General features: G+C 70.6%; 58 protein-coding genes and 6 pseudogenes (1 of these 64 cut by a window edge). 34 read left to right on the plus strand and 30 right to left on the minus strand.

What is annotated here, in order from left to right:
• The 4 genes from IH68_RS0140960 to IH68_RS0140975 all read left to right on the plus strand — a co-directional run.
• Window positions 1-469, plus strand: the 3' portion of a protein-coding gene (locus IH68_RS0140960; protein WP_030946435.1) for an FBP domain-containing protein. Its footprint begins 29 nt before the window's first position; 469 of the gene's 498 nt are visible here — the last part of the coding sequence; its start codon lies beyond the left edge, outside the window; it ends in the stop codon at window positions 467-469.
• A gap of 9 nt (window positions 470-478) precedes the next feature.
• The gene (locus IH68_RS0140965; RefSeq protein ID WP_030946438.1) at window positions 479-1,099 is read left to right on the plus strand and encodes an L-threonylcarbamoyladenylate synthase; all 621 of its coding nucleotides are present in this window, start codon (window positions 479-481) and stop codon (window positions 1,097-1,099) included.
• A 122-nt stretch (window positions 1,100-1,221) separates the two neighbouring features.
• On the plus strand, window positions 1,222-1,977 hold the full coding sequence (locus IH68_RS0140970) for a dienelactone hydrolase family protein (RefSeq protein ID WP_030946441.1): 756 nt from the start codon (window positions 1,222-1,224) through the stop codon (window positions 1,975-1,977).
• Window positions 1,978-2,170: 193 nt separating this feature from the next.
• The gene (locus tag IH68_RS0140975) at window positions 2,171-3,370 is read left to right on the plus strand and encodes a glycoside hydrolase family 64 protein (protein WP_030946447.1); all 1,200 of its coding nucleotides are present in this window, start codon (window positions 2,171-2,173) and stop codon (window positions 3,368-3,370) included.
• A 50-nt stretch (window positions 3,371-3,420) separates the two neighbouring features.
• Here the strand turns inward: IH68_RS0140975 and IH68_RS56740 are convergent, their stop codons facing one another.
• Window positions 3,421-3,591: a hypothetical protein gene (locus IH68_RS56740; RefSeq protein ID WP_159403819.1), complete on the minus strand. Its 171-nt coding sequence runs from the start codon at window positions 3,589-3,591 to the stop codon at window positions 3,421-3,423.
• Between IH68_RS56740 and IH68_RS57400 the strand changes: the two are divergent.
• The 3 genes and pseudogenes from IH68_RS57400 to IH68_RS59270 all read left to right on the plus strand — a co-directional run.
• Window positions 3,561-3,731, plus strand: a pseudogene (locus IH68_RS57400) (IS607 family transposase); the annotation flags it as partial. The gene IH68_RS56740 and the pseudogene IH68_RS57400 overlap by 31 nt on opposite strands.
• Window positions 3,732-4,075: 344 nt before the next feature.
• A pseudogene (locus tag IH68_RS58630) lies at window positions 4,076-4,240 on the plus strand (IS607 family element RNA-guided endonuclease TnpB); the annotation flags it as partial.
• Window positions 4,236-4,751: a zinc ribbon domain-containing protein gene (locus IH68_RS59270; RefSeq protein ID WP_267883778.1), complete on the plus strand. Its 516-nt coding sequence runs from the start codon at window positions 4,236-4,238 to the stop codon at window positions 4,749-4,751. The pseudogene IH68_RS58630 and the gene IH68_RS59270, both read left to right, overlap by 5 nt.
• A 319-nt stretch (window positions 4,752-5,070) precedes the next feature.
• On the opposite strand, the gene IH68_RS0140990 is transcribed toward IH68_RS59270, so the two are convergent.
• Complete coding sequence (locus IH68_RS0140990; protein WP_030946453.1) at window positions 5,071-5,595, minus strand: hypothetical protein; 525 nt, start codon at window positions 5,593-5,595, stop codon at window positions 5,071-5,073.
• Between the two features lie 493 nt (window positions 5,596-6,088).
• On the opposite strand from IH68_RS0140990, the gene IH68_RS0140995 reads away from it, so the two are divergent.
• The 3 genes from IH68_RS0140995 to IH68_RS0141005 all read left to right on the plus strand — a co-directional run bounded on the left by IH68_RS0140995 (window position 6,089) and on the right by IH68_RS0141005 (window position 9,953).
• The gene (locus tag IH68_RS0140995) at window positions 6,089-7,012 is read left to right on the plus strand and encodes an MHYT domain-containing protein (protein ID WP_030946456.1); all 924 of its coding nucleotides are present in this window, start codon (window positions 6,089-6,091) and stop codon (window positions 7,010-7,012) included.
• A 292-nt stretch (window positions 7,013-7,304) separates the two neighbouring features.
• Window positions 7,305-8,810: a metallophosphoesterase family protein gene (locus IH68_RS0141000; RefSeq protein ID WP_030946458.1), complete on the plus strand. Its 1,506-nt coding sequence runs from the start codon at window positions 7,305-7,307 to the stop codon at window positions 8,808-8,810.
• 99 nt (window positions 8,811-8,909) lie between these two features.
• Window positions 8,910-9,953 carry an LLM class flavin-dependent oxidoreductase gene (locus tag IH68_RS0141005; RefSeq protein WP_030946460.1) on the plus strand — a complete coding sequence of 348 codons (1,044 nt, stop codon included), beginning with the start codon at window positions 8,910-8,912 and terminating at the stop codon, window positions 9,951-9,953.
• Window positions 9,954-9,962: 9 nt separating this feature from the next.
• Here IH68_RS0141005 and IH68_RS0141010 read toward each other — a convergent pair whose 3' ends face one another.
• From IH68_RS0141010 to IH68_RS0141020, 3 genes are all read right to left on the minus strand, one after another.
• Complete coding sequence (locus IH68_RS0141010) at window positions 9,963-10,937, minus strand: TauD/TfdA dioxygenase family protein (protein WP_030946462.1); 975 nt, start codon at window positions 10,935-10,937, stop codon at window positions 9,963-9,965.
• Between the two features lie 235 nt (window positions 10,938-11,172).
• Complete coding sequence (locus IH68_RS0141015) at window positions 11,173-11,724, minus strand: HEAT repeat domain-containing protein (protein ID WP_030946465.1); 552 nt, start codon at window positions 11,722-11,724, stop codon at window positions 11,173-11,175.
• An 84-nt stretch (window positions 11,725-11,808) separates the two neighbouring features.
• The gene (locus IH68_RS0141020) at window positions 11,809-13,356 is read right to left on the minus strand and encodes a glycoside hydrolase family 32 protein (RefSeq protein ID WP_030946468.1); all 1,548 of its coding nucleotides are present in this window, start codon (window positions 13,354-13,356) and stop codon (window positions 11,809-11,811) included.
• 169 nt (window positions 13,357-13,525) lie between these two features.
• Between IH68_RS0141020 and IH68_RS0141025 the strand changes: the two genes are divergently transcribed.
• The 4 genes from IH68_RS0141025 to IH68_RS0141040 are packed head-to-tail and all read left to right on the plus strand — an operon-like array spanning window position 13,526 to window position 18,133.
• Entirely contained in the window at window positions 13,526-14,935 is a 1,410-nt protein-coding gene (locus IH68_RS0141025) for an extracellular solute-binding protein (RefSeq protein ID WP_030946471.1), read from the plus strand.
• A complete protein-coding gene (locus IH68_RS0141030) occupies window positions 14,932-15,885 on the plus strand; it encodes a carbohydrate ABC transporter permease (RefSeq protein ID WP_030946473.1) in 954 nt (317 codons plus the stop codon). The genes IH68_RS0141025 and IH68_RS0141030 overlap by 4 nt, the downstream gene beginning before the upstream one ends.
• Before the next feature lie 14 nt (window positions 15,886-15,899).
• Window positions 15,900-16,754: a carbohydrate ABC transporter permease gene (locus IH68_RS0141035; protein WP_030946474.1), complete on the plus strand. Its 855-nt coding sequence runs from the start codon at window positions 15,900-15,902 to the stop codon at window positions 16,752-16,754.
• Window positions 16,751-18,133: a glycoside hydrolase family 32 protein gene (locus IH68_RS0141040; RefSeq protein ID WP_030946477.1), complete on the plus strand. Its 1,383-nt coding sequence runs from the start codon at window positions 16,751-16,753 to the stop codon at window positions 18,131-18,133. Before IH68_RS0141035 ends, IH68_RS0141040 begins: the two co-directional genes overlap by 4 nt.
• Here IH68_RS0141040 and IH68_RS0141045 read toward each other — a convergent pair.
• A complete protein-coding gene (locus IH68_RS0141045) occupies window positions 18,096-19,160 on the minus strand; it encodes a LacI family DNA-binding transcriptional regulator (protein WP_030946480.1) in 1,065 nt (354 codons plus the stop codon). The two genes, IH68_RS0141040 and IH68_RS0141045, sit on opposite strands and share 38 nt — an antisense overlap.
• A 96-nt stretch (window positions 19,161-19,256) precedes the next feature.
• Between IH68_RS0141045 and IH68_RS0141050 the strand changes: the two genes are divergently transcribed.
• The 4 genes and pseudogenes from IH68_RS0141050 (at window position 19,257) to IH68_RS0141060 (ending at window position 21,841) form a co-directional block, all read left to right on the plus strand.
• On the plus strand, window positions 19,257-20,087 hold the full coding sequence (locus tag IH68_RS0141050) for an aldo/keto reductase (RefSeq protein ID WP_030946482.1): 831 nt from the start codon (window positions 19,257-19,259) through the stop codon (window positions 20,085-20,087).
• Between the two features lie 57 nt (window positions 20,088-20,144).
• Window positions 20,145-20,759, plus strand: coding sequence for a DNA polymerase ligase N-terminal domain-containing protein (locus IH68_RS0141055; protein WP_030946485.1), 615 nt, complete (start codon window positions 20,145-20,147; stop codon window positions 20,757-20,759).
• A gap of 92 nt (window positions 20,760-20,851) precedes the next feature.
• Window positions 20,852-21,178: pseudogene (locus IH68_RS55785) on the plus strand (ATP-dependent DNA ligase); the annotation flags it as partial.
• Window positions 21,179-21,406: 228 nt separating this feature from the next.
• Window positions 21,407-21,841, plus strand: a complete 435-nt coding sequence (locus IH68_RS0141060) for a cupin domain-containing protein (RefSeq protein ID WP_030946488.1) — start codon at window positions 21,407-21,409, stop codon at window positions 21,839-21,841.
• Here IH68_RS0141060 and IH68_RS0141065 read toward each other — a convergent pair whose 3' ends face one another.
• The 4 genes and pseudogenes from IH68_RS0141065 to IH68_RS57410 form a co-directional block, all read right to left on the minus strand.
• Entirely contained in the window at window positions 21,842-24,193 is a 2,352-nt protein-coding gene (locus tag IH68_RS0141065) for a SpoIIE family protein phosphatase (protein ID WP_267883779.1), read from the minus strand.
• Window positions 24,194-24,260: 67 nt separating this feature from the next.
• Window positions 24,261-24,725 (minus strand): peroxiredoxin, encoded by a 465-nt coding sequence (locus IH68_RS0141070; RefSeq protein WP_030946494.1) that lies wholly within the window; start codon window positions 24,723-24,725, stop codon window positions 24,261-24,263.
• Window positions 24,726-25,103: a DoxX family protein gene (locus tag IH68_RS57405; RefSeq protein WP_030946497.1), complete on the minus strand. Its 378-nt coding sequence runs from the start codon at window positions 25,101-25,103 to the stop codon at window positions 24,726-24,728.
• Window positions 25,104-25,134: 31 nt separating this feature from the next.
• Window positions 25,135-25,394 (minus strand): annotated as a pseudogene (locus IH68_RS57410) (helix-turn-helix domain-containing protein); the annotation flags it as partial.
• 4 nt (window positions 25,395-25,398) lie between these two features.
• On the opposite strand from IH68_RS57410, the pseudogene IH68_RS56745 reads away from it, so the two are divergent.
• Window positions 25,399-25,693, plus strand: a pseudogene (locus IH68_RS56745) (MFS transporter); the annotation flags it as partial.
• Window positions 25,694-25,706: 13 nt separating this feature from the next.
• Here the strand turns inward: IH68_RS56745 and IH68_RS0141085 are convergent.
• The 4 genes from IH68_RS0141085 to IH68_RS0141100 form a co-directional block, all read right to left on the minus strand.
• Window positions 25,707-26,237: a MarR family winged helix-turn-helix transcriptional regulator gene (locus IH68_RS0141085; protein WP_030946504.1), complete on the minus strand. Its 531-nt coding sequence runs from the start codon at window positions 26,235-26,237 to the stop codon at window positions 25,707-25,709.
• A gap of 89 nt (window positions 26,238-26,326) precedes the next feature.
• On the minus strand, window positions 26,327-26,842 hold the full coding sequence (locus IH68_RS52105) for a hypothetical protein (RefSeq protein ID WP_159403821.1): 516 nt from the start codon (window positions 26,840-26,842) through the stop codon (window positions 26,327-26,329).
• A complete protein-coding gene (locus IH68_RS0141095; RefSeq protein ID WP_030946509.1) occupies window positions 26,839-28,329 on the minus strand; it encodes a sensor histidine kinase in 1,491 nt (496 codons plus the stop codon). The genes IH68_RS52105 and IH68_RS0141095 overlap by 4 nt, the downstream gene beginning before the upstream one ends.
• Before the next feature lie 44 nt (window positions 28,330-28,373).
• On the minus strand, window positions 28,374-29,054 hold the full coding sequence (locus IH68_RS0141100) for a response regulator transcription factor (protein ID WP_030946511.1): 681 nt from the start codon (window positions 29,052-29,054) through the stop codon (window positions 28,374-28,376).
• A gap of 227 nt (window positions 29,055-29,281) precedes the next feature.
• Here IH68_RS0141100 and IH68_RS0141105 point away from each other — a divergent pair, with 227 nt between their 5' ends.
• Entirely contained in the window at window positions 29,282-30,049 is a 768-nt protein-coding gene (locus IH68_RS0141105) for a DUF3152 domain-containing protein (RefSeq protein WP_234341759.1), read from the plus strand.
• A gap of 3 nt (window positions 30,050-30,052) precedes the next feature.
• Here IH68_RS0141105 and IH68_RS0141110 read toward each other — a convergent pair whose 3' ends face one another.
• The 4 genes from IH68_RS0141110 to IH68_RS0141125 all read right to left on the minus strand — a co-directional run bounded on the left by IH68_RS0141110 (window position 30,053) and on the right by IH68_RS0141125 (window position 33,825).
• Window positions 30,053-31,237 carry an NAD(P)/FAD-dependent oxidoreductase gene (locus IH68_RS0141110; protein WP_030946515.1) on the minus strand — a complete coding sequence of 395 codons (1,185 nt, stop codon included), beginning with the start codon at window positions 31,235-31,237 and terminating at the stop codon, window positions 30,053-30,055.
• Window positions 31,234-31,428, minus strand: coding sequence for a ferredoxin (locus IH68_RS0141115; protein WP_030946518.1), 195 nt, complete (start codon window positions 31,426-31,428; stop codon window positions 31,234-31,236). The genes IH68_RS0141110 and IH68_RS0141115 overlap by 4 nt, the downstream gene beginning before the upstream one ends.
• Window positions 31,429-31,499: 71 nt before the next feature.
• Window positions 31,500-32,732, minus strand: coding sequence for a cytochrome P450 (locus IH68_RS0141120; RefSeq protein WP_030946519.1), 1,233 nt, complete (start codon window positions 32,730-32,732; stop codon window positions 31,500-31,502).
• Window positions 32,733-33,084: 352 nt separating this feature from the next.
• On the minus strand, window positions 33,085-33,825 hold the full coding sequence (locus IH68_RS0141125) for a response regulator transcription factor (RefSeq protein WP_030946522.1): 741 nt from the start codon (window positions 33,823-33,825) through the stop codon (window positions 33,085-33,087).
• Window positions 33,826-34,264: 439 nt separating this feature from the next.
• Between IH68_RS0141125 and IH68_RS0141130 the strand changes: the two genes are divergently transcribed.
• Window positions 34,265-34,546, plus strand: a complete 282-nt coding sequence (locus IH68_RS0141130) for a hypothetical protein (RefSeq protein WP_030946524.1) — start codon at window positions 34,265-34,267, stop codon at window positions 34,544-34,546.
• Window positions 34,543-35,226, plus strand: coding sequence for a response regulator (locus IH68_RS0141135; protein WP_030946528.1), 684 nt, complete (start codon window positions 34,543-34,545; stop codon window positions 35,224-35,226). Before IH68_RS0141130 ends, IH68_RS0141135 begins: the two co-directional genes overlap by 4 nt.
• 18 nt (window positions 35,227-35,244) lie before the next feature.
• Here IH68_RS0141135 and IH68_RS0141140 read toward each other — a convergent pair whose 3' ends face one another.
• Complete coding sequence (locus IH68_RS0141140; protein ID WP_030946531.1) at window positions 35,245-35,937, minus strand: TetR/AcrR family transcriptional regulator; 693 nt, start codon at window positions 35,935-35,937, stop codon at window positions 35,245-35,247.
• A 117-nt stretch (window positions 35,938-36,054) separates the two neighbouring features.
• Between IH68_RS0141140 and IH68_RS0141145 the strand changes: the two genes are divergently transcribed.
• The 3 genes from IH68_RS0141145 (at window position 36,055) to ligD (ending at window position 38,839) form a co-directional block, all read left to right on the plus strand.
• Window positions 36,055-36,804 (plus strand): SDR family oxidoreductase, encoded by a 750-nt coding sequence (locus tag IH68_RS0141145; RefSeq protein ID WP_030946534.1) that lies wholly within the window; start codon window positions 36,055-36,057, stop codon window positions 36,802-36,804.
• 54 nt (window positions 36,805-36,858) lie between these two features.
• Window positions 36,859-37,761, plus strand: a complete 903-nt coding sequence (locus IH68_RS0141150; protein ID WP_030946537.1) for an SDR family oxidoreductase — start codon at window positions 36,859-36,861, stop codon at window positions 37,759-37,761.
• Window positions 37,762-37,858: 97 nt separating this feature from the next.
• The gene (gene ligD / locus IH68_RS0141155) at window positions 37,859-38,839 is read left to right on the plus strand and encodes a non-homologous end-joining DNA ligase (RefSeq protein ID WP_030946540.1); all 981 of its coding nucleotides are present in this window, start codon (window positions 37,859-37,861) and stop codon (window positions 38,837-38,839) included.
• A gap of 61 nt (window positions 38,840-38,900) precedes the next feature.
• Here the strand turns inward: ligD and IH68_RS0141160 are convergent, their stop codons facing one another.
• Window positions 38,901-39,380 carry a flavin reductase family protein gene (locus tag IH68_RS0141160; RefSeq protein ID WP_030946542.1) on the minus strand — a complete coding sequence of 160 codons (480 nt, stop codon included), beginning with the start codon at window positions 39,378-39,380 and terminating at the stop codon, window positions 38,901-38,903.
• Window positions 39,381-39,446: 66 nt separating this feature from the next.
• Window positions 39,447-39,923, minus strand: coding sequence for an SRPBCC family protein (locus IH68_RS0141165; protein WP_030946545.1), 477 nt, complete (start codon window positions 39,921-39,923; stop codon window positions 39,447-39,449).
• 125 nt (window positions 39,924-40,048) lie between these two features.
• On the opposite strand from IH68_RS0141165, the gene IH68_RS0141170 reads away from it, so the two are divergent.
• The 4 genes from IH68_RS0141170 (at window position 40,049) to IH68_RS58640 (ending at window position 43,697) form a co-directional block, all read left to right on the plus strand.
• Window positions 40,049-40,369 carry a DUF3040 domain-containing protein gene (locus IH68_RS0141170; RefSeq protein ID WP_030946548.1) on the plus strand — a complete coding sequence of 107 codons (321 nt, stop codon included), beginning with the start codon at window positions 40,049-40,051 and terminating at the stop codon, window positions 40,367-40,369.
• A gap of 89 nt (window positions 40,370-40,458) precedes the next feature.
• Entirely contained in the window at window positions 40,459-41,985 is a 1,527-nt protein-coding gene (locus IH68_RS0141175) for an FAD-dependent oxidoreductase (RefSeq protein ID WP_030946551.1), read from the plus strand.
• Between the two features lie 888 nt (window positions 41,986-42,873).
• Window positions 42,874-43,500: a GAF domain-containing protein gene (locus IH68_RS50720; RefSeq protein ID WP_063763586.1), complete on the plus strand. Its 627-nt coding sequence runs from the start codon at window positions 42,874-42,876 to the stop codon at window positions 43,498-43,500.
• Window positions 43,446-43,697 (plus strand): ANTAR domain-containing protein, encoded by a 252-nt coding sequence (locus IH68_RS58640; protein ID WP_234341760.1) that lies wholly within the window; start codon window positions 43,446-43,448, stop codon window positions 43,695-43,697. Before IH68_RS50720 ends, IH68_RS58640 begins: the two co-directional genes overlap by 55 nt.
• A 244-nt stretch (window positions 43,698-43,941) precedes the next feature.
• Here IH68_RS58640 and IH68_RS59275 read toward each other — a convergent pair.
• Window positions 43,942-44,157, minus strand: a pseudogene (locus tag IH68_RS59275) (SseB family protein); the annotation flags it as partial.
• Window positions 44,158-44,184: 27 nt separating this feature from the next.
• The gene (locus tag IH68_RS56750) at window positions 44,185-44,361 is read right to left on the minus strand and encodes a hypothetical protein (RefSeq protein ID WP_159403822.1); all 177 of its coding nucleotides are present in this window, start codon (window positions 44,359-44,361) and stop codon (window positions 44,185-44,187) included.
• 324 nt (window positions 44,362-44,685) lie between these two features.
• Here IH68_RS56750 and hemC point away from each other — a divergent pair, with 324 nt between their 5' ends.
• A complete protein-coding gene (hemC, locus tag IH68_RS0141195; protein ID WP_030946559.1) occupies window positions 44,686-45,621 on the plus strand; it encodes a hydroxymethylbilane synthase in 936 nt (311 codons plus the stop codon).
• A 22-nt stretch (window positions 45,622-45,643) separates the two neighbouring features.
• Here hemC and IH68_RS0141200 read toward each other — a convergent pair whose 3' ends face one another.
• The 4 genes from IH68_RS0141200 to IH68_RS0141215 all read right to left on the minus strand — a co-directional run bounded on the left by IH68_RS0141200 (window position 45,644) and on the right by IH68_RS0141215 (window position 48,492).
• Entirely contained in the window at window positions 45,644-46,168 is a 525-nt protein-coding gene (locus tag IH68_RS0141200) for a hypothetical protein (RefSeq protein WP_030946561.1), read from the minus strand.
• A gap of 194 nt (window positions 46,169-46,362) precedes the next feature.
• Window positions 46,363-47,223: an ABC transporter permease gene (locus IH68_RS0141205; protein ID WP_030946562.1), complete on the minus strand. Its 861-nt coding sequence runs from the start codon at window positions 47,221-47,223 to the stop codon at window positions 46,363-46,365.
• Window positions 47,183-48,043 carry an ABC transporter ATP-binding protein gene (locus IH68_RS0141210; RefSeq protein ID WP_030946564.1) on the minus strand — a complete coding sequence of 287 codons (861 nt, stop codon included), beginning with the start codon at window positions 48,041-48,043 and terminating at the stop codon, window positions 47,183-47,185. Before IH68_RS0141210 ends, IH68_RS0141205 begins: the two co-directional genes overlap by 41 nt.
• Window positions 48,040-48,492 (minus strand): MarR family winged helix-turn-helix transcriptional regulator, encoded by a 453-nt coding sequence (locus IH68_RS0141215; protein ID WP_030946566.1) that lies wholly within the window; start codon window positions 48,490-48,492, stop codon window positions 48,040-48,042. The genes IH68_RS0141210 and IH68_RS0141215 overlap by 4 nt, the downstream gene beginning before the upstream one ends.
• Window positions 48,493-48,729: 237 nt before the next feature.
• On the opposite strand from IH68_RS0141215, the gene IH68_RS0141220 reads away from it, so the two are divergent.
• Window positions 48,730-49,524 carry a SigB/SigF/SigG family RNA polymerase sigma factor gene (locus IH68_RS0141220; RefSeq protein ID WP_030946568.1) on the plus strand — a complete coding sequence of 265 codons (795 nt, stop codon included), beginning with the start codon at window positions 48,730-48,732 and terminating at the stop codon, window positions 49,522-49,524.
• Between the two features lie 36 nt (window positions 49,525-49,560).
• Here the strand turns inward: IH68_RS0141220 and IH68_RS0141225 are convergent, their stop codons facing one another.
• Entirely contained in the window at window positions 49,561-49,896 is a 336-nt protein-coding gene (locus tag IH68_RS0141225; protein WP_030946572.1) for an ANTAR domain-containing protein, read from the minus strand.
• A 166-nt stretch (window positions 49,897-50,062) separates the two neighbouring features.
• Here IH68_RS0141225 and IH68_RS0141230 point away from each other — a divergent pair, with 166 nt between their 5' ends.
• Window positions 50,063-50,866: a VOC family protein gene (locus tag IH68_RS0141230; protein WP_030946575.1), complete on the plus strand. Its 804-nt coding sequence runs from the start codon at window positions 50,063-50,065 to the stop codon at window positions 50,864-50,866.
• Between the two features lie 29 nt (window positions 50,867-50,895).
• On the opposite strand, the gene glgX is transcribed toward IH68_RS0141230, so the two are convergent.
• Together glgX and IH68_RS0141240 are read right to left on the minus strand one after the other, a co-directional pair.
• Window positions 50,896-53,136, minus strand: a complete 2,241-nt coding sequence (gene glgX, locus IH68_RS0141235; RefSeq protein WP_234341761.1) for a glycogen debranching protein GlgX — start codon at window positions 53,134-53,136, stop codon at window positions 50,896-50,898.
• Window positions 53,133-53,645, minus strand: a complete 513-nt coding sequence (locus IH68_RS0141240) for a hypothetical protein (protein WP_030946581.1) — start codon at window positions 53,643-53,645, stop codon at window positions 53,133-53,135. Before IH68_RS0141240 ends, glgX begins: the two co-directional genes overlap by 4 nt.
• Before the next feature lie 320 nt (window positions 53,646-53,965).
• On the opposite strand from IH68_RS0141240, the gene IH68_RS0141245 reads away from it, so the two are divergent.
• Window positions 53,966-54,265, plus strand: coding sequence for a DUF5133 domain-containing protein (locus IH68_RS0141245; RefSeq protein WP_030946584.1), 300 nt, complete (start codon window positions 53,966-53,968; stop codon window positions 54,263-54,265).
• A gap of 89 nt (window positions 54,266-54,354) precedes the next feature.
• Window positions 54,355-54,936, plus strand: a 582-nt coding sequence (locus tag IH68_RS0141250) for a maltotransferase domain-containing protein (RefSeq protein WP_159403823.1), incomplete at its 3' end; no start/stop codon positions are given.

The following is a 54,936-nucleotide window of genomic DNA, read 5'->3' on the forward strand; positions in this document are numbered from 1 at the left end:
CGCCGCCTTCGTGAACTGCACCAAGGGCGAGGCCAGGCGCCTGTCCGTCCCGCGCGACCTGGCCGAGCGGCCCTGGGAGGACCTGGACTTCCTCGGCTGGCGCGACCCCCAGGCCCCCGACCGCGCCTATCTCGTCACCGAGTGGAGCGACGGCAGGCCGAAAGCCGTCGCGCTGCGCGCCTCCGGCTCCGCCGTGGGCCAGGCGCGGCGCAGCATGTGCACGATGTGCCTGACCACGCACTCCGGCGGCGTCTGCCTGATGGTCGCCCCCAAGGCGGGCAAGGCCGGGCAGCAGGGCAACTCGGTGGGCGCCTACATCTGCAGCGACCTCGCTTGTTCGCTGTACGTACGGGGCAAGCGGGACGCGGGCATCGGGGCACGGCTGCACGAGACGATCACCCTGGAGGAGAAGATCCGGCGCACCGTGGCGAACGTCGCCGCGTTCGTCGCCAAGGTCGGCACGGCATAAGCTCGGCGAATGGCGAAGTACTTCGACGTGCACCCCGAAAACCCCCAGCCGCGCACCATCGCCCAGGTCGCCGACAGCATCCGCGCGGATGCGCTCATCGCGTATCCGACGGACTCCTGCTACGCCCTGGGCTGCCGGCTGGGCAGCCGTGACGGCATCGAGCGGATCAGGACCATCCGCCACCTGGACGACCGGCACCACTTCACCCTCGTGTGCCAGGACTTCTCGCAGCTCGGCCAGTTCGTACGGGTCGACAACGACGTGTTCCGCGCCATCAAGGCGTCGACGCCCGGCAGTTACACCTTCATCCTGCCGGCGACGAAGGAGGTGCCGCGCATGCTGCAGCACCCGAAGAAGAAGACGGTCGGTGTGCGCATCCCCGACCACGTCGTCACCCAGGCCCTGCTCACCGAGCTCGGCGAGCCCCTGCTGTCGAGCACGCTGCTGCTGCCCGACGAGGACGAGCCGATGACGCAGGGCTGGGAGATCAAGGACCGGCTCGACCATGTGCTGGACGGGGTGGTCGACTCCGGGGACTGCGGCACCGAGCCGACGACGGTCATCGACTTCTCGGGCGGTGAGGCGGAGATCGTGCGGCGGGGGGCCGGGGACACCACACGGTTCGAGTGAACTCGCACGTCGTACGAGGCCGGGGGCGCCGCGGGGAAGGTGAGTGGCGCATGCAACGATGACCGCACCCGGCCCGTCGGGCCGCAGAGTTGGTCGCCGCAGCGCGCAGAGAGGCAGCCCCCATGACCTCCGTACAGGGAACGACTGTGGACATCACCACCGAGGACGGTGTCGCCGACGCCTATGTGGCACACGCCGCAGACGGCAGCGCCCGCCCCGGCGTTCTGCTCTACATGGACGCGTTCGGGATCCGTCCCCATCTGACCGGGATGGCCGACCGCATCGCGGAGGCCGGCTACACCGTGCTGGTGCCCAACGTGTTCTACCGTCACGGGCGCACGCCCGTCGTCGAGTTGCCCGAGTACATCGACCCGCAGGCCCGCCCGGAGATCTGGGGCAAGGTCGGCCCACTGATCATGTCCGTCACCCCCGACCTCGCGATGCGCGATGCGGCCGCGTATCTGCGGTGGCTGGCCGAATCGCCCCTCGTCACCGACGGCCCGGTCGCCGTGACCGGCTACTGCATGGGTGCACGGCTGTCCCTGCTGACCGCCGGCCACTATCCGGACCGGGTGGCAGCCGCGGCCGGCTTCCACGGCGGGCGAATGGCCACGGACGACCCGGACAGCCCGCACCTGGTGGCCGAACACGTCACCGCCGAGGTCTACTTCGGCCACGCCGACGAGGACCCCTCGCTGCCGCCCGAGCAGATGCAGCGCCTGGAGGACGCACTGACCGCGGCGGGCGTACGGCACCGCTGCGAGGTCTATCCGGGCGCGCACCACGGCTTCACCCAGGCGGACACCTCCGCCTACAACAAGGAGGGCGACGAGCGGCACTGGGCGGCTCTTCTCGACCTCCTCGAGCGCACGTTCTGACGCGCATCGACTGAACCGGCCACGGCGCCCGCGGAGTTCCTTCCGCGGGCGCCGACCGTTGCCCGCTGTTCAACTTATTGACATGCACGCACCCCGGTGCCAGTTTGAGAGCGCTCTCAAAGAGGTCCGGACCAATTTCTCCGGGTGATCCCCCCACAACAAGTGAATTCCCAACCCCCCACGGAGGTGGAGCGTGCTCAGAAAGCTCTCCCGCCGGCTCCTGGTACCGGCTGCTGCGGCAGCCCTGCTCGCCGGGGCCCTCGCCATCCATTCACCCTCGTCCGCCGACGCGGCCGTGCCCGACACGATCCCTCTGAAGCTGACCAACAACTCCGGCCGCGGCGAGCCGGTCTACGTCTACACGCTCGGCACCCTGCTCTCGACCGGACAACAGGGCTGGGCGGATGCGAACGGCGCCTTCCACGCCTGGCCGGCCGGCGGCAATCCGCCGACTCCCGCGCCCGACGCGTCCATCGCCGGGCCGGCCGCCGGGCAGTCGAAGACGATCCGCATCCCCAAGTTCTCCGGCCGCATCTACTTCTCGTACGGCCAGAAACTGGTGTTCAAGCTGACCACGGGCGGCCTGGTGCAGCCTGCGGTGCAGAACCCGAGCGACCCCAACCGCGACATCCTGTTCAACTGGTCCGAGTACACGCTCAACGACTCCGGCCTGTGGCTCAACAGCACTCAGGTGGACATGTTCTCGGCGCCCTACGCCGTCGGGGTGCAGCGCTCCGACGGCAGCACGGTCAGCACCGGGCATCTCAAGTCGGGCGGCTACAACGGGTTCTTCAGCGCGCTGCGAGGACAGTCGGGCGGATGGGCCAAGCTCATCCAGACGCGCTCCGACGGCACTGTGCTGCGGGCGCTCGCACCCGGGTACGGCCTGGAGAACGGAGCCCTGCCGGCGTCCGTCATGGACGACTACGTCAACCGTGTCTGGCAGAAGTACGCGACGTCGACACTGACGGTCACGCCGTTCGCCGACCAGCCGAACACCAAGTACTACGGCAAGGTCTCCGGCAACGTCATGAACTTCACCAACAGCTCGGGCGCGGTCGTCACCAGCTTCCAGAAGCCGGACGCGGACAGCATCTTCGGCTGCCACAAACTGCTCGACGCGCCCAACGACCAGGTGCGCGGACCGATTTCGCGCACTCTGTGCGCGGGCTTCAACCGTTCCACGCTCCTGGTCAACGCGAACCAGCCGGACACCTCGACGGCAGACTTCTACCAGGACGCGGTGACCAACCAGTACGCCCGGAACATCCACGCGCAGATGGCCGACGGCAAGGCCTACGCCTTCGCCTTCGACGATGTCGGCAACCAGGAGTCGCTGGTGCACGACGCCGGTCCGCAGCAGGCGTATCTGACGCTCGACCCCTTCAACTGACCCGAAAGGGCCTCACCCCTCCCGGAGTGAGGCCCTTTTCGTGCGGGTGGTCAGCTCGTCGTCAGCGCCGTGTCGTCGACGACGAAGCCGGTCTGCAGGGAGGAGTCCTCGACACCGCTGAACTTCACGGTGACGGTGGAGCCGGCGAGCGAGGACAGGTCGAAGGACTTCTGGGCGTAGCCCGGGGCGGCGTTGCGGCGTCGAGTATCTGGAGGCCGCACTGTCCGCGTCCGGCCGGCGTCTGCTGGTCCTTCGCCCGCAGGAGACCACGGACGACCTGGTACGGGATATCACGGAGGTGCTGACCTCGATGTGCGCCCGCTTGTACGGACGCCGGACGGCGAAGAACCGTGCCGCCCGCCTGGCCTGCCGGTTCACCACCGGCACGATCCGCGTCGAGTCCGGCGTCCGTCACGTGACGCTGCCAAAGCTCGGCACGATCCGCGTCCACGAGCCCACCGGCAAGCTCCTCGCCCGTGTCGAGGCAGGGACGGCACGCATCCTGTCTGCCACCGTCCGGCACGAACGCGGGCGCTGGTTCGTGTCGTTCCAGGTCGAAGTCAAGCGGGAGCTCGTCCACGTCGGCCGCCCCGGCACAGCCGTGGGCATCGACCTCGGCGTGAAGACCCTCGCGGTGATGGCCGACAGCGCGGGCGACATCCGTGAGGTACCCAATCCCCGGCCCTCGACTCGGCGCTCACCCAGCTGCGCCATACCTCCCGTGCCGTCTCCCGCCGCCAAGGCCCAGACCGCAGGACCGGACAGCTGGCCTCCAAGCGGTGGGAGAAGGCCAACGCCGCCCGCAACCGTGTGCATCACCGCGTCGCGAACCTCCGCGTCGACGCCCTGCACAAGCTCACCACTCGTGTGGCGGCCGAGTACGGCACCGTCGTGGTCGAAGACCTCAACGTCTCCGGCATGCTCAAGAACCGGCGCCTCGCCCGCCAGATCGCCGACGCTGGATTCGGGGAGACCCGCCGCCTGCTCACCTACAAGACAGCGCAATGCCTGCCGCACGGTAGTCGCGAACCGCTGGTATCCCTCCTCCAAGACCTGCTCGGGGTGCGGCGTGGTGAAAGCCAAACTGCCGCTGCACATCCGGACCTTCGAGTGCGACGCCTGCGGCCTGGTCCTCGACCGGGACGCCAACGCCGCACTCAACCTTGCCGCCCTCGCGGCAGCCGCAGTGACAGGTACCGGAGTGGCCGGAGACCTGGACACCCCCAAGGTGTCGAAGCCTCGTGGAGCCGACCACAAGACCCGCACCACCCGCCCCAGCCGCAAGGCCACGGCGGAGCGGGCAGGTGTCGCAACCCTGCCGCACCAGCGGCAGACGGAAACGAGAGACCGTACTCAAATCGAAGCCCTCACGCTCTGGTGACGTGACGGACCTTCCGGGCCGTGAGGCCCGGAATGCTGAGAGCTGACTACGCTCAAAGCAACGGATGCGTCTCACTCGTTCTCCTACTGCTGCGGCCGCGTGGGGCGGCCGGTGACAGACCGGGCGGACGGGTGTACTGACCGGGACGAGCCGAGCTGTGCGGGATCGTCACTGCGTGATGAGAAGGTGGGGGTTGTGAGCCGGCAGTTGACCGGAGCATGCCAGCAGGCTTCCGGTCATTCGAGGGTTGTCCCTCTGTACGGCAAGGCGGTCTGCCCGCTGGGGATGCGGGCAGACCGCCGGGTGATGCCGCCGAAGGTCAGCTGAGGCCGAGGGAGGACAGGGCGGTCGTCCAGTCACTGGCGACGGCGCTGCGAGCGTCGTCGAGGGTGACGGTGCCGGCACAGACGGCCTTCTTGAGCTTGTTCTCCACCGAGTCCTTGCTGGAGGCGGTCTCGTCGCCGTACCGCGGCTCCGGCCACAGGTTCTCGGCGTCCTTGGGAGCGCCGCCGAGCTCGAGCGGGACGAGGTGGTCCTCTTCGTAGTCCGAGGTGCTGGTGTCCGAGTAGCCGTACTCCGCTATCTGCTTGACCTTCAGGGCGTTGGTGTACGAGGTGGAGGGCCGCACGGTGGCGGTCCAGCCGGACACACAGATCGTCGAGTCGATCGTGGACTGGGTGACGTCCGGGTTGTAGGCGCCGGGCTGGCAGGTCGGGTCCGGCAGCGGCAGGTAGGACTGCGAGCAGCCGGCCGCGTGCGCGGCCGAGCCCGTGCCGATGATGAGGCCGGCGACGGAGAGGGTGAGGGATGCCGTGGTGGCGGTGAGGCGGCGCATGGCACGCATGGGGGTTCTCCCGCGATGGGCCCGGGGTTCCGGGCGGGTGTGTGCATGACAGCACCACCGGGTCTATGCGGGTAGAAATAGGAAGTGAAGAATCAGTGACCTCACTGAATCCTTGCCACCCCTTGGCTTTCGGCTGCCCAATGCCTGGGGTGCGCTTGGGTGTTCGATAACACAGCGGTAACTCTCGCCTCGACCGCACGGAAGACATCGGGGCCAGGCCAGACGGCGGCGGCCCACTGCCCGGGCGGTGCCAGGGCGGGGAGTCCAGCCGGGCTTGCGGCCCGCGCGACCCGAGACGAGCCGGGTCGCCCGACCCGCAGGCGAGATGCGACGAAGGCATCAATGATTGGCCGGAACTCGCCCCTTTGCGACCGGAGTTAACCCCTGATAGTTGAGAGTTATTCAGTTACCACTGGTAAGCCCTTGCACTTACGCGGCTCTTACCCGTAGACCTGGCTCCACAAATTGCCAGGGCTCTGGGGGGAGTTGGCAGATGCAAGGCACGATTGACGGGTTCCGCTATGGTGCGGTGACCCCGGTGGCGGCCTATCTGATGGCCTGCCTGGGAGGGGCGCTGGGACTGCGGTGCATCGTTCGGTCCCTGCTCAACGAGGCGTCCTGGAAGCCCGGTTGGCTGGCGCTGGGTGCCGCCTCGATCGGCTGCGGGATCTGGACGATGCACTTCATCGCCATGCTCGGTTTCCAGGTCGAGGAGACCGGGATCCACTACGACACCGGGCTCACTCTGCTGAGCCTGGCCGTGTCGATCGTCGTGGTCGGCATCGGCGTGTTCATCGTCGGCTACCGGGGCGCCGGCAAGGTCACGTTGGGTGTCGCGGGCGTGGTCACCGGTCTCGGCGTCGCCGCGATGCACTACCTCGGCATGGCGGCAGTGCAGGTGAACGGGGACTTCCGGTACGCCCCCCTCACCGTCGCCCTGTCCGTCGTCATCGCGATCGTCGCCGCGACCGCCGCACTGTGGGCGGCCGTCACCGTCCGGGGCTTCATGACGAGTCTCGGGGCCAGTCTGGTCATGGGGGTTGCGGTCTCCGGCATGCACTACACGGCCATGGCCGCCGTCAGCGTGCATGTCCACGGCAACGGCAGCGGGGCGTGGACGGGTGATTCGCCCACCTCCTTGCTGCTGCCCATGCTCCTGGGGCCGACCGTCTTCCTGCTGCTGGCCGGTGTGGTGATCATGTTCGACCCGCTTCTGGTGCTGGGCGACGGCGAGTGGAACAAGTCCGCCCCAGCGCGGCGAACCTCGGTCGCCGATCAGGCGGCAGAGCCTGCACCGCAGCACAGCATCGCCCCGTTCGGCGGACGGGTCGCTACCGCACGGCCCCGGCAGGATCAGTACGGAACCGCCACGCCATCCGCGCCGCAGTGGGCACCACCGCCCAGCCGCGAATGGTGAACTGCCGCCGGGTGCCGCGAGCAGACGGGACGACAGGCCCAGGCCGGGTGCGCCGGGCGGCACCCACGTCGGCGGTTCGTGGCGCACCGAACAACCGGGATCGGAAGACCGCCGAGCAGGTCGGCCCCTTGGCGGTTCGGACGATCGGACTGCCCTGGTTCCGCGGTGAGTTGCCGCGGGGCGCCGTTCCCTGCCGTGCGCGGCTCCGATGCGCCCAGGCACGGCCGCCCCGGCGCGCCAAGGACCCGCACCCTCTTCCCGTCCGCCACTTGATCGTTGTTACGGTTCACCGGTGTCTGACTCTTCACGCGATACCGCCCACGGCGCCGGCTGGGGCACCGCAGAACGCGGCGACTACAAGCGGCTGATGCCGCAGCACGTCGAGAAGCTCTCCTGGCTCAATCCCAAGACGCTGTGGGCCGCCCGGAACGGCGTACTGGCCTCCTGGTTCGGGGACCCCACGGGCAGCACCCGCAACAGATGGGTGGCACAGCGCGAGGCGGCCGGCGCGCCCGCCGACAAGGTGATCCGGCGCGCGGAGGCGGACCGGTTCTCCTTCATGGTCATCGGCGACACCGGCGAGGGCGACGATCCCCAGTACTCCGTCGTACCAGGGTTCCTGAAGATCAGTCAGGGCACCGACTTCGCCGTCATCGCCAGCGACGTGATCTACCCCGTCGGCAGCGCGGACGACTACGCCACCAAGTTCTTCCGCCCCTACCAGGACTACCGGGCCCCGATCTACGCGATACCCGGCAACCACGACTGGTACGAGGACCTCGGCGCCTTCATGCGCGTCTTCTGCGCGGACGCTCCGCCCCTCGCCCCCGAGCCGGCACCGCGCCCCCTGAGCCGGGCCTGGATGCGCTCCCTCCTGTGGCACCGGCCGCGCCCCACGGACGGTCAACACCTGGACCAGGCACGGCAGTTGCGGTCATCGGAGGCCCAACAGGCCGTCCAGCCGGGCCCGTACTGGGCCATCGACGCCGGACCCGTGCGGATCATCGGCATCGACACCGGCCTGCTCGGCACCATCGACGCCGAACAGGGCGCCTGGCTGCGCGAGGTGTCCAAGGGCCCCCGCCCCAAGATCCTCATCACCGGATCGCCCCTGTACGTCGACGGTGAACACCACCCCTGCACCATCGAGGGCGGCAACGGCACCGTCGACGACATCGTCCGCGATCCCGACCACCACTATGTGGCGGCGATCGGCGGCGACATCCACAACTACCAGCGCTACCCGGTCCAGGTGGACGGCCGCACCATCCAGTACGTCGTCTCGGGCGGCGGCGGGGCGTTCATGCACGCCACGCACACCATCCCCCGCATCGGCATCGCGGACGTCACCGAGAAGGACTTCCGCTGCTATCCGCTGCGCGGCGATTCCCTCGCCTTCTACAGCAGGCTCTACGGGCGGCGGCTGCGGCTGCGCCGCTTCTTCACCCTCACCGAGGACGAGGCGATGGCCGTGATCGCCGAGCGGCTCGGCATCCCGCCGACCCGCACGCCGGGCGGAGCGGTACGCGTCACCCGCCGTATCCGCATCGTGGCCAGTCTGCTCGGCGCCGGCGGCCGCCCCGACCGCACCTCACGCTTCCGCCTCCCGGTGCGCAAGATCTACACGCAGTTGTTCTCGCCCGGTTCGGCGACGTACAGCCCGCCGTTCTTCAAGCAGTTCCTGCGCCTGGACGTCACCCCGGAGGCGATCCACCTGCGCTGCTACGCGGCCACCGGCAACCGCACACAGGAGCTCGAACCGCCCGTCGAGGACGAGGTCACCATTCCTCTGACCTGAGATGACCTGATCTTGACCCCGGCACGGGGAACACTTCCCGCGCCCGCCTGGTTGGCACCACCGTAATACTTGATACATCAAACAACCATGGAGGAGCCCGTGCCGCCGTCCTCACGCCCCCTGCGCAAGCTTGGTTTCCTGACCATCGGTCTGTTCGACGAGGCGGATCCGCGTCGCGGACACGAGTCCACTCTGGAGATCATCGAGCTTGGCGAGCGGCTCGGCTTCGACAGCGCGTGGCTGCGCCACCGGCATCTCCAGTACGGCATCTCGTCCCCGGTCGCCGTCATGGCGGCGGCCTCGCAGCGCACCAGCCGTATCGAGCTCGGCACGGCGGTCATCCCGCTCGGCTGGGAGAACCCGCTGCGGCTGGCCGAGGACCTGGCAACGGTCGACATCCTGTCCGGGGGCCGCGTCAATCCTGGCGTCAGCGTCGGCCCGCCGATGCACTACGACCAGGTCAAGGAGGCGCTGTACCCGGACACGGCGGACGCCGAGGACTTCTCCTACGAGCGGGTACGGCGGCTGCTGGACTTCGTGCGCGGCAAGAGCGCCACCGACTTCAGCGGGACCGAGGGGTTCGAGGTGTTCTCGGACCGGGTGCAGCCGCACTCCCCAGGCCTTGGCCGTCGCCTCTGGTACGGCGGCGGAAGCCTGAGTTCGGCGCGCTGGGCGGGCGAGCACGGCATGAACTTCCTCACCAGCAGTGTCGTCAAGGCGGAGAGCCCGCAGGGAGCGGACGGGGCGGCGGAACTCGACTTCGCGGAGATCCAGCTCTCCCACATCCGCACCTTCCGCGCCCATCACCCCGACGGCGACAACGCCCGTGTCTCACAGGGTCTCGTCGTCATCCCCACCGACTCCGCCTCCTCCGAACAGCGCGCCAAATACGAGGAGTTCGCCGCCAAGCGCACCCCTCGCACGGCCTCCCCGCAGGGCCCGGCCCGACTGATGTTCGCGCCGGACATCGTCGGCAGCTCGGAAGAGATCGCCGAACGCCTCCACGCCCATGCGGCGTTCCGCGAGGTGGACGAGGTGGCGTTCGCGCTGCCGTTCACCTTCGAGCACGAGGACTATGTGCAGATCCTCACCGACATGGCCACGAAGCTCGGCCCGGCGCTCGGCTGGCAGCCCGCCGCCTGACAGACTGAGTCACCAGCGGCCCGGCTCGGTCCCGACCACCGGCTCCGACGGCTTGCCGTCCACGCCGACCGGGACGTCTCCCGTGAGCATCACCCGGTGCATGATCCGTGGGAAGTCGAGGTGGGCATTGTCGCTGGGCGCGAGGTGGATGGTGGCCCGGTTGTCCCAGAAGGCCACGCTGCCAGGCTCCCAGCGGAACCGCACCGTGTACTCGGGCCGTACCGCCTGCTCCAGCAGCATGTCCAGCAGCGCCCGGCTCTCCGGACGGGAGACGTCGGTGATCTGCTCGATGTAGTAGCCGTTGACGAACAGCACCCGCTCCCCCGTCTCCGGGTGCACCCGCACGAGCGGGTGCACGGAGGCGACCTGATGGCCCAGCAGGTGGCGCAGGTAGGCGTCGTCACCCGGCCGCGGCTGGTAGCCGACGCCGAGCCGGTGCTCGGCGCGCAGCCCGTCCACGAACTCCCGCACGGGGCCGGAGAGTCCGGCGTACGCAGCCGCCAGGTTCGACCACGTCGTGTCGCCTCCGTACGGCGGGACGGTCTCGGCGCGCAGGATCGTCGCGGCCGGCGGGTCGATGCGGGCGCCGTGGTCGCAGTGCCAGCCGCGCAGCAGGGTGTGCCGGCGGCGCTGCAGCCACTCCTCGTACTCCATGCCGAACTTCCCGCCCAGCTCCAGCCGGTCGGCGGTGGTCTCCACCTCGGGGAAATCCGGCGGCGAGGCGCTGCCCCGCTTGCGCAGCACGACGGGCTCGCCGAACCGGCGTGCGAACCCCACGTGCCCGGCGTGGTCCAGCCGCTGCCCGCGGAAGAACACCACCTTCCAGCGCAGCACCGCCGCCCTGATCGCGGCGACCACGGCGTCGTCCAGGTCACCGGCCAGGTCGACGTCCGTGATCTCGGCTCCGATGTGCCCGGCGACCGGTTGCACCTCGATGCCCGCGGTCCGTTCGACGCCCGTCACCCTGTCCCGCTCAGTCGTCATGCGCACTCCGCTGATCGCCCGGACCGGCTCCGCTCGGCCGGTAGCCGCGTCCGATCTTCGCAGGGAATACGACGGACGTCCTGTTCCCTGCTCCTGCTCCTGCTCCTGCTCCTGCTCCTGCTCCTGCTCCTGCTCCTGCTCCTGCTCGCTTATCGCGTTTGCAGCCAATGCGCGGCTCGCCACGCCCGTGCGGCTGAACCGCCCCCGACTACCGGGCGTTTGAGACTCCTGTGGATCAGGCCCGGAACATACGTGGGGGCTTCGGCGCCGTCCGGCGGTGAATGGGTCCACCCGGCGCGTACCAGCCCGCCTTCTTGCGCACCGCCGGCGAGGGGTCCTCGTCGCGGGCGCGTACCAGGGCGGCGACGGCTTGCGGGTCGTTGTGCACCCACAGTCCGACTAGCTCGGCCGCCCTGGCCCTGACCTGGGGGTCCGGGTCCTCGCGCAGGATCCGCATCGCGCGCGGCTGGATCACGGCACGATCGGGGCGGCAGAGGTCCGCGTCCGGCTTGCACCGGTCGCAGGACAGAGCGTGGAGCGCCGCCACCCGTACCCGGGCGTCCGGGTCGTCGAGCATGGCGGTCAGGTCGTCCACCGCCTCGGGCACCAGCAGTTGGTCCAGCAGCCTGCAGCATTCCTCCCGCACCCGGGGAAGCGGGTGCCTCAGCCCTCGGCGGATGTCGGGCACGGCCTCCGTCCCGCGCCGCAGGAGTTCACGAAAGGCGCCCGGCCGGCGTGGCTCACTGCCCAGTACGTCGACGAGGGCGACGGTTTCGGCCGTCGGCATGTCGTCCTCCTTCCTCCCTCGTCGAGTCTGCGCGTGCGGCCGCCATGGCTCCAAAGCGTTTTCCGCGGCGCGGGACGGCCGTCCTCAGACGCTGAACTCCCGTACGACGGTGTTGCGGAACACCGCCGTCCCGTCGATCGTGAACAGCGCAAGGCCCGTATCGACCAAGTACGGGAACACCTCGCTGGAGTGCACGTACCGGCCGTCGTCGATGTACATCTCCACGGACGTGCGGTCCACCAGGATGCGCAGCTTCACCGTGCGCGCCGCAGGGCTGAACGGGGTGTGGCTCTCCTGCCACTTGCCGGAGGTGTCGGGGTTGACGGTGGTGCGGCGGTTGAGGAAGGCGTAGTCGTTGTAGATGCCGGCGTCGATGTGGCGCCCGCCGTCGGGTGAGCGGCGCAACTGGAGTCCGGCGCCGGTGAGTTGGTTCCAGGTGATCTCGGTCGTGATCTCGTAGGAGATGCCCGTGTAGTCGAGCACCTTGGTACCGTCCACGGTCACGTCGCCCAGGTCCACCGTGCGGGAGACGTACGCGTCGAGGGCGGCGACGGGCCGGGAGGCCAGGTAGTAGGTGCCGACGGAGTCACGCTTCAGGGTGAGCTCGCGGACGATCGAGTCAGTGCCGTTGAAGCCGTCGCAGTCGATGGTGGGTGTGGTGTTCGCGTAGTCCCAGTTGTTCAGCCAGCCGATCGCGTAGCGTGCGCCGGGGTCTTGCGTGCCGTTTGCGTTCCGCTTCTCGAAGGTGACGGCGCCGTACCAGTCCCAGCCGCGGTCGAGCCATTGCGGGTCGGCGGCGTCGGCGGTGAAGGCGCTGCCGTCGAAGGAACCCGTCCAGTACGCGTACGTGTTGGGCAGCCCCGAGCTCTTGCCGTTGGCGCTGACGCCCAGCACCCACTTCACGGTGCCGTCCTCGGCGGTGATGCGGAACAGGTCGGGACACTCCAGCGTGCCGATCCCGTCCTTGATGAATCCTCCGGCGTACGTCCAGGACTTGAGGTCGGCGGAGTGGTAGAAGCCCACCTTGGTGCCCTCGGCGAGGGCCATCACCCAGCGGTCGCGGTCCTCGTCGCGGATCAGCTTGGGATCGCGGAAGTCGGTGACGCCGGGGTTGGGCAGGACCGGGTCGGTGCCGTGGTTGGTGAAGGTGCGGCCGCCGTCGGTGGAGTAGTACAGGAACTGCTCCTGGTGGTCGGTTCCGCCGCCGGGCGACAGGGTGGCGATGACGATCACCGCGCCGGCGCCGAAGCCTGCCGTGTTGTCCGTGTCCACCACCGCCGAGCCCGACCAGACGTCGCCGTTCGGGGTGGTGTCCTTCGGCACGGCGACGCCGCGGTCGGTGAAGGAGACCAGGTCGGTGGTGGTGGCCAGGCGCCAGGCAGTGCCCACGACGCCGCTGAAATAGTCGGCGTTGTAGAGGTAGTAGTAGTGGTACTCGCCGTCGATCCAGACCGGGCGCTGGGGATCGTTCTTCCAGGCGTCGGGGACCGTGAAGTGGTAGGCGGCGCGGTAACTCGCGCAACTCGACCTGGTCGCTTTGGGTTTGGCGGTGGCCCGTGCTGCAGGAAGCAGCACGGCGGCTCCCCCGGCAGTGGTGCCGGCCAGCAGGGCTCTCCGGGACATCCCACGCATCACTCTTCGTTCCTCTCGTCGTCGAGTGGAGAACGGCGGCTCATGTGGTGCAGGACTGTGCGACCTAACTCGTTAAAGGTCAAGGGGTGCACGACCCTTGACAGGTCCGTGGCGGGCTTCACATCATCTGGGGCATCAACCCTGATCTAACACGAGTTAGGCATGTTGGATGACCAACCCGCACGTCACCCGCCGCACGCTGCTGCGGTACGGCGCCTACGGAGCGGGGGCCGCCGCGCTGGCAGGCACCGCCGCGAGCTGGGACCGGCTGACCGGAGCCGACATCCCCGGCCGCGACGACGGCTCCCTCGTCGTCGCCACCCTCGGCCCCGCCTACGGCCCGGAGGCCATCCGCGCCCTCACCGAGGGTTTCCGGAAAGTGCACCCCGACATCAAGCTCCGCATCAACGCGGTGCAGGCCGTCGACTGGTCGGACTTCTTCGCGAAGATCCTCACCCAGATCGCGGCGGGCACCGCACCCGACCTCGTCTACGTCGCCACCGAGGGCGTGCAGCTGTTCGCCAAGAGCCTCGGGGTCGCACTGGACCACTATGTGCAACGGGACGCGGCCGAGCTGAAGGAGTACTTCGCCGACGTCCACCCCTCGCTGGTGGAGTCGATGATGTACGAGGGGAGCCTCTACCAGCTGCCGGTCGAGTTCAACGCGGCCGACATGTATCTGAACCGGCAGGTGCTCGAGCGGGCGGGCGCGGACTTCCCGGCTCCCGACTGGACCCGCGACGACTTCACCACGTTGCTGCGAGCCATGAAGAAGTCGAGTGGCTCGCAGTTCACGCCGTACTTCTGGACCAACCGGCTGTGGGGCGGCGTGGTGCCCTGGCTCTTCGCGGCCGGCACCAACCTGCTCACGGAGTCCAAGGCGCCGGGCGGTGCATGGCTGTGGGACTCCTTCTATCCGGCCGCCCGGCGGCAGGGCCGCGGCGGCGGCTTCCGGTGGACGACTCCGCAGGCCACCGCCGGCCGCGTGGAGGAGGCGTACGACTATCTCGCCTCCCTGATCCAGGAGGGCCTGTGCACCCGCCCCGAGGGCGGCAACGGCCAGAACCTCGTCGGCGTGTTCTCCACCGGCCGGGTCGGCGTCACACCGGCGGGCGGCTTCTGGGCCGGCGGCCTGCATCTGGCCGGGATGCAGGCGGACGGCTTCGACGTGCAGTACTTCCCGCGCTGGCGCACCCAGCGCCACCAGTTCGGCGCGGCGGGCTATGCGCTGCTGCGCACCTCCAAGAGGCAGGACGAGGCCTGGGAGTTCATCAAGTACGCCGCCCGCCGGGACACCCTGATGCGGCTGTTCGACACCAACCAGACCACGCCGGCGCGCCGCTCGATGCTGACCGCCGCCCGCTACCAGGAGAGCGGCCCGAAGCACTGGCAGGTCTTCTACGACACCCTCGACAAGTTCCCCGACACCGGGCCGATCCCCGCCCCGCCGCAGGTCGCCGAGGTGACCGAGGTGCTGCTCAAGCACACCGGCACCGCTCTTGCCTCCCCGCGCTCGGTGCGCCCCGCACTGCGCCGGATGCAGGGCGACCTGGAGAAGGCCATGGAGCGTGACGCATGACGAACACCCAGGTTCCCGCCGTACGGCCGCGGGCCGCCACACCGGCCGTAGACGTCTCGCGGCCCTCGCCCCTGCGCACCCGCGGCACCCGGCTGCTCGCCGCCCTCTTCCTCGCGCCCACCATCGTCGGCATCGTCGTGTTCACGGTCGTGCCGATCGTCGGCTCGGTGGTGCTGAGCCTTTTCCACTGGAACGTGATCGATTCGCCGAGCTTCGCGGGGATGGCGAACTACCGTGAGATCTTCACCGACTCGACCGTGCGGGTGTCCTTCCTCAACACGCTCGTGTTCATGGTCTTCGCGGTCGCCGCGCAGCTGCTGATCGCCCTCGCGCTGGCGCTGACCCTCAACGGGCGGATGCCGGTGTGGCTGCGCTCGGTGTTCCGCTCGGCGTTCTTCTTCCCGCTGGTGCTGTCCGCCGCGTCGATCTCCGTGGTGATGAAGTACCTGTTCAACCAGGACTTCGGGGTGGTGAACTGGCTGATCGGGCTCGTCGGCATCTCGCCGGTGCCCTGGCTGACCTCGGAGCACGCGGCACTCGCGACCGTGATCATCGTCTATGTCTGGCAGCAGTTCGGCTTCTCGTTCCTGCTGTTCATCGGCGGACTGAACAACATCCCCAAGGAGGTCCACGAGGCCGCCTCCCTGGACGGTGCGACCGGCTTGCGCAAGCACCTGCATGTGACGCTGCCGCTGCTGTCGCCGACGCTGCTGGTGGCGACCGTGGTCGGCGTCATCAACGCCCTGCAGGTCTTCGAGCAGCCGTATGTGCTGACCAACGGCGGGCCCGGCGACTCCACCCGCACCGTCGTGATGGTCATCTACGAGACGGCATTCGAGCAGCTGCGCTTCGGCGAGGCGTCCGCGGTGGGCGTGCTGCTGTTCGTGCTGATCATGGCGGTGACCGCCCTGCAGTTCCGGCTCAGCCGGCGTTTCGTCCACTACGAGTGAGCCGGGTGAGTCCTTTGAGCCAAGCAACCGCTTCCCTGAGCCGTGCCCGGTACTCCCTCGGGCCGTGGGCGCGGATCACCGCCCTGGCGGTGTGCGCGCTGCTGACCCTCGGCCCGGTCATCTGGACCGTGTCGACCTCGCTGCGCACCCCGGCCCAGTCCTTCGACCTGCCCCCGAAGATCATCCCGACGCATCCGACGGCCGAGGCCTACCGCGGGGTGTTCGACCAGATCGACGTGTGGCTGCTCGCCCTGAACTCGACGCTGGTGACCGCGCTGATCGCGGTCGGCCAGATGGTCACGGCGGGTCTTGCCGGGTACGCGTTCGCGCGCCTCGAATTCCGTTTCAAGAAGCCCCTGTTCGGGCTGGTGCTGGCGACGATGATGGTGCCGTTGCAGGTGACCATCGTGCCGGTGTTCCTCGTGCTGAAGTCGATGGGCCTGACCGACACCCTGCTCGGTCTGATCATTCCGGCCTTCCCGACCGCGTTCGGCACCTTCCTGATGCGCCAGTACTTCCTGGGAATGCCGAAGGATCTGGGCGAAGCGGCCATGCTGGACGGTGCCGGGCCCTGGCGGATCTTCCGCTCCGTGTACGCGCCGCTGGCCGCGCCCGGCCTCGCCATCGTCGGCGTGCTGGCCTTCAACTACCACTGGAACGAGTTCTTCCGGCCGCTGATCCTGGAGACCTCCGGGCAGAACTACACGCTGCCGCTGGGCCTGGTCTCCCTCCAGGGCAACCTTGGCACCGGCTCCATCTCGGTGGTCCTCGCCGGTGTCGTCCTCTCCATGCTCCCCGCCGTCGCCGTGTTCGTCGTCGGCCAGCGCCCTCTGCGCGAGGGCATCACGTCCGCAGGAGTCAATCGTTGAGCCACGACCCCAACGCCCCGCGCTTCAGGGTCCGACCGCCCGCACAGTGGATCAACGACCCGAACGGGCCGTTCCGTTGGCGGGACCGCTACCACCTCTTCTACCAGCACAACCCTGACGCACCGGTGCACGCGAACGTCCACTGGGGACACGCCTCCAGCGCCGACCTCGCGCACTGGGAGCACCATCCGGTCGCGCTCGCCCCGACGCCCGGCGGCCCGGACGAGGCGGGCTGCTGGTCCGGCTGCGTGGTCGACGACGACGGAGTGCCCACCGCCGTGTACACCGGCGTCGACCGTCACCACACCGGCCTGGGCACCGTCTGTCTGGCGCGGGCTGTGGTGCCGGACGACGAGACGCTGACCGACTGGAAGCCGCTGCCGACACCGGTGGTGACCGGCCCGCCCGCCGGTCTGGACGTGGTGATGTTCCGCGACCCGTTCGTGTTCCGCCACGGCGGACGGCGGTGGGCGCTGATCGGTGCGGGTCACGCGGACGGGACCCCCTCGGTCCTGCTCTACGACTGCAGCGACCTGCTCGACTGGCGCTTCGCCGGGGTGCTCCTCGACGGCAACGACCCCGTTGCGGCTGAGGTGTTCGGGGACGAGGCGGTCGGCTGGGAGTGCCCTCAGCTGTACGCCACGGCAAGCGGGCAGTGGGTGCTCGTCCTGTCGCTGTGGGACGGCGATCCGTGTTCCACCGGCTACCTGACGGGGCGTCTGCAGCCTTACCGAGAAGACGAGTTGCGTTTCGAGGCGCGGTCCGGCGGACGGCTCGACCACGGGCGGGACTTCTACGCGCCTGCCGTGCTCCAGGAGCCGGACCGGGCCCTGATGTGGGGCTGGTCCTGGGAGGCCCGCACGCAGAGCGAGGTCGAGCGCGCCGGCTGGGCCGGGGTGCTCACCGCGCCACGCGTCGTGGACGTCCATCCGGACGGCGCGCTGCGTGTCGTACCGGCACCGGAGCTCCAACTCCTGCGCGCGGCCGAGCCGTTCGTCACCGCACCCGCACGGATTCCGCTCCCTCCGGCGTACGACCTGACCGTCACCGCACGCGGTCGGACCACCGTGGGGCTGCTGCGGTCGGCCGCCGGCGCGCGGCTCATGGTCCGGCTGGACCCGGACGAGGGCACCGTGACACTGGACCGCGGCGACTGGCCCCGGACCCGGCCCGACGGGTCGGCGCCGATCGTGGTGCGGGCCCCCGCCCGGCAGATCCGTGTGCTCGTCGACGGTTCACTGCTCGAGCTGTTCGTCGACGACCGGGTCACCGTCACCGAGCGGGTCTATCTGCGCCCGGGCGATGTGCCCGAGCTGGTGGTGACGGGGAACGCGGACGCCGTCACCGGGTGGGAACTGGTCCCACCGACGCCCGAGTGATCACCGGGCAGGCCAGGCGCCGCACCGTCGCCGGCGGCGTCCGACCCGTGTCGATGGCATCCAGCAGCAGCCGGGCGGCCGCCTCACCCATCGCCCGGTGCGGCAGCGCGACCGTGGTCAGGGGCGGGGAGAGGAACGCGGCCATGTGCTCCTGGTCGTCGTAGCCGACCACCGAGAGGTCGCCGGGGACGGCGATGCCAAGACGGGTCGCGGCGTGCAGGACGCCCGCCGCGACCCGGTCGTTGTAGCAGAAGACGCCGGTCGGGCGCCGGTCGGCCGAGACGCCGTCGAGGATGCGCAGCGCGCCCTCGTACCCGCCGGAGATCTCGCCGCCGCTGCGCACGACCCACTCCTTGGGCACGGTGATCCCCTCGGCGCGCAGCGCGTCCCGGAAGCCGCGCAGCCGCTCCACCGACGCGATGTCGTCGTGGCCGCCGATCATGGCGACCTTGCGGTGGCCTTCCTCCAGCAGCAGCCGGGCGGCGGTACGGCCCCCGGCGCGCTCGGCGGGGATGACGGCGGGCAGGGAGTCGTCCTCGGGCAGGCAGTTGGCGAGGACGGAGTGGGTGCGGTGCAGGCCCTCGGGGACGCGGACCCGGCGCAGCGACATGGCGGCGTAGATGATGCCGTCCACGCGGCGGTCGAGGAGTTCGGCGACGGCGGCGTCCTCCTTGGCCCGGTCGCCGCCGGAGTCGACGGTCAGCACGAGGTGTTCGCTGCCCCAGGCGGTCTCCATGGCGCCGCGCAGCAGCCGGCCCGCGAAGGGCGAGGAGGCGATCTCGTCGGTGATCAGGCCGATCACGGCGGTACGGCGGCGGCGCAGGCCGCGGGCGACGGGATCGGGGCGGTAGCCGAGCTGGGCGGCGGCCTGGCGGATGCGTTCCTGGGTGGCGGGCGAGAGGTTGCCCTCGGCGCGGCCGTTGAACACGAAGGAGACCGCGGTGTGCGACACGCCCGCGAGCCGGGCGACGTCCCGTGACGTGGGGCGCCCGGATCCCGCCGCCTGCTTCTCCTCGGTGCCACCCATGCAGTGCGCCGCCCTCATCCCCACCTGTGCGTTTGATCAGGCCTCACCCTATCCGTGACGCTGGAGCTCCGGCACAGTCGAGGGAAAGGTCCCACCGTGGTCAGCATCCCGACGCACACGCTCAACGACGGCACGAAACTCCCCGCCATCGGCCTGGGCACCTGGCCGATGAGCGACGCGGAGGCGGAACGCGCCGTGTCCGAGGCCCTGGGCCTGGGTTACCGCCTGGTCGACACGGCCACCAACTACCGCAACGAGTCCGGAGTCGGCCTCGGCGTCGCCCGCAGCGGCGTCCCCCGCGAGGAGGTCGTGGTCACGACGAAGCTCCCGGGCCGCCATCACGGATACGAGGAGACCCTCGCCTCCTTCGAGGAGTCCCGCCGCCGGCTCGCCCTGGAGTACGTCGACCTGTACCTGATCCACTGGCCGCTGCCCCGCGTCGACAAGTACGTCGACTCGTGGCGCGCCATGGTCAGGCTCCGGGAGGACGGCCTGGTGCGCTCCATCGGCGTCTCCAACTTCACGGCCGAGCACATCGAGCGGCTGGAGAAGGAGACCGGGGTGCTGCCCTCCGTCAACCAGATCGAGCTGCATCCGTTCTTCCCGCAGGACGAGCTGCGCGCCTTCCACGCGGCCAAGGGCATCCTCACCGAGAGCTGGAGCCCGCTCGGCCGGGGCACGGACCTGCTGGACGACCCCGCCGTCACCGGTGTGGCCGACGCGCTCGGGGTGACACCGGGGCAGGTCGTCCTGCGCTGGCACACCCAGCTGGGCGCGGTGCCCATCCCGAAGTCGTCCGACCCCGACCGGCAGCGCGCCAACCTCGACGTCTTCGGCTTCGAGCTGGACCAGGACCAGCTGCGGGCCGTCGGCGACCGCGCCCACCGGCGCGTCGGCGGGGACCCGGAGGTGCACGAGGAGTTCTGAGCCGTCGGCCGGGTACTCGGGGGCCCACGGGGACAGGGCGCACGGAAGGAGCCGGAGGTGGCCGAGCAGAACCGGCTGCGGGACTATCACCGCAAGCGCGACTTCGGGCGGACCGAGGAGCCTCGCGGGGGATCCGCGTCCTCGGGCGAGGAACCCCGGTTCGTCGTGCAGATCCATGACGCCAGCACCATGCACTTCGACTTCCGGCTGCAGGTCGGCGACGTGCTGAAGTCGTGGTCGATCCCGAAGGGTCCCTCCGACGATCCGCAGGACAAGCGGCTCGCCGTGCCCACGGAGGACCATCCGCTGGAGTACGAGGAGTTCGAGGGCGTGATCCCGGAGGGCGAGTACGGCGGCGGCACCGTGATCGTGTGGGACCACGGCAGCTATGAACCGCTGAGCCACGACCGCAAGGGCAGGCCCGTCGGCTTCGAGGAGTCGCTGGAGCACGGGCATGCACGCTTCCGGCTCAAGGGGTCGAAGCTGCACGGCGAGTATGCGCTCACGCGGTTCCGCGGCGGCAAGGACGGTGACAGCGAGGAGGCGTGGCTGCTGGTCAAGGCCGGCGGCGGGAAGTCCCACGGGCACGGGACGCCGGATCCGCGGCGGGCCCGCTCGGTCAGCAGTGGCCGTACGCTCGCCCAGGTCGCGGCGGCTGCCGGAGAGCAGTGACCCGCGGTGCCCGGCATCCTGGACTCCCTCCCGACGATCAGCGCAGGCTGCCGCACAAGGCGCGCCCGGGTGCGGAACTCGCGGCCCGTCCGATGCTCGCCACACTCAGTGACCGCCGGGACTTCGACAGCGGGTGGATCTTCGAACGCAAGCTGGACGGCGTACGCCTGCCGGCGGTGCGGGACGGCGAGCCGGTCACGCTGCTGTCGCGGACGGAACGTCGCCTGAACTACACGTACCCGGAGATCGTGGCGGCGCCGGCCGCCCAGTCCCGCGGGGACTTCACCGTGGACGGGGAGGTCGTCGCGTTCACCCGGGGCCGCACCGACTTCGCCCGGCTCCGGCAGCGCATGGGCCTGACGCGCCGAGGGGACATCGAGGCGAGCGGTGTCGCGGTGACGTGTTACGTGTTCGACCTGCTCGCACTGGAGGGAGCGGACCTCACCCGACTGCCGCTGAGGACCCGGAAGTCCCCGCTTGCGCCACGCACTGACCTACCGCTCTCCGCTGCGTCCGACAGAGGGAACCCGGAGCAACTTGAGGAGTTCCAAGGCGGATTGGCTCGTTCCGGCCCCAACAGGCCATCTGTGCCTCTATGTTCACGGCGGTACTCGATCTTCGTCCCTCGTCCCGGGAGGCCTTTCCGCATGCGCAACGCGCTCCGTACCGCCGTCGTCGGCGCTGTCGTCGCCGGCACCGTCCTGACCTGCGGCACCGCCGGCGCCACTCCTCCCGGACCGGGAGTGACCGCCAAGCTGATCAGCACCACCACCATCGGGAACACCGACTACGTCATACGGGAGATCACCGTCCCGCCCGGGCAGGCCACCGGCTGGCACTACCACGACGGCCCGGTCTACGGCTTCGTCCAGCAGGGCACGCTCAGCCACTACCACTCGGACTGTGCCGAGGACGGCGTGTACAAGACCGGCACCACCGTCCGCGAGCCGGGCGGGCCGAGCGACGTCCACCTCGGACGCAACGAGGGTGACACCCCGCTCGTCCTCGACGTGCTGTACGTCCTTCCGCACGGCTCGCCGTACTCGGAGGACGTGCCCAACCCGGGCTGCTCCTTCCAGTGATCAGACCGGGGGGAGCGTCTGTTCGGCCCAGATGGTCTTCCCGCGGCCCGTCTGGCGGCTGCCCCAGCGCTGGGTGAGCTGGGCGACCAGCAGCAGTCCGCGGCCGCCCTCGTCGAAGGCGTGGGCCCGGCGCAGATGCGGTGAGGTGGAACTGCCGTCGGAGACCTCGCAGATGAGGCTGCGGTCGCGGATCAGCCGCAGCTGCACGGGAGGCGCGCCGTACCGGATCGCGTTGGTGACCAGCTCGCTGACGACCAGTTCCGTGACGAAGGCGGCCTCGTCCAGTCCCCAGGCGGTCAGCTGCTCGGTGGCCGCCTGCCGGGCCGCGGCCACGCGTTCCGGATCAGGGGTGATGTCCCAGGTGGCGACCCGGTCCTCGCCCAGCGCCCGGGTGCGGGCCACCAGCAGGGCCACGTCGTCACTGGGCTCCTCCGGCAGCACGGCCTTGAGGACCGTGTCGCACAGCGTGTCGAGAGTGTCGGCGCGGGCGGTCAGTGCGCGGCACAGTTCGGCCTGCGCGTGGTCGACGTCGCGGTCGCGGTCCTCGATCAGGCCGTCCGTGTACAGGGCGACGACGGAGCCCTCGGGCAGTTCCAGCTCCGTCGACTCGAACGGCAGTCCGCCTACGCCCAGCGGGGGTCCTGCCGTCATGGGGACGAGGCTCGCGGTGCCGTCGGGCAGCAGCAGGGCGGGCGGTGGATGGCCGGCTGCGGCGAGGGTGAGGCAGCGCGAGACGGGGTCGTAGACGGCGTAGAGACAGGTGGCGCCGAGCTCAGCGACCTCGTCGCCGGTGTCGTCCGACGCCAGGTGGGTGACGAGGTCGTCCAGGTGGGTGAGGAGTTCGTCCGGCGGCAGGTCCACGTCCGCGAGGGTGCGTACGGCGGTGCAGAGGCGTCCCATGGTCGCCGAGGAGGGGATGCCGTGTCCCACCACGTCGCCGACGACCAGGGCGACGCGGCTGCCGGAGAGTGGGATCACGTCGAACCAGTCGCCCCCGATGCCGACCAGTGAATCGGAGGGCAGATAGCGGTGGGCCACCTCGACCGCCGCCTGCCCGGGCAGCCCTCTGGGCAGCAGGCTGTTCTGCAGGGCCAGTGCGGTGGTGCGTTCGCGGCAGAAGCGGCGGGCGTTGTCGATGCAGACGGCGGCGCGGCTGGCCAGTTCCTCGGCGAGGACGGCGTCGTCGCCGCCGTAGTCGTCCGAATTCGCGATGCGGACGGCGACCGCGACTCCCAGGGTGGTGCCGCGGGCCCGCAGGGGTACGGCGAGCATCGAGTGCACGCCCCTGCGGTGGGGGCGGCCCGCGGGGGCCCGCGCGTTGCGTTCGGCGACCCAGCGCATGAAGTCCGGCTCACCCGCGTGGCTGAGGACTGCCCGCCCGGCGCGCAACGCCTTCGCAGGCGGTGAGAACGACGGGTAGAAATCGGTGTCGCCCACATGCACGGCGGCTTCGGGCGTGCCCTCGGTGACCGAGCCGTGGGCGACACGGCGCAGCACGATGTCTCTCCCCGGCAACTCGGGATGCTCGTCGGCGCCGAGGACCCATTCGAGGAGGTCGACGCTGGCGAAGTCGGCGTAGCCGGGCACCATCAGTTCGATGAGTTCCTCCGCGGTGCGCACCACGTCCAGTGTCGTGCCGATGGAGGCCGCCGCCTCGTTCAGCAGCGCCAGCCGCTCCCGGGCCCAGTACTGCTCGGTGCTGTCGAAGGCGGCCATGCCGGTTCCGATGACATTGCCGTCGGCGTCCCGGACCGGCCACATCTCGGTGGTCCAGGCGTGCTCCCGGTTCGAGGACGGCGCGTGCGCGTAGCTCTCGTATCGGACCGGCCTGCCCGTCTCGATGACCTGCTCCAGATGCCGCAGAAATCCCCGGTTGTACCCGACGTCCTGAACGGTGTCCATGAAGTACCGGCCGATCAGGGTCTCGGCGGGCACCCCCATCACCTGGCAGGAAGCGTCGTTGAGCCGCAGATAGCGCTGGTCGGCGTCGAACACGGACAGCGAAAAGGAGGCCTGCTGGAAGGCCTGCCCGGCGAGCGTCGGCTCCGGCCTGCCGGGCTGCTCGGCGGTCACCACGTACCGGTCGGGTGAGTCGTCCCCACCGGACACGGCGCATGCGCGAAGGGCGAGAGGCACCGAGGAGCCGTCACGGTGCCGGAGGACGACGGTGCCGGTCATCGCAGCCACGGCGCCGGGCGAGGGGTCCTCGGCGAGCAGATCCCGCACAGCCCGGCCCACGGCCTCCTCGGCCGGGTATCCCGTCAGCCTCCGGGCACCTTCGCTCCACCCGGTCACGATGCCCCGGGCATCGACGATCGCCGCAGCGGGGGCGTGCTCCATAGAGTTCAGGATGGTTCTTTTGTCGCACCGCTTCAACCGAAACGGAGGGCCGGGCGGGCCCTCCGTTTCGCGGCTGTCACTACTTTCGGTCGCGCAGGGCGGCGAGGGCCCGGTCGGCGTGGGTGTTCATCCGCAGCTCGCTGCGGACGATCTCCAGGACGGTGCGGTCCTCCGCTATGACGAAGGTGACCCGCTTGGTGGGGGCCAGGGTGAAGCCGCGCTTGACGCCGAACCGCTCGCGGATGGTGCCGTCCGCGTCGGACAGCAGCGGCATGCCGAGGTTGTGGCGGCCGGTGAACTCCTGCTGTTTCTCGACGGAGTCACCGCTGATGCCCACGGGCCGGGCGCCGGCGGCCGCGAACTCGGCCGCCAGGTCACGGAAGTGGCAGGCCTCCGCGGTGCAGCCCGCGGTGAGGGCGGCGGGATAGAAGAACAGCACGATCGGTCCGTCGGCGAGCAGCTCGGACAGGGTTCGGGTGGTGCCGGTCTCGTCCGGCAGCTCGAAGTCGTCGATCTTGTCGCCGACGTTCACACGCTCGCTCACCTACCGGCCCTCCCCGTTCTTCGCGACGCTGCGGGCCCACAGCACGAGGGGCAGCTGCAGCGGCAGCCGTCCGATGGCCGCGGCCTTCTGCGGGGTGGGGCGGTGCCGCCAGTCGACGGCCATCTTCACATTGGCGGGGAACACGCCGACGAAGAACGCGGCTGCGGCGAGGGCCGCGGGCTTGCGGGTGCGGGGCAGTGCGATGCCCGCTGCAAGGGCCAGTTCGGCGGCGCCGCTGGCGTACGTCCATGTCCTGGGCCTGCCCGGCAGGGCCTGTGGGATGGTCTCGTCGAACTGGCGCGGCGAGGCGAAGTGGGCGACACCCGCGGCGGCCAGCAGGCCGGCGAGCAGCAGGGGCGAGCGTTCGGACCGTGGCACGGTTCCTCCTCTGATGACCTGCTGCCGGATGTTACCCGAGGGTAGAGGGGGTGGTTCGGGTGGCCGGGTCCGGTCCGGAAGTCGGGCCCTGCGTGCGGCGGTCGTGGGTTCCCTTGTGTAGCCGAAGGAGCGGCGGCAGACGTCGATGAAGGCGCTGGTGGAGGACCAGTCGCAGTGGTGGGCGACGGTCGTGACGGGTGCGCCGTCGGCCAGCATGCGCAGGGCGTGGTAGAGCCGGGACTGGGTGCGCCACTGCGGGAAGATCATGCCGAACTCGCGGCGGAAATGACGGCGACTGTACGTCCCCTTCGCGCTGCACATCACGCTCGGCCAGGACTTCCTGCCGCGGCGACCGATCACGGCGAGCGGGGTCACCCCTGGGGCTGACGGTGAGCATCGGCGGGCTCGCCGCCCCTGTCCTGGGGGCTCTTGCCGACGCCACCTCATTGCGGGCCGCCCTGGTCCCGCCGATCGTGCCGGCCGCCCTGGGGCGGCTCCTGCTGTGCGGTCTGCGGGAGCCCGCCGCGGCGGTGGAGTCGGCGGCCGTGCGGTGGCCCCCTCGCGGACGCTTCCGCGAGACCTCGGCGTGAGGCCGCCGTCGGATCAGGCGGTACCCGCCGACGCGGGCGTCTGCTCCTGCGCCTCCACCTCGACGGCGGCGGCGAGGAAGTCGTCGACCATGCGGTGGAAGAGGGTGGCCAGCTGCCGCAGTTCCTCCGGCTCCCAGTGGGACAGGGCCACCTGCATGCCCCGCGAACCGGCTTCACGGATGCGGTCAATGGCCTGCTGTCCGGCCTCGGTCAGCTCGATGCGCTGGGCGCGTCGGTCGTCGGGGTCCGGGACGCGGGTGACGTAGCCGGACTTCTGCAGCTGCTGCACGGTGCGGGTGACGTGGGACGCCTCCACTCCCAGCCGGGCGGCCAGCTCCCCCGGGCGCAGCGGCTCCGAATCGGCGACCTGCCGCAGCAGCGCCACGGCCGCCCGGTCCAGCGGCACACCGGCCAGGGCCATCAGCCGGTCGTGCTGCCGGGCGCGCGTGCTCAGGTAGGTGATGCGGGTGAGCGCACGCTCGATCTCGATCACTTCGTCCGAGGCGGGGGTGTCGGGGATCTCGGGGAGCGGTGGAGTGGACATGCGATCCACTTTACCATCTTGTTGCGTAACTCAAGTAATCCACTGCAGGTGTCTCCCCCGCGCACTGCGGCCGCATGACGCCGACTCCACTACGCCCCCGGGCTGCCGGGGCATTGTGTTCCCGTTCCCCGGATGTCCAGCCCGTCCGGCCCGGTGACGGTCACCGGCTGCGGGTCGGCTCCCGGGTCGGTGACGCGCTCCGCCGCGACGGTCGTGCAGATGAGCTGCGCCGCGGCGAGGTCATCCGAGTCCCCCGGACCGGCGGACAGCCGGATGCTCACCCCGCCGTCGTGGGAGGTCACCGTCACCCGGGACATCATGGACGCCACGGGCGGCAGCACTGTGTACAGGCCCGCGGCCTGTTCCGCCCGGGTCGGCCCCTTCAACAGCACCCGTACGGCCGACTCGGGATCGACCGGTCCGGCAATGCTCCGGTCCACTCCCCGCAGCGCCCCGTCGGCCACGAAGTAGACCCGCAGCGTCGGCGCGACCCCGCTCGCGGGTCCACCCGCCTCCACCACGCCGGTCGTGGGAATGCCGCAGGAGGCGAGCGCACCCAGCGCCGGAAGCCACATCAGGAATGCGGATCGGCGTCCGGCCCTCATGGTCTGCTCCCTCGTGCCGATGCGTCGTCGTCGGCCTGCCCTTGCGACAACTGCTCGTTGTGCAGCGGGAGTTCGACGGTGAAGACGGCGCCGCCCTCCGGCCGGTTCGCGGCGCGCACGCTGCCGCCGTGCACGCGGACGTTCTCAGCGGTGATCGCCAGGCCGAGGCCGCTGCCCTCGGTGCGGGTGCGGGCGGCGTCCGACTTGTAGAAGCGCTCGAAGACATGGGGCAGCACGACCTCGGGGATGCCAGGTCCGCTGTCCAGTACCTCGATGACCGCCAGGCGCTCCGCTGCGGACCGTCCTGACTCGGTCAGCCGCAACAGGACAGGGCGGGCGCCGTGCCGCAGGGCATTGCCGACCAGGTTCGCCACGACGACGTCGAGGCGGCGGGGGTCGACGCGCCCGCGCAGTGCGTCGGGCGGCGGCAATTCGGCGTCCACCAGGTCGGTCCAGCCGCGGGCGGCGAGGGTGCGCCGCAGCGACTCGGCGAGGTCGATCTCGTCCAGGTGCAGCACTGCCGCGCCCGCGTCGAAGCGGGAGATCTCCATCAGATCGTCCACCAGACGGGCCAACTTCACGGTCTCCTCACTGATCAGCCGGACCGCGGTGGCGGTGTCCGGGTCGAGGCGGGCGGCGTCCTCGTCGAGGACGTCGGTGACCGCGGACATGGCGGCCAGCGGGGTGCGCAGTTCGTGCGAGACGTCCGCGGCGAACCGGCGGGCCCGGGCCTCCATGCCGCGCAGTTCGGCCACCGACGCCTCCAGGGCGGCGGCCGTCTCGTTGAACGTGTGCGACAGATCGGCGAGTTCGTCGGAGCCGTCGACGGCGAGCCGGGTGTCCAGCCGCCCCTCGGCGATGCTGCGGGTGGCGCCACGCAGCGCCCGCACCGGCCTCAGCACCCCCCGCGCGGCGAGCAGTGCCAGTAGCACGGCCAGCACCAGGGCGGGCACGGTGGCCCGTTCGATGGCGCTGACCAAGGCGTCCACGTACGCCTGTTCCTTGGTCTGGGCCACGATCAGGAAGACCTGGAGGCCCGAGTCGCCCACGCCTCCGGCGAAGGTGACCGACATGCCGACGACGAGCGCGGTGTGGTCGCCGCTGTTCACCCGCTGGAAGACGGTGGCCAGTCTGGTGTCCACCGCCTTACGCAGAGCCGGTGTGAGTTCCTCGAACCGGTCGCCTGCGAAGGATGTCGCGCTCAGACCGCGGTAGGTGGCCATGACACGCCAGGTCCCGGAGGGGTCGGTTGCGGCCATGGCGGCCGCGAACCGCCGCAGTTCGGCCTCGTCCGGCGGCGCGACGAGCTCGGGGGCGAGCCGGTTCGCCTGGGCGCGCAGCTGCGCGATCACCGTGTCCTGACTCTGCTGGAGCAGACCTGTGCGCGCCTCGCGGAAGCTCAGGGCGCCGGTGGTCGTCGCGGTGAGCGCGGCGACGAGCGCGAACGCGATGACCAACCGGGTGCGCAGACCGCGCAGTTGGGGCATCCGGAAGCGCTCCGCGAACGCGCGTCGGGCCTTCGGCGTGCGCGTCACAGGGAGGCGAACCGGTAGCCGAAGCCACGCACCGTCTCGATGTAGCGGGGTTCGCCCATCTTGGCGCGCAGCCGTTTGACGCAGGCGTCCACCAGGCGCGCGTCCGCGTGGTAGCTGTGTTCCCAGACTGCTTCCAGGAGTTGCTGCCGGCTGAACACCTGGCCGGGTGAGGCGGACAGGGTCATCAGGAGCCGCAGTTCGGAGGCGGCGAGCGCCACCGGCGCACCCCTCAGGGTGACCGAGAAGCCGGCCCGGTCGACGGTCAGGTCCCCGTAGCTGTCGAGCTTGGGTATGCCGGCGTCGCCGGGTGTGCCGGCCACCCGGCGCAGCACTGCACGGATGCGTGCCTCCAGCACCCGGGCCTGCACGGGCTTGACCACGTAGTCGTCGGCTCCGGCTTCCAGACCTACGACGATGTCCTCGTCGTCGCCCCGCGCGGTGGCCATGATGATCGGCAGCGTCTGGTCGAGAGCGCGCAGCGCGCGGCACACGTCCAGGCCGGGCATGCCGGGCAGCATCAGGTCCAGCACCACGACATCGGGCCGGAAGGAGCGCACCAGCTCCAGCCCCTCCTCCCCCGTCACGGCGGTGGCGACCTCGTGCCCCTGATGGCGCAGGGCGAGGGCGACGCCCTCCCGCACGGCACGGTCGTCTTCGATCAGCAGAGCTCGCGGCATGGGCTCAGTATCGGCATCTCCCCCGGCCCACCGGGTTTCTGTTACCGGATGATCATATGCTGGCGCCGTCGACAGGGTGTTATCTTTTCGTTATTGCTCGGGCCAGGTTCGATCACATATCGATCACAACCTGAACGACCATGACCGCGCACAAAGCAACTCGCTCGCCCAGCCGCCGTCGCCGGAACGGTGTTTCGCACGCCGTCGCCCGTCGGTCGAGGACGAAAGTGTGGGGAGGTCTGGCCGCGCTGACCGTCCTGAGCGTCACGGGTTTCACGGCCGTGGGCTGGACGTCCGCCGACGCACACAACGACCGGCCCCGACCCACCACCCACGCGAAGTCGAGCTCCGAGCTCTCGCGCTCGCCCCGCCCCGCCCCGAGCTCGCCCAGCCCGTCCCACAGCGCCTCCACCCCGTCCGCTGCGAAGATCCCGGCTACGGGGCCGGACACGTTCACCACCGCGGCCGGCGGCAGCGCCAAGGCCGGCACCGGCACGGCACTGCGCTATCGGGTCGAGGTCGAGGACAACGTCGGCCTGTCCTCCGCCTCCGTCGCCAAGGAGGTGGAGCGCATCTTCGCCGACCCGCGAGGCTGGACAGCCGACGGCCACTCGGCGTTCCAGCGGGTCTCCGGCGGCACCACCGACTTCGTCGTACGGGTCGCGACCCCCGGCACGGTGGACAGGACGTGCGCCGAGGGGGGCCTGGACACCGAAGGCAGGTACAACTGCAGCGTCAACCACAAGGTGATGGTCAACCTCGAACGCTGGCTGCTCGCCACCCCCGTCTACGCCAAGGACGTCACCGCGTACCACGCGCTGATCATCAACCACGAGGTCGGCCACTTCCTCGGACACGGCCACGTCACCTGTCCCGGCCCGGGACAGCCGGCCCCGGCGATGATGCAGCAGATCAAGGGCATGCACGGCTGTGTGCCCAACGTCTGGCCGTACGACGAGCAGGGACGGTACCTCACAGGCCCCGCCGCCCCTTGAGGATCAGGCCCGCGTCACGGTCGCGTCGGTGCGCACGGCCTCGCCCCAGGAGGCTCCGGCCGCGATCGCCTGCCGCCACGGCCGGAGGGCCCTGGGCGGCATGCCCACCGCAAGCGCACCGCGCACCCGGTCGCCGGTGCGGTACGCGGCCACGAACCTGCCCTCGGCCAAGTCCCCGTCGACGACGGCGACTTCGTCGTGCCCGCGCAGATGGCCGTAGGCCTGGATCTTCATGTCGTACTGGTCCGACCAGAAGTACGGCACCGGCGCGAACGGCTTGCGGGCGTCGGGCCGGAGTAGGTTGCGGGCGGCGGCCATGCCCTGTTCGGCGGCGTGGGTGCGGTGCTCGATCCGCATCGACGTACCGAACAGAGGGTTGTGCCAGCGGGCGACGTCACCGGCCGCATACACGTTCCGGGCGGCCTCGCAGTACTCGTCGCAGACCACGCCGTCGCCGACGGCCAGCCCGCTGCCCACCAGCCACTCGGTGTTGGGCTGCGAGCCGACGGCGACCAACACCTCGTCGGCCTCGACGAGTTCGCCGTCCGCGAGCCGCCCGCCGTTCTGCGTCACCTCGCTCACAGTGACCCCGCAGCGCAGGTCCACGCCCCGCTCGACATGAGCGCGGGTGAGCATCGCGCCGATCTCGGCACCGACGGCGTGGGCCAGCGGCACAGGGGCCGGTTCGAGGAGGGTGACCTTGGCGCCGAGCCGCCAGGCCACGGCGGCGGCCTCTGCGCCGAGGAATCCGGCGCCCACCACGACCAGGCGCAGCCCCGGCCCGAGCCGGTCCCGCAGCAGGAGTGCGTCCTCGAGGGTGCGCAGCACGTGCGCGCCCGCACCGGGCAGCCGGCGCGGACGTACGCCGGTGGCCACGATCAACCCGTCGTACGGCACTTGCGTGCCGTCGGCCAACTGCACCGTGCGCTCGGCGAGTTCGAGGCCGGTCGCGGCCACACCGAGGCGCAGGTCCAGGTCGAGTGCGGCCAGGTCGGCGGGCGGGCGCAGGGCCAGCCGCTCGGGCTGCCACTCCGCGGCCAGCACCTGCTTGGACAGCGGCGGGCGGTCGTACGGGGCGTGCGGCTCGTCGCCCACGAGGGTGAGGGCACCGTCGTAGCCCTCGCGCCGGAGCGTCTCGGCCGCCGCCAGTCCGGCGGCCGAGGCACCCACCACGACGATCCGCTTCACTGCTCGACCAGCCGGATCGCGGCGGCCGGGCAGACCGCGACGGCCTCCTTGACGTCGTCGAGGAGTTCGGGTGCCGGCGTGTCCTCCAGCAGGATCGCGATGCCGTCGTCGTCCTGGTCGAAGACGTCCATCGCGGCGAGCACGCACTGCCCCGAGGCGACGCACTTGTCGGCTTCCAGTTCCACCTTCATGTCGATCCCCTTCATCACATGGGTTCTTGTTCGTTCGCGGGCGTCTGCCGAGGTTTGCGGAACGGGAACTGTCACCAGGCGACGGGCAGTTCGTGCACGCCGTAGATGAATGCGTCGTTCTTGAATTTGACGTCCTCGAGGGCGCAGGCGAGCTTCAGCGACGGGATGCGCCGGTAGAGGGTGCCGTAGACGACCTGGAGTTCCATCCGGGCCAGCGGCTGGCCCAGGCACTGGTGGATGCCGAAGCCGAAGGCCACGTGCCGGCGGGCGTCGCGGGTGATGTCGAGCCGGTCGGGGTCGGGGAAGACGTCGGGGTCGCGGTTGGCGATCTCGTTGACCATGATGACGCCCTCGCCGGCCTTGATGACCTGGCCCGCGATCTCGATGTCCTCGGTGACCGCACGGCGTCGCCCCAGGTGGGTGATGTGCAGGTAGCGCAGCAGTTCCTCGACCGCGGCGGCGACGAGCTTCTGGTCGTCGCTCTCGCGGAGCAGGGCGAGTTGGTCGGGGTTCTCCAGCAGGGCGAGGGTGCCCAGCGCGATCATGTTGGCGGTGGTCTCGTGGCCCGCGATCAGCAGCAGGAGCGCCATCTCCGTCGCCTGCTGATGGTCGATCTCGCCGGCCGTGACGCGTCCGGCGATGCTCGACAGCAGGTCGTCCTTCGGTTCGGCGAGCCGCCGGCCGATGAGGGCGGCCAGATATGCGGCCACCTCCCGGCTCGCCTGTCCGCGCTGCTCGGGAGTGGCCTCCCGGTGGACCATGGTCTTGGTGTTGTCCTGGAAGAAGGCGTGGTCGTCGTAGGGCACGCCGAGCAGTTCGCAGATCACCAGCGAGGGGATCGGCAGGGCGAACGCCTCGACGAGGTCCACCGGTCGCGGCCCGGCCAGCAAGTCGTCGATCAGCCCGTCCACGATCCGCTGTACGGCGGGCCGCAACGCCTCGACCTTCTTGATGGCGAACGGCGCCGTCACCATCCGGCGCAGCCGGGCGTGTTCGGGGTCGTCCATCATGATGAAGCTGAGCTTGCCCTCCCCCGCCTCGGGCGAGGCCTTGGTCGGGTAGCCCGGCCGGTCGGTGTCGGCGCTGACCCGGGGGTCGCCGAGAAGGGCCCGCTGCTCGGCGTAACGGGTCACGAGCCAGGGCTCGCTGCCGTCCCACAGCCGCACCTTCGTGAGCGGCGCCTGTTCCTGCAGGTCCTTGAGGGCAGGCGGCGGGTCGAAGGGGCAGCGGCCTGCGCGTGGCATGGGGAACTCCGGCAGGTCGCCCGGTGCTTCGGGCGCAGGGCCGGCCAGTGTGTCGGCCATGGTTCTCCTCGGTGGTGGGGGGCTCCGATCGGGGCGGAGCGCCGGGGTGAAGTGGTCGAGGCCTCGATGAGCACATGCAAACAGAGTGGGCTGACGCCTTCCGGTCAGTTCCCTGACAGGAAGCTGACGTGGCCCGGATCACATTGCGAGTTGGGGGGCGGCGGTCCGGGTGCGAGGGAAGCAAAGGCATGCCAACTACCTTGTGAGCGAGCCGAGTTGGACGGACCACGGCGAATCACCGAACCCTTGCGTGCAAGCCATGAGGGCAGTGGCATGTCACATACCACTGCCCTCAAAGCAGGTCGAGCAGACGCCGCCGGCCCTTTGCTCCCCACCCCGCCCGATCGCCGCGTCAGGCCTCTCCGTCCGCCACGCCCAGCCAATACCCGAAGCCCCTGCGCGTATGAATCAGCACCGGCGCCTCCCGGTCCACCTTGCGGCGCAGACGGGAGACGAGCTGCTCGATCGCGTTGCCACCACGGAAGTCGCCCCAGACATAGCGGCCGATCTGCTCCTTGGACAGCACCCGGTGTGCGTTGACGAGGAGGTGGCGCAGCAGCCGGTACTCGGCGGGCGTGAGGTCGAGCGCCCGTGCCCCGCGCCGTGCCTGACACCGGGCGTCATCCAGGACGACGTCGCGGTAGGCGAGCGCTCCGTCCTGGCGCACGCCGCGATTCGGGCCGCACAGCAGGACCTGGATCCGAGCCAGGACCTCCGCCACCCGGAACGGTTTGGTGACGTAGTCCTTCTGCCCCAGGCCCAGTTCGGGCAGGAGCCGGTCCAGGGAGTCGTACGCGGTCAGGAACAGAACCGGCGGGCGATGGGCGGGCGGCGGACGGCGCTCCCGGCCGAGGCCCGCCAGGTCCGGCAGCGTGGCGTCGAGGACCACGAGGTCGAAGCGCTGCTCCATGGCCCGCGCCAGTGCCTGTGCCCCGGTGCCGGCCAGGCTGATCCGGTAGCCGGCCAACTCCAGGGTGGTCGACAGCAGTTCGGCGAGGCCCGGTTCACCCGCGACGACCAGGACATGCTGCCCGGCCCCGCGAGCGAGCGCCGGCCTGTCACCGATGGTGCCGTCGGGGGACGAGGGAGGCATGTCACTCACCCTACCGTTCTACTTGCCTGACTCAAGTAAATCTCTTCCATTGCTTGACTCAAGTAATCTATCTATGCTTGCCTGACGCAAGCAACCCCTGTCGCCGGCACGCCGCCGAGCGCGCGGGCGGTGTCCAGAACTTCACGTCACGGGTACCGGCCGCAGGCCGACGATCGCGTCGACGTGCTGCCCACGGGGCGCGCACGACCACTGGACGGCCCCACCCCAGGAACCCGGGGAGACGGGGCGACGCGCTCACCCGCAAGGGCCTGCACGATCCATCCGCGGCCGAACCGGTCGCACAGGAGTCCTTCTGCGTCTGACCTCGTGCCCTTCGCCCGAGAGGGCCGCCCGTGCCTCAGAACACGGGCGACCCTCGCCCGTCGTTCCCGGCGGGCATCGCCCACCATGGCTTCCAGGACCCGACCGGAGAGACCCGATGAGCATCCCTTGGCAGCAATACGCGGACGAACACGCGCACACCGTCGACACCATGACGGCCGCCCTCGTGTTCGCCGCCTTCCAGCTGGGCAGCGAGATCCGCGTGCCCGGCACCCACCGGCCGGACGCCCTGAACCCCATCGCCCTGGCGGCACTCTCCTGCGGGACCCTGTTCCGGCAGCGCACCCACCCCCGCACCGTGGTCACGATGACCGCGCTCGCGGCGGCCGGCGTCGGCGCGCTGGGCCATCCAGTGAGACGACAAGGACGGACACCATGACCATCCGTGTGCTGCTCGCCGACGACCAGGCCCTCCTGCGGGCCACGTTCCGCATCCTGATCGACTCCTGTGACGACATGGAGGTGGTCGCCGAGGCCACCGACGGCGCAGAGGCCGTCGCCCTCGCGCACGTGCACCACCCCGACCTCGTCCTGATGGACATCCGCATGCCCGGCACCGACGGCCTGGCCGCCACCTCCGCGATCTGTGCCGACCCCGAGCTGTCGGGCACGCGCGTGCTGATCCTCACCACGTTCGAGATCGACGAATACGTCGCCCAGGCGCTGCGGGCCGGAGCGAGCGGGTTCCTCGGCAAGGACGTGACCGCGGACGCGCTGCTCGACGGCATCCGGACCGTGGCCGTGGGCGACTCACTGCTCTCCCCGCTCGCCACACGGGTACTGATCACGCGCTTCCTGTCCGCCCCCGCACAGGGCGTGCGGCCGGCGGCGGCCGAGGACCTCGGCACGCTCACCGCCCGCGAGCGGGAGGTGATGGCGTGGGTGGCGGAGGGCCACTCCAACGAGGAGATCGGCGAGAAGCTCTTCCTCAGCCCGCTGACGGTACGCACTCATGTGCACCGCGCGATGATGAAGCTGGGCGCCCGCGACCGCGCCCAACTCGTCGTGATCGCCTACCAGTCGGGGCTCGTGCAGACATCGCCGGCGGCGGATCGGTGAGCACCGCGGGCTGCGGGCTCAGCCGGCGGAGAGCTTGTTCAGCCACTGTTCCAGCAGAGCGGACTCCGCCGGTGTGAACACCGGGGACTGTGCCGCGCGCAGCCGGGCCGCGAGCGTCGCGGCGGCGACCGGGACGGCGCTGTCCGGCTCGCCCGGCTCACCCGTGCCGGCCGGACGGGTCAGCGAGCCGAGCACGCTGTCGCGCAGCCGCTCGGAGAAGTGCGGGTCCGGGTACTGCTCGGGCCTGGTCAACATCGACAGGGCCGCCCCCACATTGGCGGACATGATCATCTGGGTGGCGAGGGCGGGCGGAACGGTGAGCCGGCCGGCCGCGGCGCAGCGTTCGAGGATCCCGTGCAGCAGGGCGTGCGCCTCCTGGGCCGCGGCGGGCGGGGCCATCAGCTCCGGCGAGTACATCAGGCGGTAGTGGTTGGGGTGCTCCAGCGCGAAGCGCATGTGGTTGTCCCAGCCGCTCCTGAGGTCGGCAATCGGGTCGTCGCTGGGTCGCGCCGCCCGCTTGGAGGCGAGGTATTCCTCGAAGCCCCGGTCGACGACGGCGGCCAGCAGCCCGGCCTTGTCGCCGAACAGCCGGTAGAGCATCGGCGCCCCCACCCCGGCCGCCTCGCACACCGCACGGGTCGAGACATCGGCGACCGGCGCTTTGGCCAGCAGGTCAGTGGCCGCTTCCAGGATTTTTTCCCTCGCATCCATGCGTCCACCGTACGGCATCCGTAGCGCTGATACGACATAGGCAGCACCAACGCTACGAAGCTGTGTTATCGTCGATACGAATAATCCGTAGCAACGCTAACAGCGAAGGGTGCAACCATGACCACTCAGTCCCCCACGGGCCGGCGTGTCGCGATCGTGACGGGCGGATCGCGCGGCATCGGCAGGCAGGTCGCCGAGCGGCTCGCCGCCGACGGGTTCGCAGTCGTCGTCGGATACGCGGGCAACAAGGACGCGGCAGACGACGTCGTACAGACCATCGAGACCGCAGGCGGCTCGGCGTACGCCGCCCGCGCGGACGTCGGCGACGAGACAGCGGTGGCCGCCCTGTTCGACCTTGCGGAAGCCACCTACGGCGGCATCGACGCGGTCGTGCACGCGGCCGGACGGATGCCCCTCTCCCCCGTCGCCGAACTAGACCTCGGTGAGCTCGACGCCCTGTACCACACCAACATCCGCGGCGCGTTCGTCGTCGACCAGCAGGCCGCCCGCCGCCTGCGCCCGGGCGGAGCGCTCGTCAACTTCTCCACTTCGGTGGTGGGTCTCGCCTTCCCCGGCTACGGCGCCTACGCCGCGAGCAAGGGGGCGGTCGAGGCGCTGACGCTGATACTCGCCCGGGAGCTGCGCGGCCGTGACGTGACCGTGAACGCGGTGGCGCCCGGCCCCACCGCCACCGAGCTCTTCCTCGACGGCAAGGACGAGGAGACGATCGCCCGTCTGGCCGCGCAGCCGCCGCTGGAGCGCCTGGGGACACCGCAGGACATCGCGGGCGTCGTGTCCTTCCTGGTCGGCCCCGAGGGCCGCTGGATCAACGGACAGGTGGTGCGGGCCAATGGCGGCATCATCTGACGGCGCGCGCCGTCCTTCGGGAAGCCCAGGTTCGAGAGTTCGAAAGGAACAGTCGTGAGCGACAGCAAGGTCATTCTCGTCACCGGCGCCTCCAGCGGTTTCGGCGCCCTCACCGTCCGCGCGCTCGCCGAGCGCGGACACACGGTCTACGGGGGCATGCGCGCCCTCGCCACCCGCAACGCTCAAGCCGCCGCCGACCTGGCCGGCCACGCGGCCGAGCACGCGGTCGACCTGCAGGCTGTGGAACTGGACGTGACACGGCAGGACAGCGCGGACGCAGCCGTCGCCCGCGTCGTCGACGAACGGGGGCGCCTCGATGTCGTGGTCCACAACGCCGGACACATGGTGCTGGGCCCGGCCGAGGCCTTCACCCCGGAGCAGCTGGCGGACGTCTACGACACCAACGTGCTCGGCACCCAGCGCGTCAATCGGGCGGCCCTGCCCCGGCTGCGCGCGCAGGGGCAGGGGCACGTCGTGTGGATCGGCTCCTCCAGCACACGCGGCGGCTGCCCGCCCTTCCTCGCCCCGTACTTCGCGGCGAAGGCCGCCATGGACGCACTCGCGGTGAGCTATGCCGCCGAGCTCATACGGTTCGGGATCGACACCTCGATCGTTGTGCCGGGCGCCTTCACCTCGGGCACGAACCACTTCGCCCACGCCGGCTCACCGGCCGATGCCGAGCGGGCCGCCGCCTACGACGCCCGCTACAAGGCACTGATGGACGACGTGAACGTGCGGCTGGCCGGGCTGATACCGCCCGACGCCGACGTCGCCGAGGTGGCCGAGGCCGTCGTCCGGACCGTCGAACTGCCGCCCGGCAGACGGCCGTTCCGGGTTCACGTGGATCCCAGCCGCGACGGCAGCGAGGTCGTCTCCGCCGTGGCCGACCGCGTCCGCGCCGAGTTCTTCCGCAGGGTGGGGCTCGACGACCTGCTGACGTCGGCGAGCAGCCTGTAGGCAGCGCCGTTCGCAGCCGGCCCGCAGGCAGCGCCGTTCAGGGGAACCCGGCCGCCGGGGCGAATGGCGGTGGACCACGCCGTCGACAACTGACCCCGTGACGCTCCCCCTGATCCCGCCCATGCTCGCCACGCCCGGGTCCCTGCCGCCCGCCGCGCAGGACTCCCGCTGGGCCTACGAGACCAAGCAGGACGGCCAGCGAGTTGTGGCCTACCTAGAAGGGGACGGCAGCATCCTGCTGCGGGCGCGGTCCGGGGAGGACATCACCGGCGCGTATCCCGAGCTGCGAACGCTGGGCGAGGCGCTCGGTGGGACGCCTGCCGTGCTCGACGGGGAGGTGCTGGCGCTGGACGAACGGGGCCGCGCCGACTTCCAGTTGCTGCAGCCCCGCATGGGGCTGGCGCACACACCCGACAAAGCGGCGCGCCAGGCAGCGAAGGCGCCCGTGCACCTCGTCCTGTTCGACGTGATGCATCTGGGCGGCGAAGACCTCACCGCGCTCCCCTATGCCCGGCGGCGCGGGCAGTTGGAGCGGCTCGGTCTCCACGGACCGTTCTGGTCCACCCCGGCCGCACTGGTCGGGCACGGCGAACAGGCCTTGCAGGCCACCCGTGAGCACGGTCTGGAGGGCCTGGTCTGCAAGCGGCTGGACTCGGCGTACCAGCCCGGGGTGCGCTCCCGGGCCTGGATCAAGATCCGCAACATGCGCAGCGAGGACGTCGTGGTGGGCGGCTGGCTGCCCGGCAAGGGACGGCTGTCGGGGCTGCCCGGCGCCGTCCTGATGGGGCAGCGGGCCGCGGGACGCCTGCGGTACGTCGGGAGTGTGGGCACCGGCTGGAGCGAGGCCGAGCGGTCGCAGCTCGCCGCACTGCTGCGGGCCGCCGCGACCGACGTGTGCCCCTTCGATCCCGTGCCGTCGGTCGCGGGGGCCCGCTGGGTGGCGCCCCGGCTGGTGGGCGAGGTCCGCTACAGCACCCGCACCCGGGCGGGACTGCTGCGCCAGCCGTCCTGGCTGCGGCTGAGGCCCGACCTGGCACCCGAGGACGCGTCGGCCGACATCCCGGACGACTCCGTCTGAGCCCCTCCACCAGACACGCCGTCGCGCCCCGGGCTCCTCTGAGCCGCCGGTGGGGACGCCGTCAGGCGGGGTGGCCGGGGCTGATGTCCCGGGCGTCGTCGAGCCGGAGCAGGGGTCCGTCCGTGCGGCTGCCCCAGTCCTCGGGCGTGAGGACGAAGCCCACGTGATCGCCGCCGTCGACGCGCTGTTCGACGCTGCCGACGAACCAGGCGGCGGCCTCCTCCAGGACGACCGAGCCGCCGTGTCCGCGCGTCCAGGGCACGTGCGCGAACTTGTCGGTCCGATCACCCGTCTGCCCGCCGAACAGGGCTGCCAGCTCGTGCTGTTCACGGGTGAGCAGATGCACAGCCAGCCGGTCTGCGGCACGGGCCACGGCGTAGGTGTGGTTGGCCTTGGAGATCCACACCACGAACCGCGCCGGCTGAATGGAGCACTGGGAGGAGAAGGAGACCAGACAGCCCGACCGCTCCGTGCCCGCCGTGGCCGTGACGACACACATGTCAGGACTCAGCCGGCTCATGAACGCGTCGATGTCCGTCATGTCTCCTCGCTCCTCACCCTCGTCGACGACCCGGCGAGCCCTGGCGGGACCTGCGCAGCGTGACCGTCAGAGCGGTGTGCCGGGGTTCTCGGGGCGGATGCGGCCACGCCAGCCGCCGGTGGTGCCGCCCTCGCGCTCCACGTAGTCCTTGAAGCGGTGCAGATCCCCGTTCACCCGCCGGTCGATCAGGCCCAGCACGTCCGCGCTCTGCTCGGCGATCCCGCTGGGTTCGACCTCCATCATGAGTTCCACGCGGGTGTGCGTGTCGTCCAGCCGCTCGAACCGGACCGATCCCCGCTGTTGCGTGTCACCGCCGACGGACCGCCAGGTGATCCGGTCGTCCGGGAGCTGGTCGACGATCTCCGTGTCGAACTCGCGCCGCACCCCGCCGATGCTGGTGGTCCAGTGGTTGTGCCGGTCGTCGAGCTGCCTGACCTCGTCGACGCCTTCCATGAAGTTCGGGAACTCCTCGAACTGAGTCCACTGGTTGTACGCCATGTGCAGCGGAACTTCCACGTCCACTGCCTTCTTGACCGTACCCATCGATGCCTCCTTGCCCGCTCCTTGCCGGGGCCGACCGCGCCGGGCGACCGGCCTCCTGCGCGTGTGCGTGGCACCGGGTACCCCGGAAAGGCGCCGGTCAGCCCGTGCGGGGAACTCCGTGAGGCATGGCTGAGCACCCCGACCCCGAAAATGTCGTGCTGTCGTCACACGAACGTCTCGCCCTGCGGAGTATCGAAGCGCAACTGAGCTGCGAGCGGCGCCTCGCCCGAGGCATGCGCCGCCGCCCACGCTCACAGCTCTGGCTCCCGCCGTCGGTGGCCCTGCTGACGTGCAGCTCGCTGTTCCTCGTCGTCATGGGAGTCCGCACCGCGGACCCGGTCGTCATCTGGTGCTTCGCCGGGCTCTGGCCCTTCACGGTGGTGCAGTCCTTCCGGCTGCTGTGCCGTGCCGGCAGGGGCGGAGCCCGCATCACCTCGTGGCTGTGAACTCCGCACGGCGCCGCCCGGCTCCACGACCGACGGCGTTCGGGGGCGGTTCCGTGTGTCCGGGGCATGGCTGCGGGAACTCGGCGGTCATGACCGCCGAGACCGAATTCCACGGATCGTACTGGCTCGAGTCGGCGCCGCCGGGTGAACCCGCTCCCCCGCCGTCCGGTGACATCGCCGTCGAGGTCGCCGTGGTCGGCGGTGGCATCGCAGGTCTGAGTGCGGCGTGGGAGCTGGTCCAGCAGGGACGCAAGGTGGCCGTACTGGAGGCGGACCGGCTGGCCGCCGGGGTCACGGGCCACACGACCGCCAAGCTGACCGCTCTGCACACGCTGACCTACGACCACCTGCGCCGCACCCGCGGCCCCACCGGGGCACGCCTGTACGCGGACTCGCAGAGTGCTGCGATCCGGCACGCCGCAGAGATCGTCGACGAACTCGGCATCGACTGCGACTGGGAGGAGGCCGCGGCCTACACCTACGGCGAGCAGCCCCGGCTCGTGGGACAGCTGCAGACGGAGGCGGAAGCGGCGCGGGAGGCGGGACTGGCGGCCGAGTTCGTGACCGAGACCGGGCTGCCCTTCCGGATCGCCGGTGCGGTCCGGGTGACGGACCAGGTCCAGTTCCATCCCCGCAAGTACCTGCTGGCCCTCGTCGAGGACCTGCGCCGGCGGGGCTGCGCCGTGCACGAGCGCACACGCGTCGTAGGCCTCACGGAGAGCGAGCCCTGCGTCCTGGCGACGGACGCCGGGGTGTCGGTGCGGGCGGACGAAGTCGTGATCGCCACCCACTACCCGGTCTTCGACCGTGCCCTGCTCTTCACCCGGCTCTCGCCGCGCCGCGAGCTGGTCGTGGCCGGGTCCATCGACGAGGACCGGGCGCCGCGCGGCATGTACATCACGCCGGAGCAGAACACGCGGTCCGTGCGCAGCGCGCCCTACCGTGACGGAAAACGCCTGCTGATCGTCACCGGCGAGCACTTCACTCCCGGCACCGCCGATGTCGAGGAGCGATTCGCGCGGCTCTCCGCCTGGGCCGAGGACCGTTTCCCAGGGTTTGCGATCAGCCACCGCTGGGCCACGCAGGACAACGACGCCACCGACTCCGTACCGCTCGTCGGCCCGCTCTGGCCGGGCAGCCGCCACACCTACGTGGCCACCGGGTTCGGCGGCTGGGGGCTGAGCAGCGGCATCATGGCGGGCCGACTGCTCAGCGACCTCATCAACGGTCGCAAGGTCGCCTGGGCCAGCCTCTACGATCCGCGGCGTCTGGTCTCCGTGGTCCGCGAGGGAGCCTCGTTCCTCAAGCATCAGGCGCATGTGGCCCGGCACTTCGTCGGCGACCGGCTGCCCGCGATGACGGGGTCCCCGACGGCGGACATTCCGCGCGGCGGCGGGGCCGTGGTGCGGGTGGGCGGGCGGAAGTGCGCCGTGCATCGTGACGAGAACGGTCAGCTGCAGGCGGTGTCGGCCCGCTGCACCCACCTCGGCTGCCTTGTGGCGTTCAACCGAGCGGAACAGGCCTGGGAATGCCCCTGCCACGGCTCCCGCTTCGCCCCGGACGGGCAGATCCTGCAGGGCCCGGCCGTAAGGCCGCTGGAGAAGCGGGACATCTGAGACGACCGCCTGCGGTATTCACCGCGGGTCACGCGTGATCCGCTGCCCCGCCATGAAGCCGCACAGGAGACGGGCAGGTCTCCTCGAAACGGCGGGCGGACGGAGACCTGGCATCGGCAAGCCCTGCACCTTCAGCACCTCGTGACGCTGTGCCGGTCGGCCGTCGGCTGGAGCCGGGAGAGTCTCTGGGGCAACGTGCGCCGCCGCGCCGTCCCCTCGTCACGGCCGACCAAGGACTACGAGGACGCGACGGTGGTCCTGGACCACGCAGCCGTGCACACGACGGAACTCACCCGCACACCGGTCGAGGCAGCCGCCCGGAATCGGCAGGCGCACCGGTCCCGCCTGCCCCTGATCCGCGATTACGCAAGCTTCCTGGCCCAGGCGGCCCAGGTTGTGCGGCTCTCTGCGGACGGCGGGGCCGGCCTGGGCCGGGAGGGTGCTCTGCGGCAGGCTGTCGGGGAGATGCACGCGGCGGTGGACGGCCTGCACCGGCAGCTGCCGGATTCGGTCCTCCGCGAGCCCGAGGAGGCCTCGGCGTACAGTGCGCTCCTCCTGCAGGCTCAGCGACCGGCCGGAACCTTGAGGCGTCGGCACGGCAGGAGGCTCCCCCGGGGCACGTCTGAAGCCGGCTCCGCGGCCGGCACGAACGTCCGCAGGTGGTGCGGCGCGTACGAGCCGGCCGGTGCCGCCGGCGGCAGCCGGGCGGCATGCCGTTTTGTGCAGGGGGGCCAGGGAACTCGTCCGGCACGACATCGAGACCCGGGCATTGTGCGGCAATGGTGCGCCAGCCCCGCGGCCTGAGGCCGTGTGAAGCCAACCGGCACCCCGGTGACACCCGGACAGTGTTGGTTCTCCCGGTGCCATCGGCTGGAGTACTGGTGGATCATGTCTGTTGACGGTGCTTGCGATGACAGGGAGCCGTGCCAGACCGAGGAACGCGCGCGGGTCACCGAGACGCTCGCGGCCGCGGCAAAGGGCCTCGGTCCCGACGACGTTCCCCAGGCGCTGTGCAACGCCTGCGTGGCACTTCTGCCCGTCAGCGGCGCGTCCGTGTCGATCGCGAGCGGTTCGACGGTGCGTGCCACCTGGTGTGCCGGCGACCCGACGGCGGCCCGGCTGGCAGAGGCGCAGTACACGCTCGGGGACGGCCCTTGCCTGTCCGCGATCGAACGCGCCGCCGCCGTGCTGGCGGACGCCAAGGCGCCGGACGCCGGGCGCTGGCCCGTCTTCGCCCACGAGGCCGTCGAGCTGGGTGTGCGCGCGGTGTTCTCGCTGCCGCTCGGACTGGGCGGGGCGACGATCGGCACGCTCGACCTGTATCGCCACACACCCGGCGCGCTGTCGGAGCGCGACCTGCGGATCGCGCTGTGGGCGCGGGACGCCGTCACGTCCGCCCTCATGAACCTTCATGCCGGGTACGACGCGGACGAACGAGTCGGCGAGGCAGGAGCAGCGGCGTGGAGGCTTCCGAGGCCGACCACAGTGAGGTCTACCAAGCGGTCGGCATGGTGATGGTGCAACTGAACCTGGGCGCCGAACAGGCTCTGGACCGGATGCGCGCGCGGGCTTTCGTACAGGGCCGGACGGTGACCGAGGTGGCTCGCGACATCCTCGTACGCACGCTTCGCCTCGGATCCGAGGCGGATGGCGGCAGCGAGGATGCCAGCCGGCGGGACGCCGGTGACGACGGACGAGAGGGCGATCGGTGACGAACCGGGCACAGCAGCTCGCCGAGGCGCTGCTTCCGGGCCCGCATGCCCTGCCCATGCGCGTGCACCACCAGACGGTGGGAACCCGTGAGAACCCTGAACCAGGCACTGGCCGGTGTGAGCACGATCGCCCTCGCCAACTGGAGCCCGCATCCGGTGCAGCGCACCGGTCCGGAAGCTCCCTGACCCCCTGCGCCGGCAGTGCAAGTTCCTCCGACGGCCGACGGTCGGCGAGAGCGCCGAGCTGGATCGAGCGATGCTCGGTGTCCCGCGGGAACGCCTGCTGGATCCGGGCCTGCGAGGTGAACACGGGCGCCGGTTCGGTGCCGTCCTGCTGCTCGCAGACGGGCAGAGTCACCCTCCCGGGAGCCCGGTCCCCGGTGGGGACGCCGATGGGGATCAGCACCTCGCCGACGGCCAGGGTGTCCAGTTCCGTCTCGTCGGCGTCGCCCTCGACCACGACCCGCAGGGCCAGTTGCGGAGAGTCTCAGCGGGCCACGGCCGTCGCCCACAGCGCGGCCACGACCACGACGGCGGCTGCCACCGTCATGACGCTGCGCACCATCGCCGGCCACCGCCCCACCACAGAGGCGTCGTGTCCGCTGTCGTGACGGGCCCGGACGGCCCACATGCGGTGCGGCGGCCGACGCGCTTCCTCATGCATGTTCCCCACTCCTTCGTTCCGGACGGCCGGGCGGGTTCCCTCCGCGGCGGCTCCCATGCCCGCGTACACGGTTGTTCCGTGCCGGTGGTCCGCGGCAGGGGCACAGGGCTCCGCAGTGCCGAAGTCGGCCTCCTGGGAGGCGAGGTGGACGTAAGCGGGCTTGGCCGGCGGGCTGCGCACGGCGGCGCTCGCGTTGCTGATACGGCCGGAGGCCCGGGTGTCGGCGGACGCTGTGCGCGCACCCGGCATCCCTGCCGAGTGATTCGGGTCCCCAATGGGGCGGTAGCGGTCAAAGACCCTCTGGCGACGGTCTATCGTGGCCGCATGTCCGTCCCCGAAATGATCCGCATCGTCTCCCGCGACTCGCCCATGGCGCTGGCCCAAGTGGAGCGTGTGCGCACCGAGTTGGCAGTCCTGTATCCCGGTGTGCGCACCGAGGTCGTGCCGGTGAAGACGACCGGTGACAAGTGGATGGGTGTCCTGTCCAAGGTGGAGGGCAAGGGGGCGTTCACCAAGGAGGTGGATGCCGCGCTGCTCGCGGGCGAGGCCGATCTCGCCGTGCACTGTCTCAAGGACGTGCCCGCCGACCGGCCGCTTCCGGCCGGCACGACGTTTGCGGCGTTCCTGAAGCGGGACGACATCCGTGACGCCCTGGTGCACCCGGACGGCCTCACCCTGGACGAGTTGCCGGACGGCACCCGCATCGGCACCTCCGCGGTGCGCCGGGTGGCCCAGCTGTCCGCCACCCACCCCCACCTGAAGTGTGTGCCGTTCCGCGGCAACGCCAACCGTCGGCTGGCGAAGCTGGCAGCCGGCGAGGCGGACGCGTTGCTGCTGGCGGTGTCCGGTCTTGAACGCATCGGGCGCCAGGACGTGATCAGCGAGGTGCTGTCGCCGGACACCGTGATGCCGTCCATCGGCGCGGGCATCCTCGCCCTGCAGTGCCGTGAGGGCGACCGCGACCTCATCGACGCGGTCAGCGCGCTCGGCGACCCGCACACGCACCAGGAGGCCACCGCGGAGCGGATGTTCCTGCACGTCCTGCAGGGGCACTGCAACAGCCCGATCGCCGGGTACGCGCGCGTGGAGGCCAGTGGCGAACTGTCGCTACGGGCCTGTGTGTTCACCCCGGACGGCAAGACCCGCCTGAACGCCCACGAATGGGCCGGACGGCTCGACCCGGCCACCCTGGGCACGTCGGTGGCCGTGGCGCTGCTGCGTCAGGGTGCCCGCGAGATCATCGACGGCATCCCGCACTGAGCGGGCTCCGGAGCGGGCGGGGTCAGGCGGTGCCCTCTTCGGCCTGGTCCCGGAGGAAGTTGCTGACCTGGTGCGCCAGGCCGCCGTCCCGGCCCGGGCTCGGGTGGGCGCCGACGGGCTCCTCGTGCAGGCCGATGCCGCCTGTCCACAGCCGGCGGTCGGTCCACTCCTCCTCGACCCGCAGCTGGATCTGCACGTCGACCTGGCTGAGGCAGGTGTCCGGGCCGGCCGCGTACAGCACGGCGGTGGCCCGGCGCAGCGGGTAGACGTCGAAGCCCTCGATGAACTGCGAGTTGCGCCAGTCGATGAACGCGGCCTCACCGTCGGGGCCGAGACGCACGTCGATCTGGCCGTCCTCGATGTGGATGCCGAAGGAACGGCTGCCGCGGTTCTCGACGGTGACCCGGAGGCTGAAGTACGTCAGTCCGGCCGCCGCGTCGTCCCGTCCGCGTGGGGGCTCGGCGGCTTCCAGACGGTGGACGCGGACACGCAGGCCGGCATGCTCGTCGTACTCCTGCCAGTCCCCGACCACGTTCGGCTCGTACACAGTCCACCTCATCGACCTCAGAGAGCTGCTTCCTATCTGTGCGCTCAGTGCACTGTCAAATGAGCAGAATGCGCTGTGGCCAGCGCATTCACCCCCTTTGATCACTGATCAAGCCGTGCGCAGGAACAACGGACGGAACACGTCCCACGGACGTGCATATGTGCGTGGGGCACATCACGTTCCGCGGGCGGTCGTCAGCGGGCCAGCCGGCCGAGGAGCGAGGAGGCCGCGGTGATGCCGAGTGCGCCGGCCACGAAGAGCACCGCGAAGTCGAGGGCCACATGCGCGTGGGTGCCGAGGAGGAGGCCGCGCAGGGCGTCCACCTGGTAGCTCAGCGGGTTGACCTTGCTGACGGCCTGGAGCCAGCCGGGCATGACGGACACGGGGTACAGGGCGTTGGAGCCGAAGAACAGCGGCATCGTGATGGCCTGCCCGAAGCCCATGAGGCGGTCGCGGTTGAGGACGATGCCGGCGATGCTCATCGACAGGCAGGAGAAGAACGCGGATCCGAGGATCACGATCGCGGCGACACCGAGCAGCTTCAGCGGGTTCCAGGTCAGCGCCACTCCGAGCACTGCGGCGATGAGGATGACGACCACGGCCTGGATCAGGGACTTCACTCCGGCCGCGAACGCCTTGCCGGTGATCAGGGCCGAGCGTGGCGTCGGCGTGACCAGCAGCTTGTCCAGGATGCCGGCGTCGCGCTCCCAGATGATCTGGATGCCGTAGAAGATGGCGATGAACATCGCGGACTGGGCGATGATGCCGGGTGCCAGGTAGTCCACGTAGGGGATGCCGCCGGTGGGGATCGCCTTGATGCGGGTGAAGGTCTGGCCGAAGATCAGCAGCCACAGGGCGGGCTGCACGGCGCGGGTGTAGAGCTCGGTGCGGTCGTGGCGCAGCTTCTGCATTTCGACGGCGCACATCGCGATCACGCGGGCGGGCAACAGCCGCCAGCCCGCGCGCGGCAGGGGCGGCCGCAGCAACAGGTCGATGCCGGGTGCGCCGGTGGGGTCAGCCGACGCGGTGCGCGGTGCGGCGGGTGCTTCGGACATCGCGGAAACCTCCTGCCTGGTCGTCGAGTCCGCTGCCCGCGACGTCACGGAAGACGTCCTCCAGGGTCGGCAGCGGGTCGGTGGCCGCCGCGCCCGCTGCGCGCCGGCGCTCGCCGAGCCCCTCCCTGAGCTCGTCCGGGGTGCCGAGGGCCCGGATGCGGCCGCGGTGCATCAGGGCGACCCGGTCGCAGTACTGGTCGGCCTCGTCCATGTAGTGGGTGGTCACCAGCACGGTCATGCCGGTGGCGGCGCGCACGGCGTTGATGTGGTCCCACACTCCGGTGCGGGCTATCGGGTCGAGGCCGATGGTCGGCTCGTCGAGGATCAGCAGGCGGGGGGCGCTGACCAGTGCCTGCGCGAGTTCGAGGCGTCGGACCATGCCGCCGGAGTAGGTGCCGGCCAGCCGGTCGGCGGCGTCGGCGAGGCCGACGGCAGCCAGGGCCTGACCGACGCGATCGGCGCGTTCCGCGCGGGGCACGTCGAAGACGCGGGCGAAGAGGGCTACGTTCTCACGGCCGGTGAGTCCGGCGTCGGCGGACAGCTGCTGCGGCACATAGCCCAACAGGCGCCGGACGGCCATCCGGTCCTTGGCCGCGTCGTGGCCGAACACGCGGACCATTCCGGCGGGGACCGGCAGCAGGGTGGTGATGCAGCGGATCGCGGTCGTCTTTCCGGCGCCGTTGGGTCCGAGCAGGCCGAAGACCTCACCCTCGCCCACCGACAGTTCGAGTCCGTCGACCGCGTTCGTCTCACCGAAGGCGTAGGCGAGTCCGGTGCAGGTGACGGCCTCGGCCTGCCCGGTGTCGGCGTTCCGCGTCATGTCTCCTCGGCCTCCTCGTGCAGGGTGTCGGCCAGCCTGCGCAGGGCGGGGATCGCCGTGCGCAAGGCCTCGCGGTCCGTGTCGTCGAGACGGGACAGCCCGCCGCGTACGAGTTCGCCGCGCCGTTTGCGCCATTCGGCGAGCCGGGCCTCGGCCGCGGGCGTCGGCATCAGCCGGGCGGCACGCCGGTCGGCGGGGTCGGTCCCGCGGACCAGGTAACCCTGCCGGGACAGCTGGTTGACCAGCGTCGAGACCGAATTGCCCGCCAGATACAGCTCCTTGGCGGCGTCGGATATGCCGATGCCGGGCCGGGTGACGACCAGCCGCAGCAGCTCGACCTCGGCGCCACGCAGCTGCGGGGCGATCTGCGGGCGCAGGCGGCGCCGGACGAGCCGCTGGACGCCGATGAGAGCGTCGATCAGCTCGTCCGGGAAGTTTTCGGGTTCCACATCAGCAGATTATCTCTGTAGCAGAGGTAATGAACCCAAAGAACGGTCAAGCACGCAGCAGCCGTCCATAATGTACATATTTGTTTGTGATGCACTGATTCCGGGCAACAGTATGAAGTGCTTCGGACAGGAGGCACGTCCGTGGGAGCCGGTCGGGCCCCGGATGTCTCCGCAGGTCCGAGCCCCCATCTCCCATGGCGCCCGTCCCATCTGCACCGCCTCACGGAGGTGCGCACCATGCGTGTCGCCAGCGCCAGCACGAAACCCCACCCGCACGACGACGCCCCCGACACCGCCGAGGCCTTCGCCCGGCTGGCGCGGCTGTCCGAAGGGCCGCAACGCAGACAGCTGCGGGACCAACTGGTCGAGGCGTGGCTGCCGATGGCCGAGCGGATCGCCGTCCGGTTCAAGGGGCGCGGAGAGTCCCTTGAGGACCTCTACCAGGTCGCGGCCCTCGGACTGGTCAAGGCCGTCGACCACTACGACCCCGCCCGCGGACACGCCTTCGAGGCGTACGCGGTCCCGACCATCACCGGCGAGATCAAGCGGCACTTCCGCGACCACATGTGGACGCTGCATGTGCCGCGCCGGGTCCAGGACCTGCGCAACAGGGTGCGTCAGGCCGCGAAGGAACTGTCCCAGACGACCCCGGGGCGCAGCCCGACCGTCGCCGAGATCGCCCGGCACGCGCACCTGAGCGAGGGCGAGGTGCGCACCGGGATGGAAGCCCTGGAGTGCTTCACCGCGCTGTCGCTGGACGCCGAGATGCCCGGCACCGACGGATACGCCCTGACGGACTCGATCGGCGGCCCCGATCCGGCCTACGACGTCGTCGTCGACCGGGTGGCGGTCAGGCCCTGCCTGCAAGCGCTCCCGGAGCGCGAGCGCACCATCCTGTATCTCCGCTTCTTCGGGGGCATGACGCAAAGCCGCATCGCCCAGCAGCTCGGGATCTCGCAGATGCATGTCTCCCGGCTGCTCAGCGGCTGCTGCGACCAGCTCCGTGCGGAGCTCCTCGCGGAGACCGGCTGAGCGTCGCGCCGTTCGGCCGCACGCGGCCCCGTCGCCTCACCGCTCCGGTGGGGCCTCGGGGATCTGCGTGGGGCCGTAGCGGTCCAGGGCGTCTTCCAGCCCGGCCTTGATCTCCGGGGGCAGGTCTCCGTTGCGCCCCCAGATGAGAATGAGTTCGGCGACAGCGCGGAGCTTGATGTTCGTGTGCTGGGAGACGTCCTTCAGCACTGCCCATCCCTGGTCCGGCGTCACCCGGCCCAGCGCGACCATGATCCCGATCGCCTGGTCCACGACGGCGTGCGAGACGACGGCTTCCTTCAGCTGATCGACTTCTTCCTGCAGTGCGAAGATGCGATCCGTCTCGTCGGCAGGTTCATGCGGTACCGGTGCCACTCCTCCATAGTGGCACTCACCCGGCCCGCTGCCACCGGCGACGGACCGCCACGGCACCCGTTTCGGCCCCACCAACGGGGTACTCGGCAGGCGCATCGTGCGGTCCCGGTTGGACACTGGTACGAGACCGGTGGCTGCCGGCCGACGAGACCAGGACGCAACTGCCATGAACCACGACACCTCACGCCCGCGCGGCGTGACGCGCATCGTCACCTCGGCCTCCGTGTTCGGGGCGCCGTGCTGGGTGAGCCTGACCAGCCGCGACGTCGACGCCACCGAGAACTTCTACGGGGCCGTGCTCGGCTGGGAGTGGCGCTCCGCCAAACTCGGCGACCGCTTCCGGATGGCCATGGTGGACGGAACACCCGTGGCCGGGATCGCCGCCGTCGCCGACATGTGGCAGATGGCGGTGGCATGGACGCCGTACTTCGCCGTGCCCAGTGCGGACGAGGCCGCGGCGCGGGCCCAGGAGCGGGGCGGGACGGCCGCGGTCGGCCCGATCTCGTTCCCGCCGGGACGGGCGGCACTGCTGGCCGACCGGGACGGGGCGACCTTCGGGATCTGGGAGGGGATGCTGATCGCCGACTGGGAGAAATGGCGGCACGCGGCCCCGACCTTCATCAGGCTGCACACGCGCGACGCCTTCGATGCCGCGATCTTCTACGGTGAGGTGCTGGACTGGGCCACCAAGCGGCCCGGCGGCTGCGAGGTCCAGTACGAGGGCGGCGAGGTGGTGCTGCGCAGCCAGGGCGCCATCGTGGCGCGCATCGAGTCCGGGGCGCTGGGGGCGGCGCCCGACCCCACCATTCGGCCCCATTGGCAGATCCACTTCGCGGTCGAGGACGTGGCGGCCTGTGTACGGGCCGCCGAGGTGCACGGCGGCAGCGTCCTGTCGAAGGGCAGCGACGAGGCGGTACTGCGCGACGCCGACGGCGCGCAGTTCACGGTCACCTCGCGCCGCGAACGCTGAGGTGACGCTCCGCCGGGTCAGCCAGGCGACTACGGATGCGCCGCACCTGTCGTTGGTCTGGTGCGGCGCGGTTGTGGTTGCTCGCGCCCCGCGGCGGAGCCGCATGTCGATACAGCCCCGCGCCCCTTGGGGGGATGCACGGAGGGGCGTGACAAGAGCACCAGGCTGCGGCGCTCGACCAGGAGCCCGGTGTTCGCCTTGTACTCCGACTCGTCCGGCGGCCCGTGCGGCTCCGCGGTGTCGATCAGCGTCGTCCAGCGTTCGCCGTACCTGACGTCCGGCAGCCGGAACTCCACCGGCTCCCAGTAGCTGTTCAGCAGGAGCAGGAACGAGTCGTCCACGACGGGGCAGCCGCAGGGGTCGGGTTCGGCGATGGCGTCGCCGTTGAGGAACACGCCGACGGAGTGCGCGTCGGAGCGCTGCCAGTCCTCCTCCGTCATCTCCTGCGCGTCCGGCGCCAGCCACACCAGGTCCGGCAGCGGCTGGCGCGGGTGGGTCGCGGTCTCGCCGCGGAAGAAGCGGCGGCGGCGGAGCACCGGGTGGGCCGCACGCAGTGCGATGACATACCGGGTGAACTCGGCGAGGTCCCGCTGCTCCTCGGTCAGCTCCCAGTCGATCCAGGAGACTTCGTTGTCCTGGCAGTAGGCGTTGTTGTTGCCGCGCTGGGTGCGGCCGAGTTCGTCGCCGTGGCTGAGCATCGGGATGCCCTGCGAGAGCAGCAGGGTGGCCAGGAAGTTGCGCTGCTGGCGGGCGCGCAGCTCCAGCACGCCCGGATCGTCGGTGTCGCCCTCGACGCCGCAGTTCCAGGACCGGTTGACGCTCTCGCCGTCCCGGTTGCCCTCGCCGTTGGCCTCGTTGTGCTTGTCGTTGTACGAGACCAGGTCGCGCAGGGTGAATCCGTCGTGCGCGGTGACGAAGTTGACGCTGGCCCGGGGGCGGCGCCGGCTGTGCGCGTACAGGTCCGCGGAGCCGGTCAGCCGGGAGGCGAACTCGCCGAGCGTGTACTCGCCGCCGCGCCAGAAGTCCCGTACGGCGTCACGGTACTTGCCGTTCCACTCCGACCACAGCGGCGGGAAGTTGCCCACCTGGTAGCCGCCCTCCCCCACGTCCCACGGCTCCGCGATCAGTTTGACCCTGCTGATCACCGGGTCCTGCTGGATCAGGTCGAAGAACGCCGACAGCCGGTCCACCTCGTGGAACTGCCGGGCCAGCGTGGCCGCGAGGTCGAAGCGGAAGCCGTCGACGTGCATCTCGGTGACCCAGTACCGCAGCGAGTCCATGATCAGTTGCAGTACGTAGGGGTGCCGCATCAGCAGGCTGTTGCCGGTGCCGGTGGTGTCGTAGTAGTGGCCCCAGTCGCCGTCCACCAGACGGTAGTACGAGGCGTTGTCGATGCCGCGGAAGGAGAGCGTGGGGCCCTTCTCGTTGCCCTCGGCGGTGTGGTTGTAGACGACGTCGAGGATGACTTCGAGGCCGGCCGCGTGCAGCGCCTTCACCATCGACTTGAACTCGGTGACCTGCCGGCCGCGGGTGCCGTGGGCGGCGTAGGCGTTGTGCGGGGCGAAGAAGCCGATCGTGTTGTAGCCCCAGTAGTTGGACAGGCCGCGGCCCTGCAGCACTCCGTCCTGGACGTACTGGTGCACCGGCATCAGCTCCACCGCGGTCACGCCCAGCTTCGTCAGGTGCTCGACGACCGCGGGGTGCGCGAGTCCGGCGTAGGTGCCGCGGAGTTCGGGCGGGACGTCGGGGTGGGTGCGGGTCAGGCCCCGCACATGGGCCTCGTAGATCACACTGTCGGCATACGGCTGCTGCGGCGGCCGGTCGTCGCCCCAGTCGAAGGCCGGGTCGGTGACCACGCCGAGCATGGTGTGGCCGGCGCTGTCCGCCCGGGAGCGGCCGTGCGGTGCGCGCTCGAAGAGGGAGGCGTGGTTGTCCACCTGCCCGTCAACCGCCCTGGTGTAGGGGTCGAGGAGCAGCTTCGCCGGGTTGCAGCGGTGGCCCGACTGGGGGTGCCAGGGGCCGTGCACGCGGTAGCCATAGCGCTGTCCGGGCCCGATGTCCGGCAAGTAGCAGTGCCAGACGAAGCCGTCGACCTCGGTCACCGGGACGCGGCGCTCCCCGCCGTCGTCGACGAGGACGAGTTCGACTCGTTGGGCCACCTCGCTGAAGAGCGCGAAGTTGGTGCCCTTCCCGTCGTAGGAGGCACCCAATGGGTAGGGGTGCCCGCTCCAGACGGGCACCCCTGGCTTGCGGCGGCGCTTCGCCGTCACCGGGCATCCTCCAGGATGCCGTCCGGCTCGCGCACCTGCCCGGCCAGAGCCACGGCCGGCATCTCGCGGGGCACCTGGAGCACCTCGCGCAGGCTCGGTGCGGGCGCCAGGGGGACCAGGGGCACCCGCTCGCCGGCCCTGGCCCGCTGCGAGAACCAGATGACCTTGCTGCCGGTGTCCGTGGCGCAGCAGCCCCAGCCGTCGCTCATCGCGGCGATCCGCTGCAGACAGGCCCGCAGGTCCTGGTCGGGGCGCAGGTCGCAGTCGTTCTCCCCCACGGCGGTGATCAGATGCTGTCCGTTCCACCACATCTCGACCGACGTGTTCTTGTCGGTCGCGTGCTCATCGATGGCCATCAGCAGCAGCTCGGCGCCGCTGCAGACGGGCTCGACCAGTGTCTCGAGGTCCCAGAGCCGGAGATGCGCGGCCAGGATGCGCCGTACCTGTCCGACCCGTTCGGGGCTGACTTCCACATCGAGGTGGTAGTAGCAGGGCACTGCGGTCTTCATCTTCGTTGGCTCCTCACCCGCGAAGCTCCCGCTCCTTCTCGTCCCTGTGGGACGAGCCCCGAACGCGAAGCGTGAGCGTTGATCGCTTCTGAGTCACCTCAAGAGTGGGTGAACTAGACCATTCGTGCAACACGAGCGCGCACCCGGGGTGACGGAGGCCTGTGAGACATGGTTGAAGATCCAACAAGACGCTGAGTCGCCGCCCGTGCACCATGTGTGAAGACCTCGATACCCGTAACGGATCCGTGCGTGCCCACGCGCGGCCGCCGCCCGACGGTCGGGAGACGTGCGATCGAGCCCCGGAGAAAGTGAAGAGCGTCATGCTGCTACCGGCCAAAGCCGAAGTGGCCCGGCAACTGCGGCGGTACCGGGCCTGGGAACGCGTCATGCTCGCGTCTCCCTCCGACCGCACGGTGCGCGCCACCTTCGAGGACTCGGGCTACACCTTGTGCGTGCTGATGGGCAAGCGCTGTGCCCGCGAGGCCGCGGACGCCGCCGAGCGCTATCTGGGGTCGACTCTGGGCGCCTATCTCCGGGAGCAGAACGAGCGGCCCCGAACGGGTGCGGCCGACCGGCGCGGGCCCCCGCAGGCACAACAGCATTACGCCGCAGGGAGGTAGATCCCCCCTGCGGCTCAACGCGTATGTCGCAGTTTGTATCCCTCGACCGGGCCACCGGCCCGGTCTCCAGCACGGCGGAGGTGAGACCCATGAGTTCGATTCCGGCCATCGGCCGCATCCCGGTGCGGGACGTCCACCCGGCGGTGGAGTGCGGAAGGCGCCCGGCCAAGGCGGTCGTAGGGGAGACGTTCGAGGTCACCGCGACCGTGTTCCGCGAGGGCCATGACGCGGTCGCCGCCAACGTCGTCCTGACGGATCCGGAGGGCCAGCACGGCCCGTGGACGCCGATGCGGGAGTTGACCCCCGGCTCCGACCGCTGGGGCGCCGAGGTCACACCCACCTCCGCGGGCCACTGGACGTATCGGGTGGAGGCCTGGAGCGACCCGGTGGCCACCTGGAGACGCACCGCCCGGATCAAGGTGCCGGCCGGTATCGACACCGGACTGGTGCTGGAGGAGGGCGGCGACCTGCACGAGAAGCTGGCCGCGGGGGTGCCCGAGGGTCCGGGGCGTGCTGCGGTGCTGGCGGCGGCGGAGACGTTGCGCGACGACTCGCTGCCGGTCGCGACCCGTCTGGCGGCGGCGTTGACGCCGGAGGTGGACGCGGTGCTGGCCCGGCACCCGCTGCGGGAGTTCGTCACCGCCTCACAGACCCTGCCGCTGCTGGTGGAA

It is taken from the genome of Streptomyces sp. NRRL S-646, assembly GCF_000720765.1.
Lineage (GTDB): Bacteria > Actinomycetota > Actinomycetes > Streptomycetales > Streptomycetaceae > Streptomyces.

Bases quoted from the DNA above. Each gene is read 5' to 3' on its own strand.
- IH68_RS0140965 (WP_030946438.1), top strand. From the start codon at position 479: ATGGCGAAGTACTTCGACGTGCACCCCGAAAACCCCCAGCCGCGCACC.
- IH68_RS0140970 (WP_030946441.1), top strand. From the start codon at position 1,222: ATGACCTCCGTACAGGGAACGACTGTGGACATCACCACCGAGGACGGT.
- IH68_RS0140990 (WP_030946453.1), bottom strand. From the start codon at position 5,595: ATGCGTGCCATGCGCCGCCTCACCGCCACCACGGCATCCCTCACCCTC.
- IH68_RS0140995 (WP_030946456.1), top strand. From the start codon at position 6,089: ATGCAAGGCACGATTGACGGGTTCCGCTATGGTGCGGTGACCCCGGTG.
- IH68_RS0141010 (WP_030946462.1), bottom strand. From the start codon at position 10,937: ATGACGACTGAGCGGGACAGGGTGACGGGCGTCGAACGGACCGCGGGC.
- IH68_RS0141015 (WP_030946465.1), bottom strand. From the start codon at position 11,724: ATGCCGACGGCCGAAACCGTCGCCCTCGTCGACGTACTGGGCAGTGAG.
- IH68_RS0141020 (WP_030946468.1), bottom strand. From the start codon at position 13,356: ATGCGTGGGATGTCCCGGAGAGCCCTGCTGGCCGGCACCACTGCCGGG.
- IH68_RS0141025 (WP_030946471.1), top strand. From the start codon at position 13,526: ATGACCAACCCGCACGTCACCCGCCGCACGCTGCTGCGGTACGGCGCC.
- IH68_RS0141030 (WP_030946473.1), top strand. From the start codon at position 14,932: ATGACGAACACCCAGGTTCCCGCCGTACGGCCGCGGGCCGCCACACCG.
- IH68_RS0141045 (WP_030946480.1), bottom strand. From the start codon at position 19,160: ATGGGTGGCACCGAGGAGAAGCAGGCGGCGGGATCCGGGCGCCCCACG.
- IH68_RS0141060 (WP_030946488.1), top strand. From the start codon at position 21,407: ATGCGCAACGCGCTCCGTACCGCCGTCGTCGGCGCTGTCGTCGCCGGC.
- IH68_RS0141085 (WP_030946504.1), bottom strand. From the start codon at position 26,237: ATGTCCACTCCACCGCTCCCCGAGATCCCCGACACCCCCGCCTCGGAC.
- IH68_RS52105 (WP_159403821.1), bottom strand. From the start codon at position 26,842: ATGAGGGCCGGACGCCGATCCGCATTCCTGATGTGGCTTCCGGCGCTG.
- IH68_RS0141095 (WP_030946509.1), bottom strand. From the start codon at position 28,329: ATGCCCCAACTGCGCGGTCTGCGCACCCGGTTGGTCATCGCGTTCGCG.
- IH68_RS0141100 (WP_030946511.1), bottom strand. From the start codon at position 29,054: ATGCCGCGAGCTCTGCTGATCGAAGACGACCGTGCCGTGCGGGAGGGC.
- IH68_RS0141115 (WP_030946518.1), bottom strand. From the start codon at position 31,428: ATGAAGGTGGAACTGGAAGCCGACAAGTGCGTCGCCTCGGGGCAGTGC.
- IH68_RS0141120 (WP_030946519.1), bottom strand. From the start codon at position 32,732: ATGGCCGACACACTGGCCGGCCCTGCGCCCGAAGCACCGGGCGACCTG.
- IH68_RS0141125 (WP_030946522.1), bottom strand. From the start codon at position 33,825: ATGCCTCCCTCGTCCCCCGACGGCACCATCGGTGACAGGCCGGCGCTC.
- IH68_RS0141130 (WP_030946524.1), top strand. From the start codon at position 34,265: ATGAGCATCCCTTGGCAGCAATACGCGGACGAACACGCGCACACCGTC.
- IH68_RS0141135 (WP_030946528.1), top strand. From the start codon at position 34,543: ATGACCATCCGTGTGCTGCTCGCCGACGACCAGGCCCTCCTGCGGGCC.
- IH68_RS0141140 (WP_030946531.1), bottom strand. From the start codon at position 35,937: ATGGATGCGAGGGAAAAAATCCTGGAAGCGGCCACTGACCTGCTGGCC.
- IH68_RS0141145 (WP_030946534.1), top strand. From the start codon at position 36,055: ATGACCACTCAGTCCCCCACGGGCCGGCGTGTCGCGATCGTGACGGGC.
- IH68_RS0141160 (WP_030946542.1), bottom strand. From the start codon at position 39,380: ATGACGGACATCGACGCGTTCATGAGCCGGCTGAGTCCTGACATGTGT.
- IH68_RS0141165 (WP_030946545.1), bottom strand. From the start codon at position 39,923: ATGGGTACGGTCAAGAAGGCAGTGGACGTGGAAGTTCCGCTGCACATG.
- IH68_RS0141170 (WP_030946548.1), top strand. From the start codon at position 40,049: ATGGCTGAGCACCCCGACCCCGAAAATGTCGTGCTGTCGTCACACGAA.
- IH68_RS0141175 (WP_030946551.1), top strand. From the start codon at position 40,459: ATGACCGCCGAGACCGAATTCCACGGATCGTACTGGCTCGAGTCGGCG.
- IH68_RS50720 (WP_063763586.1), top strand. From the start codon at position 42,874: ATGTCTGTTGACGGTGCTTGCGATGACAGGGAGCCGTGCCAGACCGAG.
- IH68_RS56750 (WP_159403822.1), bottom strand. From the start codon at position 44,361: ATGCATGAGGAAGCGCGTCGGCCGCCGCACCGCATGTGGGCCGTCCGG.
- hemC (WP_030946559.1), top strand. From the start codon at position 44,686: ATGTCCGTCCCCGAAATGATCCGCATCGTCTCCCGCGACTCGCCCATG.
- IH68_RS0141205 (WP_030946562.1), bottom strand. From the start codon at position 47,223: ATGTCCGAAGCACCCGCCGCACCGCGCACCGCGTCGGCTGACCCCACC.
- IH68_RS0141210 (WP_030946564.1), bottom strand. From the start codon at position 48,043: ATGACGCGGAACGCCGACACCGGGCAGGCCGAGGCCGTCACCTGCACC.
- IH68_RS0141220 (WP_030946568.1), top strand. From the start codon at position 48,730: ATGCGTGTCGCCAGCGCCAGCACGAAACCCCACCCGCACGACGACGCC.
- IH68_RS0141230 (WP_030946575.1), top strand. From the start codon at position 50,063: ATGAACCACGACACCTCACGCCCGCGCGGCGTGACGCGCATCGTCACC.
- IH68_RS0141240 (WP_030946581.1), bottom strand. From the start codon at position 53,645: ATGAAGACCGCAGTGCCCTGCTACTACCACCTCGATGTGGAAGTCAGC.
- IH68_RS0141245 (WP_030946584.1), top strand. From the start codon at position 53,966: ATGCTGCTACCGGCCAAAGCCGAAGTGGCCCGGCAACTGCGGCGGTAC.